Here is a 57288-nt window from a genome sequence, read left to right as displayed (position 1 = left end):
CCGCCGTCGGGCCCCTGACCTTCACCGCCCCGCCGGGACGGATCACCGCCTTGGACGGCCCCAGCGGCACAGGAAAAAGCACCGTCCTGGGCGTGCTGGCCGGAACGATCGGCGACGGCGCGGGCACGGCTGTCACGGGCCGGCTCTCCGGTTTGGACCGCGACAGTGTGGCGTGGGTGCCCCAGCACCCGGTCATGGTGCAGCCAACGGTCCTCGACGAAGTTGTGCTGTACCTCGCCGGCGGAACAGCCGCGGCGGAATCCGATGAAGCGGCCCGCGAGTGCCTCGCCGCCGCTGCCGCCGGCCACCTCGCCCACAAGCACCCGGCCGAACTGAGCCCGGGGGAGCTGCGCCGCGTGGCGCTGGCCCGAGGCCTGGCACGCATCAGGTCCGGCGCCACGGTGCTCCTGCTCGATGAACCCACAGCGCACCTGGACGGCGCCTCGGCGGCCCAGGTGGAGGCCGCCATCCTGGCTCTGCGTGGCCGGACCACGGTGATCCTCGTGGCCCACGACGCACGGACGCGTGCCTTGGCGGACCATCTGGTTCCTGTGTCGGCCCGGGGACTTACGGAGCCGTCGACCCTGGCCTCCGGCACACCGGCGGCCCCCGTGACGGCAACGGACCACGGGGCAGAACGCGCGGCGGCGGACCACGGGGCGGCGGACCACGGGGCGGAGGACAGCGGTCCGGACGCGGCTCCAGCTGCCCCGGTGGTGGCCGGGGGACCCGCCGCCAGCGGCAACGCCGATGTCGGGAAGGGTCCGGCAACAGGCATGCTCCTCGCCCGTCTTCTCGCGCCCGTGGGTGGGCAGTTTGCCGGCGCGGCGTTGGTGGGAACGCTGGCGGCACTGTTCGCCGTCGCCCTGGCCGGGCTCTCCGGCTGGCTCATCATCCGGGCGAGCGGGCAGCCGCCCATCCTGTACCTGCTTACCGCCATCGTCGGCGTACGGTTCTTCGGCATCGGGCGCGCCGTCCTCCGCTACTGGGAACGACTCCTGGTGCACGATGCCGTGTTCGCCACGCTCACCCGGCTCCGCGGCCGGCTGTGGGAGTCACTCAGCCGCCGGGCGCTGTCCCTTCGGCGGCTGCTGCAGGGCGGCAACGTCCTCGGCTCGGTGATCAACGACGTCGACACCGTCCGGGATATGCTGCCGCGCGTGGTCCTGCCGCCCGTGACCGCCGCGGCGGTGGCCGCCTCGACGCTCACCGCGACAGGGCTGCTGGTGCCCGCCGCGCTTCCCGCCGTGGCAGCGGCCGCCGCGGCCAGCCTGCTCCTGGCCCCTGCGGCGGCCCTGTGGGCGGACCGGCATTCGGCGACGGCCGAGCAGGGCCTGCGTGACGGCGTGCTCCGGCGCACCGCGGCCGCACTGGACGCCCGGGCCGAACTCCATGCCAATGGGGTAGCCTCCAGGGTGCTCTCGGACCTTGCTGTTGACGACCGCGCGGCCACCCGGGCGTCCCAGCGGTCCGCCTGGGCCGAAGGCCTGGGGCAGGCAGTCACCACCGCCGCCTGCGGCGTGGCTGCCTTGGCCAGTGCCGTGATGGCGGCGCCGCAGGTGCTGGACGGATCGCTGGCGCCCGCCACGGCGGCTGTGATTGTGCTGCTGCAGCTGGCCCTGGTGGAACCCTACGCAGCAGTCACGACGGCGGTCCGCCAGTTCCCGGCATTCCGGACCGTAATGCGGCGGATCGGCCGGTCCGGCGCGCTCGACGGCGCACCATCTGCTGCCAGTGCCCACGACGGCGTCGCACGCCCCGCCGCCCGCGAGGGTGGAGTCCCCGGGCTGGAGCTCGAGGGGGTGGCGGCGGTCTGGCCCGGCGGGGATCCCGTGTTCACCGGGGTAGGCGCAGTTGCCGGCCCGGGCCGCTGGCTGGCCGTCACCGGGCCGTCCGGAGCAGGCAAGTCCACCTTGCTTTCCGTGCTGCTTGGCTTCCTGCCGCCGGCCACCGGCCGGCTATGGGTGACCGGCCGGGCGGCGTGGTGCCCGCAGGAGGCTCACCTGTTCGACTCCACCCTCCGTGGGAACCTCCTGCTCGGGCGCCCGACGGCGGAAGCTCCGGAAGGAGCCGACGGCGAGATGTCGGCCGCCCTTGCCGCCGTGGGCCTGAGCGGGCTCGTTGCCCGCTTGCCGGCCGGGCTTGATACCCGGATTGGCCCGGGAGGGTCGTTCCTCAGCGGCGGCGAACGGCAGCGGCTGGCTGTTGCCCGGACGCTGATGACCGGAGCCGAGGTCATCCTTCTGGATGAGCCAACGGCCCATTTGGATGCCGAGGCGGGACGCGCCATGCTGGCCGACCTGCGGTCCGGCCTCGCTGACCGCACGGTCGTCCTGGTGACCCATAACCTGGCCGATGTCCACCCGATGGACGACCTGCTGGACCTTGCCCGGCCAGAAGTTCCGGGTGCGGTGCAACGCCCGCGCCTGGTGCCGGCGTCGTAATTCCTACGCCGCGGCCGGCGCTCCACACCAGGTGGCCAGCGCGTCATCAAGGCCTTGCCGGGTTGGGCCTCCCACCCAGGCCACGTAGCCATCTGGCCGGATCAGCACGGCAGTGGGTGCGGTCACCGGCCCGAGCGCCGGAAGCTCCCAGACTCCACCGTACTGGGCGTCGACCAGCAGGACCCGGTCCGGCCGCGGAACGGTGTCAAACCCGCCAGGCTCACCAAGGTTGAGCAGTACCGGCCGGGCATGGTGCAGGAAAGAGAAGACCCGCAGCGGGCCGCCGGCGGTGGCCAGGTCGAGGTCGGGCATGCGGCGGCCGAGCAGCGGGTGCCCCTCGCCGAGGTTGTAGTGGATGTCCAGGCCCGACATCATCGCGGCGAAACGCTTCCGCGGCTCGTCCATGCCCAGCAGCTCGGCCACGGTGTCGCGCAGCGCCTCGATGCGGTCGTCAACGCGCATCAGCGCCACCTGCGCCATCGTGTTGCGCAGCACGCGGGCAGCGACCGGATGGCGCTCGGCGTGATAGCTGTCCAGGAGGCTCTCCGGCGACGTCCCGTTGACCACCTGGGCCAGCTTCCAGCCCAGGTTCACCGCATCCTGCACGCCGGTGTTGAGGCCCTGCCCGCCGACCGGGGAATGCACGTGCGCCGCGTCTCCGGCCAGCAGGACCCTTCCCTTCCGGTACGCAGCGGCCTGCCGGGTCGTATCCGTAAACCTGGAGATCCAGGTGGGACTGTGGATTCCGTAGTCGGTGCCGTAGACAGCGATGAGGCCCTCACGAAGATCGTGCAGGGTGGGCTCGCCCGTGCGGACGTGAGGCTCGGTCAGCACAACCCCGAGCGTCCCCCCGGGCTTGTAGATGACCTCGCCGTCTTTGATCTCATATTCGACCTTGCCGAGGGCGTGCGTGCCGGCGGGAGTGCGGCGGATGCCCAGTTCGGGTTCCTCGGTCATCTCTACTTCGGCGCGCAGGGAGCTCGTCGTCGGATCCCAGCCGGGGAAATCGATTCCCGCTGCTTTACGGACCAGGCTGCGGCCGCCGTCGCATCCGGCCAGATACTGCGCCCGCAGCGACTGGCCGTCCGACAGCATAACGTCGACGCCGGCGCCGTCCTGCACAAATCCGGTCACCTCGCGTCCCCGGTAGAACGTCACCGGCAACTCACCGACCCAGCCGGCCAGGATGCGCTCGATGTGGTTCTGCCACAGCCCGAGGCCGTAGTTGTGCCGGGTGGGAAAGTCACTGAGGTCCAGGCGGACCGACGCGAAGCCCGCGACCTGGGCCACCTGCCCCTCGGCGAGGAACCGGTCGGCGATGCCACGCTGGTCGAAGACCTCGATCGTGCGTGCGTGCAGGCCGCCCGCGCGGGAACCGGGGAGGTCCTGGCTGACGCGCCGCTCGACAACGGCAACGTCAACCCCCGCCAGCGCCAGTTCGGCGGCCAGCATCAGCCCGGTCGGGCCTCCTCCGGCGATCACCACTTCATGCTCCGCGTGCGTTGACAAATTCTCAGTCATGGGCTGCTCCCGATTCCCTGCATCTTGGCGTCCGGCGATTATGCGCCCGGAACAGGGGCTTGCCGCAAGCCCCCATGAAGGGCATACATTGGAAATGGAAGGACTGCGTGGCAAACGTCAGCCCCTCTGCGCATCAGCTGGGCGCGCTTCCTTCAGGCACATAACACCTGCATTAGCCTGTTGCCATGGACCAGGACCTCAACGTGGACTTTCCGGGGCTTCGGTGGCGGGCCGCCACAGTATCCGACGTACCGGCCTGGGCGGCGCTGATTGCCCGGACAGCAGCGGTGGAGAACCCCGTCTGGTATGAGCGGGCGGCGGACCTCCGGCAGCAGGTGGAATCCCGGAAAAATCCGCCCGCCACCAACACGGTGCTCGGGCTGGACGACGACGGCGTCACCCGGGCCTCTGCGCGGATCTCCAGGAATCCGGGAGCAGGGACAGCCCATGGTTTCGGCTGCGTGGATCCCGGCTGGCAGCGCCGCGGGGTGGGTGGGGCGCTGCTGGGCTGGCTGGAGGAACGTGCGCGGCAGCGATTCGCGGAGAGTCCGGCGGCCACAGGAACCGCCGGCGGCACAGCGCCGCGGCTCCGGATCCATCTGGAAGAGCAGCACAGCCACCAGGCCAGGCTGTTGGAATCAGCCGGTTACACAATAGTCCGCTACTTCAATGAGATGCACCGGCCGCTGGACCAGCCGCTGCCGGGGAACGTCCTCGCCGGCGGCCTGGAGCTGGCCGGCATAGGGCCGGACCTCCACGAGGCCGTCCGCGTGGCGCACAACGAGTCTTTTCGCGACCACTGGGGCAGCGAGCCACGCGACGAGGAGTCATGGACTTTCACGGTGAACCATCCGCAGGCACGCCCTGATCTCAGCGCCGTGGTCCTGGACAGCGCCACCAGGGAAGTGGCCGGTTACCAGCTGGCCAGCCACGACCCCGATATCGCCGTCCAGCGTGGCATCCGCGAGGGGTACACCGAACTGCTCGGCGTGCGCCGAGAGTACCGCGGCAGGGGGATCGCGCAGGCCCTCCTCGCCGATGCCCTCCGTCGTTTCACGGCCGCCGGCATGGACGTGGCCTCACTGGACGTCGACTCGGAAAACCCCACCGGCGCGCTGGCCCTCTACACCAAGATGGGCTACCGGGCGGTCAACACCAGCATGGCGTGGGACAAGGAGCTCTGAGCCCGCTCAGCCGTCCACGTCGTGGAGGTGATGGACGGCGTCGTGCAGGAAGTACTGCGCCAGGGTCAGCACCGTGAACTCCGAGCCGTTGCTGCGCAGGCCCTTCCGGCCCCAGTCGGCCTGCTTGACACCGGCGAAGGACTCCGCGACCTGCTGGCCTTCCGCCGTCAGTTCGGCACTCACCACGGCGGGGTCGGCCCCGGCGTAATTTTTCTCAACAGCGGTGAGGTCCCCGTCCCAGTTCTCGAACCGGGCGTTGTCATCCTTGAGCATCAGGTTCAACCGCTGGTCAAACAGGCTGAACACGTCCCGGACGTGGCAGGCGTATTCGAGGGGCGACCACGTGTCCTCGTCCGGCCGCTCTGCCGCGTCCGGACGGCGGAGCACAGCCCGCCACCGCGGCAGCATGCTCTCCACAGTCCGTCCGACGGTGGCCGGTGTGGCCGTCGAAGCGTCGAAGGAACACTCCGGGCAGGGCCGGGAGAGGACCCAGGTCCAGTCTTTTTCATCAGGAACGATAGGCATGGCAGCAGTCTAAGCCGGATCAGCCCAGGCCATGGCAGGACCCACAACATCCACGGGCTGGGACAGCGGAATGCCGGACCCGTCCCGCCGGCCGTGCTCCTGAGGCAGGGAACGCGCCACGCCCGACGCGGAGGAGGCCTTGGCCGGACCATGTCCTGCCCAGCCGAGGAGCAGCGTGTCTTCGCCCTTAAGGAACCGGTGCGCCCTGACCCCGGCGGTGGCGCGGCCCTTGGCAGGGTACTCGGCGAAAGCCGTCACTTTCGCGGCGCCGGGTGCGGTCCCGGGCAGCGCTCCGTTCGTGCCGGCGATGGTGACCACGACGGCGTCGTCGTCCCCCGGTGCCACCGCGCCGAAAAACAGCACCTGGTCGCCGTCGCCAAGTTTGATGCCGGCCATGCCCCCGGCCGTCCTGCCCTGGGGACGCACGGCCCCGGCTCCGAACCGCAGCAGCTGGGCCTGGCGCGTCAGGAACACGAGGTCGGCCTCTTCGGACGCCGCCGGCGCGACACCGACCACCTCGTCCTTGTCCTTGAGGGCGATGATCTCCCAGTCCTCGCGGTTCAGGGGGTAGTCAGGCTGGACCCGCTTCACCACGCCCTGGGCGGTGCCGATGGCCAGGACCTGGTCCAGCGGCGCGAACGCGACCAGGGATTCGCCCTTGAGCAGGGTGATGAAATCCTTGGCCTGGACGCCGCCGGCGAGGTTCGGCAGGCCGGACATCGGGGGAAGGACAGGCATGTCCATGACCTGCAGTCGCAGCATGCGTCCCTGCGACGTCACGGCTGCGATCTCGCCGCGGGCCGACGTCTTGACGACGGACAAAAAGACGTCATGCTTGGACCGCGGACCGGACTCGGCGAGTGGCTCCTGGTTGGACGTGCGGGCGATCTGCCCGGAAGCCGTGAGGATCGCCCAGCAGGGATCGTCGGCGATCTCCAGAGCCAGCGGCGCGGCCTTGCCTTTGCCGTTGGGTGCAGGGAGGGCAGCGGCCACGGTGGGGGAGACGGCTTCGGACTCGAGCAGAACGGTCCGCCGCGGCGTGCCGTACTTCTCGGCGATTTCCCCCAGCTCGGTGGAGACAAGTTCGCGCAGGCGCTCTTCGGAGCCGAGGATGGCTTCCAGTTCCGCAATCTCGCGGCGCAGCTCATCCTGCTCCTTTTCCAGTTCGATCCGCGAGAACTTTGTCAGCTGGCGCAGGCGCAGTTCCAGGATGTAGTTGGCCTGGATCTCGGTGAGGTCGTAAATGGACATCAGCCGTACCCGGGCGGCCGCGGCCTCGTCGGAGGAGCGGATGATCTGGATGACCTCGTCGATGTCCACGATGGCCACCAGCAGGCCCTCCACCAGGTGCAGGCGGTCCTTCTTCTTGCCGAGCCGGAACACCGTGCGGCGGCGCACCACGTCGATGCGGTGCCCCACATATACCGAGAGCAGCGCCACCAGCCCCAGGGTCTGCGGCTGGCCGTCCACCAGGGTCACGTTGTTGATGCCGAAGGAATCTTCCATCGGCGAGTAGCGGTACAGCTGCTGGAGCACGGCGTTGGGGTTGAATCCGTTCTTCAGCTCGATGACCAGTCTCAGCCCGTGCTTGCGGTCCGTCAGGTCAACGATGTCGCTGATGCCGGTCAGCTTCTTGCCGTTGACGGCGTCCTTGATCTTTTCGATCACCTTTTCCGGCCCCACCATGTACGGCAGTTCGGTGACCACCAGGCCGGTGCGGCGGGCCGACAGCTGTTCGATCTCCACCTTGGCGCGGGTCTTGAACGAGCCGCGCCCGGTGGCGTAGGCGTCGCGGATGCCGTCCAGGCCCACGATCCGGCCGCCCGTAGGCAGGTCCGGGCCGGGCACAAAGCGCATCAGGTCATCCAGCGTGGCGTCCGGGTGGGCGATCAGGTGCCGCGCCGCGGAGATCACCTCCACGAGGTTGTGCGGGGCCATGTTGGTGGCCATGCCCACGGCGATGCCGGTTGCGCCGTTAACCAGCAGGTTGGGGAATGCCGCCGGGAGCACGTCCGGCTGGGTCAGCTGGTTGTCATAGTTGGGGACGAAATCCACCACGTCTTCGTCGAGGTGGTCCGTCAGCGTCAGCGCCGCCGCTGCGAGCCGGGCCTCCGTGTACCGCGGGGCCGCCGGGCCGTCGTCGAGCGAGCCGAAGTTGCCGTGCCCGTCAATGAGGGGCAGGCGCAGCGAAAAGTCCTGGGCCATGCGCACCATGGCATCATAGATTGCGGTATCGCCGTGGGGGTGCAGCTTGCCCATCACCTCGCCCACCACGCGGGCGCTCTTGACGTGGCCGCGGTCCGGCCGGAGTCCCATGTCGCTCATCATGTACAGGATCCGCCGCTGCACCGGTTTCAGGCCGTCGCGGGCGTCAGGCAGGGCCCGGGAATAGATCACCGAATAGGCGTACTCCAGGAAAGAGCCTTCCATCTCGGACGTGACGTCGATATCCACGATGTGCTCGGTGTAATCGGAGCTGGAATCCACTGCTGGGGCTGGACTTTGGCGGCGGGCCATGGGGCTGGTAAATCCTTCTGGGGTACTGGTTCTTTGCACTGATTGGCTGCACTGGGGTGTGCTGCGGGAGTTTTTGGCTAGGCTAAGCCTATGGTGGATCAGCCCGGGGACGGCGTATATCCGGAATATTGGGAAGCCGATGTCGTCCTGCGGGACGGCGGAACAGCGCATCTGAGGCCCATCCACCCCTCCGATTCCGACGCCGTGCAGGCGTTCCACACGGGCCAGTCCCAGGACTCCATCTACATGCGCTTCTTTGCCTTCAAAGCCCGGCTCTCCAGCAAGGAGCTCAAGCGCTTCACGGAGGTGGACTACCGGGACCGCGTGGCCTTTGTGATCACCATCGGCGGCGAGATCATCGGGATCGGGCGCTACGACAGACTTGACGATCCCACCGAGGCCGAGGTCGCCTTCAACATCGCCGACGCGCACCAGGGCAGGGGCATCGGCTCCATCCTGCTGGAACATCTCGCCGCGGCAGCCCAGGAAAACGGGATCCGCCGGTTCAGCGCCGAAGTGCTCCCGGAAAACCGGAAAATGCTCATGGTGTTCTCCGACGCCGGCTACGACGTCAAACGCCACTTCGACGACGGCGTGGTCAGCCTCGAGTTCAACATAGGTCCCACGGACAAGTCCCGGGCAGTGATGGAATCGCGCGAGCACCGCGCGGAGGCGAGGAGCGTGCGTGACCTGCTGGCGCCGTCGTCCATTGCCGTGATCGGGGCCAGCCGCAAATGGGGGACGGTGGGCTACCAGCTGCTGGAGCACATCATCGAAGGCGGCTTTACCGGGCCCGTATATGCGATTAATCCCGAGGCTCTTGAGCTCGCCGGCATGCTGTCCTTCGGCCGGCTGACCGAGGTCCCCAATCCGGTACAACTCGCGGTCATCGCCGTCCCGTACGAGGAAGTGTCCACCGTGGTGGACGACTGCGCCGCCGCAGGCGTCAAGGGCGCGGTGGTCGCCTCTGCCGGGTTCGGGGACGACGGCGAACGCGGCCTCGCACGCCAGCGGGAGCTGGTCCGGAAGGCGCGGGCCAACGGAATGCGCGTCATCGGGCCTGCCTCACTCGGAATCGTCAACACACACCCGGAAATATCGCTGAACGCCTCCATGGCGCCCACCATGCCGCAGCGGGGCGGGCTGGGCCTGTTCAGCCAGTCGGCGGCGATCGGCGTGGCGCTCTACGCTGCGTCCAGCAGGCGCAGGATGGGGATCTCCACGTTCCTGTCGGCGGGCAACCGGGCGGACGTCTCCGGTAACGACATGATGCAGTTCTGGGAAGACGACGCCGATACCGCCGCGGTGGCGCTCTACCTGGAATCGATCGGGAACCCGCGGAAGTTCTCCCGCCTCGCCCGGCGGCTGGCGCGCACCAAACCGGTGATTGTGGCCAAATCCGAGTCCATGGGCCTGAGGCTTCCGCCCGGGCACGCCGTCCGCACCACGCAGGCGCCCGCCGGCGCACTCGATGCCATGATGCGACAGTCAGGCGTCATCAGGGTCGAGACCATCGAACAGCTCATGGATGTGGCGCAGATCGTGGCGGGACAGCCGCTGCCTGCAGGCCCTGAACTTGCCATCGTCAGCAATTCCCAGGCACTCGGCAAAGTCGTGGCGGACAGTGCCCTGGCCAACGGCCTGGGTGTAAGCCACCTGGTCACTGACGTGGATTTCGACGCCGGCATGTCCCTTGCGCTGCCGGCCCTCCGGCGCAGCCTCCAGGACACGCTGGCATCCGAGCACGTGCACGCCGTCGTGGCGGCGCTGCTTCCGGCGCGGGGCCTGACCGTCGACAACATCGCCGGGGTCCTGGCCGAGTGCGCCGCCGAAGCCGGGAAGCCCGTGGTGGCGGCCTTCACCGGCATTCTGGACCCGTCCATCTACGTCGAAGGGATGGTCGGTGAAGGCCCCGCCGTTCCGTGCTTCTCCAATCCCGGGGCTGCCGTGGCCGCGCTGGCAGCCGTGGTCCGGTACGCCGAATGGGTGGCGCGGGACCAGGGCCACTTTGTGGAGCCCGCCGGATGCGACCCGGACGGGGCGCGCGCCAGCCTGGATGTGCTTCTCGCAGACGTCCACGGCGAGCAGCTCAAAGAGCTCGGCCAGGATGAAGCCGCAATGCTTCTGGCGTACTACGGGATCCACGTCCTGCCATCCCTCGGCTTCGAAACTGCTGACCAGGCCGTCGGCGCGGCGGACTCGCTTGGCTGGCCCGTCGCAGTCAAGACCACAGAACCGGCGCTCCGGCACCGCCTGGACCTGGGCGGCGTGCGCCTGGACATCGAGGACGCCGACTCGCTGCGCCGGAACATCGCGCAGATGCAGCGCTCGCTGGCACCGTACGGTTCGCCCTCAATGGAGGTGCAGTCCATGGCGCCCGTGGGGCAGGCGTGCACCTTCCGTGCCATTGAGGACCCGCTGCTGGGCCCGGTCATCTCGTTCGGCCTGGCCGGCGACGCCGTCAACCTGCTGGACGACTGGGCCCACCGGGTGCCGCCCCTGTCCGCAGCTGACGTGAAGGACTTCATCCGCAGTCCTAAGGCCGCGCGCAAACTCTTCGGCTACCAGGGCCTTCCCGCCGTGGATGTGGCCGCCCTGGAGGAACTCGCCGGCCGGCTCGCCTGGATGAAGGACAACCACCCGGAGATTTCCCTTGTCGAGTTCAACCCGGTGCTGTGCGGAACAGAGGGCGTGGCAATCCTTGCCGCAGACGTCCGAATCGGGAACGCGGCCCAGCGTACGGACAGCGCCCGGCGGGCCATGCTGGGCTAGCCGCAGTTAGCAAGTCCCCGGCTGATCTGTGAAAATGGGGGAATGAGCTCACAGCCTCCCACGTCGACGCCTCAACCGCCCGGCAATGACAACCAGGCCACCCGGCCCCACAGCTCACACAGCCACAGCGCCCAGGGCCAGAGCCTTGACGGGGCCCTCCAGAAGGCAGGCTTCTACCCCCGGCTTGTGGCCGACGTTGTCGACGACGCCCTGGACGGCCGCGACTGCGTCGCCCACCTGGTCCACCTTGAGACGCACTTTGACCGGGCCGAAGTCCGGCGCCACATTACGGTCCTGGTGCTCACCTCCGACATGCTGGTGATCACGCATGTGGACGACCAGCAGCTGGACGAAGCCGGCGAACAGATCGTGGCGCAGATTTCCACCGAATCCGTCCCCGTGGCACAGATCCGTTCGGTGGTCCTCAGCTACATGTACGCCCAGCCGCAGAACTACAAGCCCTCCGATCCCGTGCGCGAGGTCACCCTGGCCATCGCCTGGTCAGGCGGCCAGCGGCTGGACATGGGCCCGGCCAGTTGCGGGGACCCGCAGTGCGAAGCCGACCACGGCTACAGCGGAACCATCGCCCAGGAGGACATTGTCCTGCGGATCAGCGCCGAAGCGGACGGGCTCCAAGCCGTCCAGGACGCCAAACTCTTCGCCCGTGCGCTGCGGGCAGTCAACACCGGATCATCCTCCCCGGTCCTGCACTCGGCACAGCCCATGCAGCCGCGCCCGCGTGCCGGCGTCTTCGGCAACCGCCTCAGCCGCGGACACCAGCAGCGCTGATGCCGGACCACGGAAAAACGGCAGTCCCACCTTCTGCGTCCGAAAGGGCCGCCACGGCCGCGTTGCCGCACGCTCCGGCCTTCGGCCAGCGCTCCATCGCGGACGTGCTCACCAGCGCCGCCGCAAGCCTTGGCGTGGACGGGTTCAGCAACACCCTGGACCTGCCGCCGTCGTCACGTATTTGCGTGGTCCTGGCTGACGGACTCGGCCGGAACCTGTTGAAGCAGAAATCCGCGCACACGCCGTTCCTGCGGTCCGTGATGCACAACGGGCAGGGTTCCGTCCCCGTCTGGCTGGATTCGACGTTCCCGTCCACCACCGCTGCGGCGCTGGCCAGTTTCGGGACGGGCCTGGCTCCTGGCCAGCACGGCCTGGTGGGCTACGACGTCCTGGACCCTGACCAGGACAAAGTTGTGAACATGCTCGGCAACTGGGACGCCGGCGTCGACCCGCTCGCCTGGCAGCCGTTCCCCACGGTTTTCGAACGGGCCGCTGCGTCGGTGGACGTCAGCACCGTCAGCCTGCCGCAGTTCGGCAACTCACCCATGACCCAGGCAGCCCTGCGCGGCGGCCGCTTCATCTCCGGCACCACCTCCCACGCCCGCACTGGTGCTGCTGCCGACGCCATGGCTGCCGCCGGGCCGGCACTGATGTACTTCTACGTCAACGAGCTGGACAAGGCCGGCCACCGGTACGGCTGCCAGTCGGAGCAATGGGAGCACCAGCTTGAGGAGCTGGACGCCACCGTCAAGCGACTTAACGCCGTACTCCCGGCCGGCACCACGGTGCTGCTCACGGCCGACCACGGAATGCTTGACGTCCCGCCGCAGCAGAGGATCGACTATGCGGCGGATCCCGCCCTTATCGCCGGTGTGCGGCACACCGCGGGGGAGCCCAGGATGGTGCACCTCTACCTTGAGGAAGGCGTGGATGCCGGCGGCCGAGAGCGCCTGGCGGATGCCTGGCGGAACCGTTTCGGCGACAGGATCTGGGCGTTCACCCGGGAAGAGGCGGTGGCCGGCGGCCTGTTCGGGGCGTTGCGTCCCGCCGTGGAATCCAGGATCGGCGACGTGATGATCGCGGCCCGCGACGCCTTGGCGCTTTACGACAAACGGCGGGTCCGGCCGGCGGCCATGGACGTGGTAGGCCAGCACGGCTCGCTGACCAAAGCCGAACGCGAAGTCCCGCTGCTGTGCTTCACCGCGGAAGGCAGGAAGGCCGGGCGTGGCTGAACTGGTGTTCTTCTCCGGGACCATGGACTGCGGGAAGTCGACGCTGGCCCTGCAGATGGATTACAACCACCGGGCCCGCGGACGCGGCGGGGTCAGGTTCAGCAGGAACGACCGCGCCGGCGGCTCCCGGATCTCCAGCAGGCTCGGGCTGGAAACCGACGCCGTCGAGGTCACGGACAGTACCGACTTCTGGGACGAGGTGGTCACGCGGCGCACGCGCGGACAGCGGGTGGACTACCTGATCTGTGATGAAGCCCAGTTCTATTCACCCGGCCAGGTGGAGCAACTGGCGCGGCTCGTGGACGAGATCGACGTCGACGTTTTCGCCTTTGGGATCAGCGCGGACTTCCGCACCAGGCTGTTTCCCGGATCCCAGCGGCTCATCGAACTCGCGGACCGGGTCCAGGTGTTGCAGGTCGAGGCGCTGTGCTGGTGCGGCCGGCGGGCAACCCACAATGCCCGCACGGTGGACGGCGTGATGGTGATGGAAGGTGCACAGGTGGTGGTGGGCGATGTGGATATGGCCCTGGACCCCGCGGCAGCCGGGACCGAGGGTCGGCTTCCGGTGGTGGGCTACGAAACGTTGTGCCGCCGGCACTACATGCGGCGCGTGACAGCGCACGGAGCCAACCTGATGGCAGAGCAGGACCAGCTGCTCCCGTTCGAGACGGACGCCTGCCTGTGGCGCGGTTCAGGCGGAACGGCGCGCTAGTCGCCCCTGGTCCCGAACACGATCTCGTCCCAGCTCGGAATGCTGGAACGCTTCGGCTTGGAGGGCTGCCTCTCCGGCACCTCAGCATCCCGGTCAGCACGGGACGGAGCAGTATCGTCCTGCGCACGGCGGTTGCTGCGGCCCCCCAACAGTTCCTCGAGGCCGACGCCGGCACCTGGGTGGCCGGAATCCTGCGACGGCGGGGGAGGAGGAGTGCCCTGGCCGGCCGGCCGGGCCGGGGACGCCACGATGGTGATTTCACGCGTTTCGGTACTGACGCCGTCGTGCAGTTTCAGCACGTCATCGTCGTCGTCCTCCTCCTTGTGCAAAGGAATCAGGCTCAGCCGGGACATCATGGACGGCCTGGCGTCACGCCTCCGGGTCAGGGGATCGGCCTGCGCCGCCGGAGCGTCCGGCTCGGAGCCCGGACCGGGGAGGGCCGGCTCCTGCTGCTGCGGTTCAGGCTGCACCTCGGACGGCCTCGGATGGGCCGCAGGTACGCCGTGCGTGAGGAGCAACGCCAAGGCGTCGTCGGCGTCTTCATCCACACCGAGCCGCTGGCCGCGGCGTGAACGCAGCATGTCCAGCAGGCCGTCGCCATCCTTGCCGGCCTGCGGCACAGCCTGGGGGCCGGTGTGCGGGCCGGTGTGCGGGCCGGTGTGCGGGCCGCCGGAATGGCGCGCGGCCGCCTCAGCGTCCGTCTCAAAGTCAAAGGGCCGGTCCGAGACGGCCGTCAGCCGCCGGGCCGGAACAACGCCGTCGAGGGGTTCCAGCTCGCTGAGCTGCTGCGCCCAGCGGTTGGCATTCTGCAAGGCCTTGCGGGCCGGGCTGAACGTCCACAGGGCCGGTGGTTCCTCACCGATGCCGGCTGTGCCGTCCTTTTTTGCCTCGAAACGGGCAGCAACAGTCCAGCTGCCGTCCGGCCGGCGCCACGAGTCCCATTCAACGGACGACGGTTCAATGCCGTGCGCCCTGAGCCGGTGCGCCACCATGTCGTCCAGGGAGGCCGCGTTGTCGCCAAAAGCGGAACGGTACGCGTCGTGGCCGGGTGAAGGGGAAGCCACCTCAATCTTCCGTGCCTGCTGGGCAACGTACTCACGTTCGGCGAGGACAGGACCCTCATACCGCTCGACCTTTGCCAGGGGCAGCCCTGAAAGCTCCGCCACCTCCGCGGCGGTGGCACCGCTGCGGATCCTCGCCTGGATATCCCGCGGGGACATGGCAACGGGCGGCGCGGCGGACGATGCCTTGGCCGAAGGCCGGCTGGCCGCCCGCAGTGCTTCATCGATCGGCAGCTGGAACATCTCGCCGCCGGCACCGCTCAACAGGAGATGCTCTCCGTCGTCGTGTACGCCTACAAGCCGTAGATCCTGCATACAAATCCTCCACCCTGGCATTACTATCAATCGAAACTCTGCCACCCGGCAGTCCCTTTTTGGGTTAGGAGATAGGGCGCGCCGCGATATTCCGGGGTTTCCGGGTCTTTGCGCGGCAGGGCAACGCGGGACGTCGCCGTCCAAGGGGCCAGCCCAGTGCGGCCCGGAACACGCTCTGGCTTTTACCTCCGGCTTGCGGAAAGATGTGCCCCACGCAGGGCACAAACGCAAAGGGTCCGGCGTTATGCAGGTGGTAAACCGGCCACCGGAAATGGAGCGAGGTTAGAGGAAATGGCCACCGACTACGATGCGCCGCGCAAGTCCGAAGAAGACCTCAACGAGGATTCCATAGAGGAACTGAAGACCCGGCGTGCGGAGAAGCCCACGGCGGTGGTTGAGGAGGACGAGAGCGATCTCGCAGCGGGCTACGAACTTCCCGGGGCGGACCTTTCGGGCGAAGAGCTCCTGGTCCAGGTGGTCCCCGCCCAGGCCGATGAGTTTACGTGTTCGTCGTGCTTCCTGGTACGGCACCGGTCACAGATCGCCAGGGAAAAGGACGGCCGGTTCTACTGCGTGGAGTGCGAAGGCTGAACCGGGAGGCAGCTGCGAGGCCGGTAGATGAAGCGCGAACGTACACTTGTGGCCCCGCCGCAGCAGGGCCACAAGTGTGCGTTCGCGCCGGATGTGTGGCGGACAGCTGCTATTTGGCAGACAGGGCGGCCGTGAGTTCTTCGGGACGCCGCGTGGAGGTGAGCCAGTATGGCGTCCGGTCCGAGGGGTCGGTGATTTCGATCCTGACTACGGGGTCGATCCAACCACGGATGCACAGGTAGGCCAGCCCGTTGAGCCTGGTGCCCCGCTCGGCCGTCGCTTCCTTGGCGCGGAACGCCTGCACCCCGCCGACGAACCGGCGCTCGATGGTGGCCCGTCCGACAGTGAGGGAGTCCTGGGTGACCGTGATAGTGGGGGTGGAGAGCACCAGCAGGACCGCCATGATGGCGAAAAGAACCGCTGCAGCCGTGTAGCCGGCGGCAGCGCTGATCGGCGCAAACACCAAAATGCCGGCCCCCGCCAGCCCGGCGGCGATGATCCACACCCACGGCGTTGGCCAGAGTTTCTCCCGGAAAACAACCGAGGGGCTGGCGGAAGGGCTGTTGGGAACCGGCACGGCGGAGCTTGATTCGGGCATGCACCCAGCTTTCCATCTTTGGGTGGCTATTTCATCTCGGTCCGGAGCCGCCCAAGCTAGGCCGAATACGCAGGCGGGCGTTAGAGTGAGTGACTGTGACTGACGAACTTGCCACAATAGAAACCGCTTCCGAACCCCAGGCCCCCGCACTGCTCGGCGCCCCCACCCTGCAGGTACAGCTGAAAATGCTCGACGCCGGCCTGGAGGCCCCGTCCTACGCCCACCCGGGCGACGCCGGTGCAGACCTGCGCGCGCGCGTTGACGTAGTCCTGCGGCCGGGGGAGCGGAAACTGGTCCCCACCGGGGTTTCCATTTCCTTGCCTGACGGCTTTGTGGCGCTCATCCATCCGCGGTCCGGCCTCGCCACCAAGCACGGGCTCACGATCGTCAACGCGCCCGGCACCGTGGACGCCGGCTACCGCGGTGAAATCTCCGTGACGCTGCTGAATACGGACAGCTCGCAGGACATCGAACTGCGGCGCGGCGATAGAATTGCACAAATGGTCATCCAGCGGGTGGAGTATGCACAGTTCGTCCGCGTCGATGAACTGGACGCGTCAGTGCGGGGTGCCGGCGGATTCGGTTCTACCGGCGGATTCACCCCTCCCACAGCCTGACGCCCTGCCGCAGCAGTGCCGTGGCTCAGCAGGACCGGTGCACAGCACGGCCGGTGCGCGCGGCCGCCGGCCGGCACTGATGATTTACGGCAGGACGCAAGGTTTACGGCGGGACCGCCGGCCAGGCATATTCACAACTAAGGAGACGACCCATGGTTTTTGGGCTCGGCAGGAAAGCCAAGAAGGAACAAGCAGCCGAACCGGACGCCCCGGTGCCGGCAGAGGAAGCCGCGGAAGAGTCAACGGACACAACCGGCCGCAGCGCAACCGGGCCTTTTGACGTTTCCGAAATCACCAGCCGTGACGGCTACGTGGACCTTGGTGCACTCCTCATCGCCCCCAGCGAGGGACTCCAGCTGCGGCTTGAGGTGGAAGAAGCAACCCAGCGGGTGGTGGCCGTGACCATGGACCTGAACGGCTCCAGCCTGCAGCTCCAGGCCTTCGCTGCCCCCAAGTCCGAAGGTCTCTGGGACGAAATCCGGGAACAGATCGGCCAGTCCGTGGGCAGCCAGGGCGGGCAGGTCGAGGAGGTCCAGGGCCAGTTCGGTACCGAGCTGGTGGCCAAGCTTCCCGCAGGCGCCCCGGACGGCAGCCAAGGCTACCGGGTGGCCCGCTTCGTCGGCATTGATGGACCGCGCTGGTTCCTGCGCGGAGTCCTCGGCGGAGCCGCGGCCACCGACCGTGACGCGGCAGTCCCCTTGGAAGCACTGTTCCGCAAGGTTGTGGTGATCCGCGGCGACAGCCCCATGCCGCCCCGCGACCTCCTCCAGCTCCGCCTCCCCAAGGACGCCACTGCGACGCCGCCGCCCGGCGCCCCTGCGCTGCAGGAACCCGAACGCGGGCCGGAGATCACACAGATTGGCTGACTCCCCCCAGGGTGCCCCGTTCCCGCACGGGGGAGCCGGACTGTCCGTCAGCGAGCTACCGGACAAGGGCCGGGTGGTTTGCCACGGGTACATCGAATCGGTCACCTACGTTCCGGCCGACCAGACAGCCGCGTTTACGGCCATTGTCACCGATTCGGAAGGTCCGCGTGCAGGCTCCCGGCCGGCCAAAGGCCGCCTGCGCGTCATCTGGCTTGGCCGGCGACGTGTTCCGGGCATCGACGCCGGGACCGAAGTCAGGCTTGAAGGCATGCTGACGCACAGCCAGGGGCTGCCCACGATGTTCAACCCACGCTACGAAATACTGTCCCGCCAGGAGAACGAATGACCGCGCCCCAGCAGCCCGAGAAGCCTTCTGAACCGGCCCAGGAGCCGCCGACGATGGCATCGCTCGCCGGGGGATACGCCGCAAAAGCCGGCCTGCACCGCACCCATGACGGCCGGGTCGACGTCCTGCGCAGTGCCGGCGGCGTCCAGGGCATCGCTGAGAGCATCGCCCCGGGGCTGGTCTTCCTCATTGCCTTCACCGTCACCCGCGAGCTGACTCTTTCACTGGTGGCAGCCCTGGCGTCCGCAGCGGTTTTCACTGTGGTGCGGCTGGTGCAGCGTCGGCCGTTGACCCAGGCCCTTGCCGGTGTGGTGGGTGTGGGAATCTCCGCATGGCTCGCCAACACGACGGGTAAGGCCGAAGACTTTTACCTTCCCGGATTCTTCACCAATGCGGCGTACATCCTGGCAATGGTCGTTTCGATCTTCGCAAAGTGGCCCATTGCCGGCCTGCTGTTCGGCCTGATCCGGAACGAGGGCTTGGACTGGCGCAAGGACCCTGCCCGCCTGAAGGCGTACCGGCTGGGGACCTGGATCATTGTCGCCGTCCTTGCACTGCGGCTTGTAGTGCAGGTTCCCCTGTACCTCATGGGCGGCGAAGGCCTCACAGCGCTGGCAACGACACGGCTCATCATGGGTGCGCCACTGTACATCCTGGGCATCTGGATTGCCTGGCTGCTCACGCGTCCGGTTCAGGCCGGCGACGCAATTCAGCCGTCGAAACCGTCGTCCTCGGGCACCTGAGCCTCTACCGGCTGGACGCCCTCCGGGCGGTCGCCGTCGTCGGAAGCCTCGGCTGAATCCGGGGACAGCAGGGCGCGGAGTTCGTCTTCTGCCGCGATGGTGGTGACAAAGAACAGTTCGTCCCCGCCATCTATCACGTCATCCCGGCTGGGGGTGATGGGCGCATGGTCCCGCAGGATGGCCACGAGCGTGGCGTCTTCAGGCCACTGGATTGCACCCACGGTAAGGCCGATGGCGTGTGAATCGTGCGGCACAGTGAACTCCACGATCGAAGACACCCCGGTCTGGAGCGTCAGCAGCCGGACGAGGTCGCCGATCTCCACCGCTTCCTCCACCAGCGCGGTCATCAGCTGGGGGGTGTTGACGGCGACATCAACGCCCCAGGAGTCGTTGAACATCCAGTCGTTCTTGGGATTGTTGACCCGGCCCACGGTGCGGCCGACGCCAAATTCTGTCTTGGCGAGGAGGGATACCACCAGGTTGACCTTGTCGTCTCCGGTGGCTGAGACAACGACGTCCGCGTCTTCCACTTTGGCGCCCTGCAGGGTGCTGAGCTCACAGGCGTCGCCCACCAGCCAGTGCGCACCGCGGAGTCCGCTGCGTCCGATGACCTCAGGCTTGAGGTCGATGAGCAGGATCTCATGCTTGTGCGCCAGCAGCTCCCGGGCGATCGACGAGCCGACGCTGCCGGCGCCCACGATGACAACTTTCACGACGACTCCTTGGCGGGTGCTTTAGCCAGAATGTGGGCGACCTGCGGGCTCCGGTCCACCAGCAGCATGGCGTGGACCGTGTCGCCGTCCTGGTAGGCCATGCCCGGTTCCGGGAGGATGCCCTCGCCGAACCGGGTGAGGTAGGCGACGCGGATGCTGGCAGCCTTCTCAATCTCACTGATCCGGTGACCGATCCAGCCGGCGTCGAGATCCAGTTCCGCAAGGACCAGGCGGCCCGACGGTTCCCGGAAATCACCGGCGAGGTGCTGTTCTGGAAGGATGCGCCGCAGGACCTGGTCTGCGCTCCAGCGCACTGCGGCGACAGTGGGAATGCCAAGCCTTTGGTAGATCTCCGCGCGGCCGGGGTCATAGATCCTGGCCACGACGTGCGGGACGTGGAACGTCTCACGGGCAACGCGGGTGGCCAGGATGTTGGAGTTGTCGCCGCTGGATACCGCTGCGAACGCGTACGCCTCGGCAACCCCGGCCTGCTTCAGCGTGTCCCGGTCGAACCCGACCCCGGTGACCTTCCGGCCGGTGAAGCCCTGGCGGAGCCGGCGGAAAGCGCGGTCATCCTGGTCGATAATGGCCACTGAGTGGCCCGCGTCCTCGAGCGTATGCGCCAGCGTTGCACCCACCCGGCCACATCCCATGATCACGAAATGCGCCACCCGTATCTCCTCAACTTCCCTGGCCCGTTGCTGCTGCTAGAACTCTACCGGCACTGCACGGCGATGTTTTCAGCCGACCGACACGGGTGCCGTGGCCGGCGCCCACCGGATCCCGGGACCTGAGCCGTTGAGGGAGCGGGCCGCAGGCGGCCGATGCCGACGGCCGACGCCGCCATGGGCCCGGATCGGGCCGGATGGCAGTGTCGTAAGGTTGCTCTAGTGCTCAACAGAAGTGGGGCGTCGTGAGTAGTCTCAAGGAATAATCGTGCTGACAATGCTGAACGCCATAAAACGGGTGCTGGTGGGCAGGCCCTTCAGGAACGACCGGCTCCCCCACACCCTCCTTCCCAAACGGATCGCACTTCCGGTCTTTGCCTCCTCCGCTCTGTCCTCCGTTGCCTACGCTCCGGACGAAATCCTCCTCACGCTTGCCCTGGCCGGCGTGAGCGCGGTGGCGTTCTCGCCGTGGGTGGGCCTCGCCGTGATGGTGGTGCTCCTGACCGTGGTGGCGTCCTACCGCCAGAACGTGCACGCCTATCCGTCCGGCGGTGGTGACTATGAGATCGCCAACGAGAACCTCGGCAAGTTCGCCGGCCTCACGGTGGCATCGGCGCTGCTCGTGGACTACGTCCTGACCGTTGCGGTCTCCATGTCCTCGGCGGCCACGTACCTCACCACGGCCGTGCCCGCCCTGTACGGGCAACAGGCGCTCATCGCGAGCATCGGCGTCGCAATCCTTGCCATTCTCAACCTCCGCGGAGTCAGGGAGGCCGGCGGCCTCTTCGCCGTCCCCACCTACATTTTCATGGCCTCGATCCTGGGCATGACGGCGGTGGGCATCTTCCAGGCCGCCACCGGCCAGTTGCGTGAAGCGCCGTCCGCGGGGTTCACCATTGTCCCGGCCCCTGGTTTTGATGAAGGGCTGGTGGGCCTGGCCGGCGCCTTCCTGCTGCTGCGCGCGTTTTCCTCCGGCGCCGCGGCGCTGACGGGTGTTGAGGCGATCAGCAACGGCGTGCCCAACTTCAAGGAGCCGAAAAGCAAAAACGCCGCTACAACACTGCTGCTGCTCGGCGTCTTTGGGGCTTCCATGCTTGCCGGAATCATCTACCTGGCCAATGCCATGAAGGTCCACATCGTGCTGGACCCCGCCACGGAGTTGCTCGTGAACGGCCTGCCACTGCCCGAGGGCTACATCCAGAGCCCGGCAATCAGCCAGATCGCGCAGACCATCTTTGGGCCGGGGTCCATCCTCTTCTTTATTGTCGTGGCCGCCACGGGACTCATCCTTGTGTTCGCCGCGAACACCGCCTTCAACGGATTTCCGGTACTCGGCTCCATCCTGGCGCAGGCGGGGTACATGCCCCGCCAGCTGCGGACCAGGGGGGACCGGCTGGCGTTCAGCAACGGCGTACTGGCCCTCGCCGCCGGTGCCCTGGTGCTGATCATCGCCTTCGGCGCCGACGTCAGCAAGCTGATCCAGCTCTACATCGTGGGTGTCTTCATCTCATTCACGCTCAGCCAACTGGGGATGATCCGGCACTGGGGGAAGCACCTCAAGCTTGCCAGGAATAAAACAGTCCGACGGCGGATGTTCAAGTCGCGCGCCATCAACAGCATTGGCTTCGGCATGACAGCCCTGGTGCTGGTCATCGTCCTGGTCACCAAGTTTGAGCAGGGCGCCTGGATAGCTGTGCTGGCCATGGTGATCCTGTTCCTGATCATGTGGAGCATCAGGGCGCACTATGACAACGTGGCCAAGGAGCTGGCCGTGGATGAGGACTCCTCTCCGCGTGCGCTGCCGTCCCGGGTGCACGCGGTCCTGCTCGTCTCGCATGTCCGCAAGCCTGTGCTTCGCGCGCTCGCCTACGCGCGGGCGTCACGTCCGTCGCGGCTGGACGCCGTCACAGTGGACATCAATGCCGAAGAAACGGCCCACACCGTGGCCGACTGGGAAAAGCTGGATATCCCGGTACCGCTGACGGTGCTGGCGAGCCCGTACCGGGATACCATCACGCCCATCATGGAATACGTAAAGAACATGCGGCGCGATTCCCCCCGCGACCTCATCGTGGTTTACATCCCCGAATATGTCGTGGGCAAATGGTGGGAACAGCTGGTCCACAACCAGACAGCGCTGCGCATCAAGACCCGGCTGCACTTCGAACCCGGCGTGATGGTGGCCAGTGTTCCGTGGCAGCTGAAATCATCCGAAGAAGCAAAAAACCTGCAGGATATCCAATGAGCTCCCACACCCATACCCAGACCGAGTCCCAGTCCGCTTCCGCCAAGGAGGTAAGGGAGCTGGTGCTCGACGTCGGCCCGGTGGCCCACGGTGGCCACTGCGTGGCACGGCATGAGGGCAGGGTGATCTTCGTACGGCATGCCATCCCCGGTGAGAAAGTCCGTGTCCGGCTGACCGACGCGGGTGAATCAGCCAAATTCTGGCGCGCAGACGTGGTGGATGTCCTCGAACCGTCCCCGGACCGGGTGGAGCACTTCTGGCACGCCGCCGACTCCCGCAGGGCCTGGGCCCACGGCCACCCGCCTGTGGGCGGCGCCGAGTTTGGCCATATCTCCCTTGAACGCCAGCGAGGCCTGAAGGCAGCCGTCCTGGGCGAACAGCTCCAGCGGCTCGCCGCCGTTGGCCGGCTCCCCGGCGGCGAGACCACAGTTGAGGCGGTGGCCGGCAATGGTGCAGGTGCAGGATCAACGTACGACGCCGGCACCGGCCTCGGGTGGCGGACGCGGGCCAGTTTCTCGGTCACCTCAGGCGGAAGGCTGGGCATGCATGCCCACCGCTCCGAACACATCATTCCCCTGCGGGAGATGCCGCTCGCCTCGGAGGGCATCAACCGCCTGCGCCTGTGGGACCTTGACCTGCAGGGCATCGAACGCGTGGAGGTGGCGGCGCCTGCCAACGGCTCGCGTCCACTGGTGCTGCTTGCTCCCGCTCCCGGCACGAAGCCCAAGCGGCTCAGCGCCGTCGCGGCCCAGCTCCCGGACGACGTCTCGGTGGCCACGTTCGATCCGCTCACCGACGACGTGCAACAGTTGCGCGGACGGACCTGGGTACAGGAATCCGCCGCGGGACATGACTACCGGGTCACCGGCGCGGGCTTCTGGCAGATCCACCGCGACGCGCCCGAAGCGCTTGTGGGGACGGTCACAGGTTTTCTGCGGGATGGCGGCTTCCTGTCGCCAGGTTCGGTGGTTGCCGATCTCTACGCCGGAGCCGGATTGTTCACGGCGCCCCTTGCTGATGCCGTGGGCGAAACCGGTTCCGTCCTGTCGGTGGAAGGCGCTCCCGGCACCAGCAGGGATGCCCGCAAGAACCTGCACGGAGCACCCCAGGTGGAGATCATCCAGGGAAGGGTGGAGCGCGTCCTCCGCCAGAAACCGCGCAATTTTGATGCCATCGTGCTGGACCCGCCCCGCGCCGGCGCCGGCAAGGCGGTCGTGGGCCAACTGATCGCCGCGAGTCCGCGGGCTATTGCCTATGTGTCGTGCGACCCGGCGTCATTCGCCCGTGACGTAGGTTACTTCCAGCAGGGTGGCTGGTCCTTGGCCGGCCTGCGGGCCCTGGACCTCTACCCCCACACGCATCACCTGGAGACGGTGGCTTTGCTGAGGCCGGGCCGATGACGCGGGAGGTAAGTGGACTACTATGGCCCTTAGTAGTCCCACGTCGCGCTCCGTATTCACGGGTGACCCCATGCAATGTTGAGGGCCTGCACTAATTAGGCCTGCCTAACTAGCAAGCGGTCAACCGCGCGACAAAGATGAAACTGTTGCGAGAGGAGTCCTGCGATGAGCACTGTGGACAGCTTCGGTTCAAAAGGCAAACTTAATGTAGCCGGAACCGAATACGAAATTTTCCGGTTGAACTCCGTTGAAGGTGCAGAAAACCTTCCGTTCAGCCTCAAGGTATTGCTTGAAAACCTGTTGAGGACCGAGGACGGCGCGAACATCACTGCCGATCACGTTCGTGCCTTGGCAGGCTGGGACCCGAATGCCCAGCCAGATACAGAAATCCAGTTCACGCCTGCCCGCGTGATCATGCAGGACTTCACCGGCGTTCCCTGCGTGGTGGACCTGGCGACGATGCGTGAAGCGGTCAAGGAACTCGGCGGTGACCCGAAGCGGGTCAACCCCCTCGCTCCTGCGGAAATGGTGATTGACCACTCCGTGCAGATCGACGCATTCGGCAACTCCGGCGCACTGGAGCGCAACATGGAGATCGAATACCAGCGGAACGGCGAGCGTTACCAGTTCCTCCGCTGGGGCCAGACCGCATTCGATGACTTCAAGGTCGTTCCCCCGGGAACCGGCATCGTGCACCAGGTCAACATCGAATACCTGGCCCGCACGGTCATGACCCGCGAGGTCGACGGTGCACTGCGCGCCTACCCCGACACCTGCGTTGGCACCGACTCGCACACCACCATGGTCAACGGCCTGGGTGTCCTGGGCTGGGGCGTTGGCGGCATCGAAGCCGAAGCGGCCATGCTGGGACAGCCCGTGTCGATGCTCATCCCGCGCGTTGTGGGCTTCAAGCTGACCGGTTCCATCCCGGCCGGCGCCACCGCCACCGACGTTGTGCTGACCATCACCGAGCAGCTGCGCAAGCACGGTGTTGTAGGCAAGTTCGTGGAATTCTACGGTGAAGGCGTTGCGGCCGTGCCGCTGGCCAACCGCGCCACCATCGGCAACATGAGCCCGGAATTCGGTTCCACCGCCGCAATGTTCCCGATCGACGACGTCACATTGGACTACCTGCGCCTCACCGGCCGCTCGGACGAAAATGTTGCACTCGTGGAGTCCTACGCCAAGGAACAGGGCCTCTGGCACGATCCTTCGCGTGAAATCAAGTTCTCCGAGTACCTTGAGCTGGACCTTTCCACGGTTGTTCCCTCCATCTCCGGCCCCAAGCGTCCCCAGGACCGTATTGAGCTGACGGATGCCAAGGAGCAGTTCCGCAAGGACATCCACAACTACGTCGCCATCGAAGACGGCAGCGTGGACGAGTCCCTGGACGAATCCTTCCCCGCCTCGGATGCGCCGTCCTTCACGCACGCTGACTCGCACACCACCGAGACCAGCCGCGTTGTGTCCGCCGCCAACGGCGCCCACGGACGCCCGTCCAGCCCGGTCCACATCAAGACCGAAGACGGCCGCGAGTTCGAGCTGGACCACGGAGCGGTCTCCATCGCCTCGATCACGTCCTGCACCAACACGTCCAACCCCTCCGTCATGCTTGCCGCCGCTTTGCTGGCACGCAACGCTGTGGAAAAGGGCCTCGCGTCAAAGCCGTGGGTCAAGACCTCTGTCGCCCCCGGTTCCAAAGTGGTCACCGACTACTACGAGAAGTCCGGCCTGACCCCCTACCTGGAGAAGCTCGGCTTCTACATCGTGGGCTATGGCTGCGCCACATGCATCGGCAACTCCGGCCCGCTGGACGCTGAGATCTCCGAGGCCATCCAGGCCAACGACCTTTCCGTCACCGCCGTCCTTTCCGGTAACCGCAACTTCGAAGGCCGGATCAACCCGGACGTGAAGATGAACTACCTGGCCTCGCCGCCGCTGGTCATCGCCTACGCCCTGGCCGGCACCATGGACTTCGACTTCGACACCGATTCCCTCGGCAAGGACGAAGCCGGCAACGACGTCTTCCTGAAGGACATCTGGCCCAACCCGGTTGAGGTCCAGCAGGTCATCGATTCCTCCATCGACAAGGACATGTTTGCCCGCGGCTACGAGGGCGTCTTCGACGGCGACGACCGCTGGAAGGCACTCGACACCCCCGCCGGTGACACCTTCGCCTGGGACGAGAAGTCCACCTACGTCCGGAAGCCCCCGTACTTCGAGGGCATGAAGGCGCAGCCCGAACCGGTGCAGGACATCGCCGGCGCACGCGTACTGCTGAAGCTGGGCGATTCGGTCACCACCGACCACATCTCCCCGGCCGGCTCCTTCAAGTCGGACACCCCGGCCGGCCAGTACCTCCTGGCCAACGGTGTGGAGCGCAAGGACTTCAACTCCTACGGCTCGCGCCGTGGAAACCACGAGGTCATGATCCGCGGCACGTTCGCGAACATCCGCATCAAGAACCAGATCCTGGACGGCGTGGAGGGTGGCTTCACCCGCGACTTCACCCAGGCCGACGGCCCGCAGGCCTACGTCTACGACGCCTCCCAGAACTACCAGGCAGCCGGCATCCCGCTGGTGGTCCTGGCAGGCAAGGAGTACGGCTCCGGCTCCTCCCGTGACTGGGCAGCCAAGGGAACCGCGCTCCTGGGCGTCAAGGCAGTCATCGCCGAAAGCTACGAGCGGATCCACCGCTCCAACCTGATCGGCATGGGGGTCCTGCCCCTGCAGTTCCCGGCCGGTGAATCCGCCGCCACCCTGGGGCTGACCGGCACCGAGACCTTCGCCGTTGAGGGTGTGACCGCCCTGAACGAGGGCACCACGCCCAAGACGCTGAAGGTTACCGCCACCGCTGAAGACGGCACCGCCAAGTCCTTCGATGCCGTCCTGCGCATCGATACCCCGGGCGAAGCCGACTACTACCGCAACGGCGGCATCCTGCAGTACGTCCTGCGCCAGATCTCCGCAAACTAACGGTTTTCTCCGCTCAGGCAACACCTTGACGAAGCCCCGGCCGGTCACCGACCAGCCGGGGCTTCGGCTTTGGATTTGAGCCGAGGCGTTAGAGTTAACAGGCACGTCTACCACCTGAAGGAGGGGTCATTGGGACTCTTGGACGCCATCCGGAATCCGCAGGACCTGAACGAGTTGTCCGAAGAGCAGCTGGCGGAACTCGCCGGTGAGATCAGGAGTTTCCTGATCACGAATGTCTCGCAGACCGGCGGACACCTCGGTCCCAACCTTGGGGTAGTAGAGCTGACGCTGGCCGTCCACCGGATTTTCGACTCGCCCCGGGACAGCATCGTCTTTGATACCGGCCACCAGTCGTACGTGCACAAGCTCCTCACCGGACGCCAGGACTTCAGCACCCTCCGCCAGGAGGGCGGCCTGTCCGGTTACCCGTCCCGGGCGGAGTCCGAGCACGATATTGTCGAGAGCTCACACGCCTCCTCGTCGCTGTCATGGGCGGACGGCATCTCCAGGGCACGGCAGCTCACCGGGGAAGGCGACCGCTATACGGTCGCGGTCGTCGGCGACGGCGCCCTGACCGGGGGCATGGCCTGGGAAGCCATCAACAACATTGCAGCTGACAAGCGCCGCCGTGTGGTGATTGTGGTCAACGACAACGGCCGCTCCTATGCGCCCACAGTCGGCGGCTTCGCAGACTACCTGGCATCGCTGCGCCCCACCATCGACTCGTTCCGCGCCGCCCCCGCGTACGAGGGAGCCATGGACTGGTGGAAGAAGAAGCTCCAGAACGGCGGCCCCGTGGGCCAGTTCACCTACAAGAGCCTGCATGCCTTGAAAAAAGGGATCAAGGACTGGTGGGCGCCGCAGGGCATGTTCGAAGACCTCGGCATGAAATACATCGGACCGGTGGACGGACACAACCTCCAGGCCATGGAGCACGCCCTGTCCACCGCCAGGAACTACGGGGGCCCGGTCATTGTGCACGCCATGACCGAAAAGGGCCACGGCTACGCTCCCGCCCGCGCCCATGAGGCGGACCAGTTCCATGCCGTGGGCATCATCGACCCCGAAACGGGCGAACCTACGGGCACTGCCGGCGCCCAGTCCTGGACGTCGGTCTTCGCCGACGAGATCGCGGAAATTTCCGATGAACGGCCCGACATCGTGGGCATCACCGGCGCCATGCTCATCCCCGTGGGCCTCCACAAGTTTGCCGCCAGGCACCCGGACCGGGTGATCGACGTCGGGATTGCCGAGCAGCACGCCCTGACCTCCGCCGCCGGGATGGCCTTCGGCGGGCTCCACCCCGTCGTCGCCGTCTACGCCACGTTCCTGAACCGCGCCTTCGACCAGCTCCTGATGGACGTCGCCCTGCACAAGGCCGGTGTCACCATCGTCCTGGACCGGGCCGGCGTCACGGGGCCGGACGGTGCCAGCCACCACGGCATGTGGGACATGTCCATGGTCCAGATCGTGCCCGGCCTGCACCTCGCCGCGCCCCGCGACGCCTCACGCCTGCGGGAAGAACTGCGCGAGGCCCTTGCCATCTCGGATGCCCCCACGGTGGTGCGGTTCTCCAAGGGCACCGTGGGCGCCGAGGTGGAAGCCATCGAACGGCTCAACGATGGCGTGGACGTCCTGGCCCGCCGCCCGTCCGGCTCCACCGAAAACGATGTCCTGATCGTCAGCGTCGGGGCCATGTCCGAGCTGGCCCTGGACGTTTCCAACCGCCTGGGTGCACAGGGAATCAGCACCACCGTGGTGGACCCACGCTGGGCGTTGCCCGTGCGCCGCTCCATCATTGCCCTGGCCTCCCACCACCGCCTGGTCATCTGCATCGAGGACGGAGTCCGCGCCGGCGGGGTAGGGTCGCGGATCCGGCAGGAGATGCGCGCCGCCGGGGTGGATACTGCCCTGAACGAGGTGGGCCTGCCGGTGGAGTTCCTGGACCACGGCACCAGGACCCAGGTCATGGAACGTGTCGGGCTGACCGCCCAGCAGATAACGCACGACGTCGTCGCCCAGGTTCTGGGCACAAAGGTGCCCTTCGCGCGTCCCCTCCCGGGGCAGCAACACCCCACCACCGGCAGCCTTCCGATTCTGTGAGGGAAGAAGACTCACTGAAGTACCCGGGCGCAACCGGGGACAGCGGACCGGCGATCCATAGCAGCACCACGCGGGTTCCGGCCGGCCTGCAACCCGGCCAGCTGGTGGTGGCACGCAACCGGAAGTGGAACGGCAAGGCCCACTGGGTGGTACCCGGGCGGTACCTGGGTGAGGACCGGCACGGCTGGTGGATCTTCCAGGGGACCAACGAGTTCTGCTCCCGGCCCGGCGCCGCGTTCTACACCCGGTCCGACGCCGTGCTGCTGGTGCCGCGCTCGGGAGACTGGGTGGCCACGTTCTACGACTCCGCCCACCCCAACGGTGTCCGCGTGTACGTGGACCTTGCCGTTGCCCATGAGTGGACGGACATCCGGCCTGCCGTCACGGAGTTCCACGTCATCGACATGGACCTGGACGTCATCCGCATGGCGGGCCGCGGTGTCTTTATCGACGACCAGGATGAATTCGCCGAGCACGGCATTGCCATGAATTATCCGGACCGGCTGGTGGACGACATCCAGGCCGCCGCGGAGGAGCTTTACCAGGCCGTCAAGGCACAGCACGCACCGTTCGACGGAACAGACGTCGGATGGTTCACGAAGGGACGGTCATGAGCGGAATCATCAGGGTCTACAAACGGGACGACGAGGGAGTGCTGCACTTCCGGGAAGGCTGGTTCGACGAGGACTACAGCCAGTTCGTCATGAACTACGGCGTAGTGGGCCACCAGAGCAAGACCGAAGAGACCGACGTCGCCGATGCCGCGGCAGCGGAAGGCCTCATGGATGCCTTTGCCGTGCAGTGCGCGGAGGACGGCTACGCCGAAATCCCCGACGAGGAGCAGTTCTGGGTTGTGGCGCAGTTCGCCCTCAAGACCAAGGACGGCACCGACAGGGACCGCTACCTTGAGGAAAAAGCCAAGGATGCACTCATCAGCCACCTGGCCTGGCGCGGGCTGGGCACCGTTGAACGTTCTGAATTCAGCGAGTACAAGCTGAACATCTACTGCCTGTGCCCCGACGTGAACAAAGCCGTCAACGCCATCAAGGTCTGCAGCCGTGGCGAGGACCTGGACTTCACCAAGCTCAGCATCGGCGCCGCGCCCTTCACCGAACCGGACAGCTTCAAGCTCAAGCACTCGGCGAAACCCGCCAACAGCTTCAGCGTCTAGGCGGAAAGCAATGACTGAATACCGACGCCTCGGCAACTCCGGCCTTTCCGTCTCCGTTGTGGGGCTGGGCTGCAACAACCTGGGCCGGGCCAACACGGCGACGGAGTCCCAGGAAGGGACGGACGCCGTCGTGCACGCCGCGCTCGACGCCGGTGTGACGTTTTTCGACGTGGCTGACACCTACGGGCGTGAACCGGGCCTGAGCGAGACCATGCTGGGGAAGGCGCTGGCCGGCCGGCGGGACGAAGCCGTGGTGGCCACCAAGTTCGGGATGGACATGCGCGGGGCCAATGGCCGGGACTTCGGCGCCCGGGGTTCCCGCAGCTACATCATCCGGGCGGCGGAGGCGTCGCTGCGGCGGCTGGGCACCGACTGGATCGATCTCTACCAGTTCCACACTCCGGACCCGCTGACGCCCATCGAGGAAACCCTGTCAGCACTGGATGACCTGGTCTCCAGCGGCAAGGTCCGGTATATCGGGCACTCCAACCGCGCGGGCTGGCAGATCGCCGAGGCCGAGTTCGTGGCACGCGCTGCAGGAGGTGCCCGGTTCATCTCCTCCCAGAACCACTACAACCTGCTGGACCGGCGGGCAGAACTGGAGGTCATACCTGCTGCCGAGGCCTACGGCGTCGGGGTACTGCCGTACTTCCCGCTTGCCAACGGGCTCCTCACCGGAAAATACTCTCCCGATACGGCTCCGGCGGGCACGCGCCTCAGCCATACCCGGACCCACCTGGTGCACGACGCCGACTGGGGCCAGCTGAGGCGGTTCAGCGCTTTCGCCGACCAGCGCGGCCTGTCCGAGATCCAGGTGGCCTTCTCCTGGCTCGCGGCGCAGCCGTCCGTCAGCAGTGTGATCGCGGGAGCCACCAGGCCTGAACAGGTCAGCCAGAATGCGGCTGCCGCTGCGTGGGTGCCGACGCCGAGGGAGCTTGCGGAACTGGATGGCATCTTCCCCAGGGTCCCCAAGGTTGCACTCTTCTAGGGGACGCGGCTTGACCAGGCTCCTGCTGGATGTGGATACCGGAATCGACGATGCCCTGGCCGTGGCCTACCTTGCTTCCCTGCCGGAAGTGGAGTTCGTGGCCGTAACGGCATCTCCGGGAAACGTAGGCGCCCATCAGGTAGCACGCAATACCCTTGCCCTGCTGGAGCTGTGCGGACGCACAGGAGTTGAGGTCGCCGTCGGCGCGGAAGTTCCGCTCGCCATCCCGCTGGTGACCACGCCGGAAACCCATGGGCCCCAGGGGATCGGGCACGCCGTCCTGCCACCGCCGTCCGGGACGGTGTCGCAGCGGCACGCCGCCGACGTCTGGGTGGAGGCAGCCCGCGCCCATCCGGGGGAGCTGACGGCTCTGATCACGGCGCCGCTGACCAATTTCGCCCTGGCGATCCGGCGTGAACCGCGGCTGCCGGAACTGCTGGGCCGGGTGGTCATCATGGGAGGAAGCTTCTATCACCAGGGGAACACCACCCCCACAGCGGAGTGGAACGCTCATGTGGACCCGCATGCCGCCAAGGAAGTCTATGCCGCCTTCCGCGGCCTTCCGCACGACCGGCTGCCCGTTGTCTGCTCCCTGGACACCACCGAACGGATTGAAATGCGGCCGGAGCATGTGCGGCGGCTGGCCCGGGCATCAGGCTGTGCCGTGGAGGAACTTGTCCTGCCGGAGCAGCCTGAGGGGCTCAGGAGCACCTCCGACAACCCGCTGGTGCGGCACCTGTCCGATGCCCTGCGGTTCTATTTTGAATTCCACCGGCACTACGACCAGGGCTATCTGGCCCATGTCCACGACTTCTTCGCTGCCGGGGTGGCTGCTGGCACCCTGGAATACAGCACCCGGACGGCAACCGTGGACGTCGAAGTTGATTCGCCTCTGTTGATGGGGACCACGGTGGCCGACTTCCGGGAACTGTGGGGGCATCCGCCCAATGCCCGGATCGTGTCGGACAACAACCCGGAGCAGGCCTTCCGGGAATTGGTTTCATCCATCGGCGCACTCGCGGCACGGCTGCGCGAACCGTAGGACTTACGGCGGCGCCAGTCCTACAGCGGAACGTCGTCAGGCCGGTCCACGTCCAGGGCCAGCAGGGCGTTCTCCACCACCTCGGTCAACGCCGGGTGGATCCAATAGGGACCGCGCGCCAGCGAGTGGACCGGCACCTCTGTAGCCATGGCCTGGACCAGCGGCTGGATGAGGATGGACGCTTCGTGCCCCATGATGTGGGCGCCAAGCAGCCGCCCGGTGGACCGCTCCGCCACGAGTTTGACCACTCCTTCCTCGTCCTCCATGGCCCAGCCGTAGGCGGTGGAGCCGTAGTCCTGGACGGACGTGACAATGTCCGTCCCCGCAGCTGCCTGCGACCGTGCCGCATCCTCGGTCAGGCCAACCGACGCCACCTGGGGGGTGGAGAAAACAGCAAACGGCACCGCCGTGTAATCGATCGGCCGGAGCCGGTCCGGGTGTTGCAGGTTGTGCGCCACCACCCGGGCTTCCCGGTTGGCGACGTGCTTGAGCTGGTAGCTGTTCGCAATGTCTCCCAGGGCGTACACGCCGTCGAGGGGATGCCCGCCGGAGAGGACCCTGAGGTAGCAGTCCACGGACAGGGTGCGGTCCCCGTCCAGGTCAAAGCCCGCGGCATCCACGCCCAGCTGGTCAGTGTTCGGCACCCTTCCGGTGGCCATCAGCACGATGTCCGCACTGACCCGGAGCGGCTTGCCGTCATCGTTGCAGAACACCACGGTGACCGAGCCGTCGCCGTTGTCCTCCACCGCCTGGAGCGCATACCCCAGCTCCAGCCGCCAGCGGCTGGCGGCGGCCGCGGCAAAGCGCCCCGCGATCTCCCCGTCGTTGCCGCGAAGCAGCCTGCGGGAACGGTTTACCTGGGTGACGTCCGCCCCGAAGCCATGGAACACCGCGGCAAACTCCGCTGCGATGTATCCGCCGCCGACAACCACCACCTTCTCCGGCGGACCATCTATCCGCATCACCGTGTCCGATGTGTGCACCTGCGGTAGGCCGATCCCCGGAACGTCGGGGAGCGCGGCCCGCGAACCGGCGGCCACCACCACGCGGTCCGCAGTGAGCTCCGCACCTGAATCAGTGGCGAGCGTCCGGGGACCCGTGAACTTTACGTGGTGCTGGTACAAGTCCACGTTGTCCAGTTCTTCGGCCCTGTACCGCCGGCCCGACTCGGAAATCGAATCGATCCGGCCAAAGATCCTGTCCCGCACGTCATTCCAGCGCACCTTGTCCAGGCTCAGGTCCACCCCGAGACGCGCGGCTTCCCGGGGTGCGGCGGCCAGTCCGGCCGGGTAGGCAAACATTTTGGTGGGGATGCAGCCGACGTTCAGGCACGTACCGCCGAACACGCCGCCGTCGATCATGGCCACCTTTTTGTCGTCCCAGAACGGAGTGACCAGGGAATTGCTGGATCCGGAGCCGATGATGGCCAGGTCGTAGTGGGGCATGCATCCGTCTTTCGTGAGGTCCACAGCGGGACGGCGGTGGGAGTGGGCTGTTCCGTGAGTCTATGGCAGGCCTGCGTCGGAAACCGGGGCAGCGGCCCGCCGGTTATCTGCCGGTAGACTGGATGGCGGACCGGCGGGCCGCTGATGGCCTCCGGTTGCCGTCGAGGTGACATAGGCGGCCTTCCACTGCCCGGGCTTTTGCGGGCCGGCCTGAACCTTCGAAGGAACGCTATGTCATCGCCCTCCCTGACGCTGGAATCTCCGACGCCCGCCGCCGCCCGGAAGCGTCGCCTGCTGGAAATCCTCGGTGCCCTGGCCATTGCCGGCACCTACATCTACCTGGTCCTCAACCAGCCGGCGGACATCACGGGCGGGCCGGGCAGCGCCTCGGCCCTGATCGCCCTCTCCGGGTTCCTTGTCGGCGCGGTGCTGCTGGTTGTTGCCGTCCTGCCCACCCTGCCCGTCTCCACGCTGGTGCTGATTCCGGTGGCACTGGTGCTGAACATTGTGCTGGGCCAGTTCGTGGGCAGCACGCTTGTGCCGTTCTACCTGGACGCCATCGGCACTGTCCTCATTGCCGTCCTTGCCGGACCGGCCGCAGGAGCGGCGACAGGTGCGCTGAGCAGCATCGTCTGGTCCTTCTTCAACCCGACCGTGCTGCCGTTCGCTGCCGGCGCCGCCCTGATCGGCTGCCTGGCCGGCCTCGCCGCCCGCCACGGCCTGTTCCGGCGCTTCTACCTGGCGCCCGTGGCAGGCTTCCTGACCGGCATTATCGGCGGCGTTGTCTCCGCCCCGATTGCCGCCTTTGTCTTCGGCGGCACGTCGGGCCTGGCCACCGGCGCCATCGTGAGCGCCTTCCGCTCCATGGGGGACAGCCTCCTGGCCGCCATCACCAAGCAGGCACTGATCTCGGACCCCATGGACAAGGCCATCGTCTTCACCCTGGTGGCCGTCCTGGTGTACGCGCTGCCGCGCCGCACCCGCCTGCAGTTTCCCTTTGTCCGGCGCCACCGCGTGCTGACCGGCCAGGCTGCCGGCCAATCCGCCGGCGCTGCCACCGGCCAGGGCTCCTGACCCGTCCCTGATGCGCCTCCATCCCCTGACGTCGCTGGCGGCGGCCGGCAGCACGGCTATCATGACGACGGCGGCGGCGAGCCTGCCGCTGTCCCTGGCCGTGATCGCCGCGGTGGCGGGCCTGTCGCTGGCCGGGGGAGTGGAACGCCGGATGCTGGCGGCCGCCGCAGGAATCCTGGTCCCGCTGGTTGCGTCGCTGTTCTTCCTGCATGGACTGTTCTTTCCCGAAGGTTCTGTGGTCCTGGCCCACTGGGGTCCGGCACGCGTCACCGTCGAGGGGCTCCAGTTTGCCCTCGAACGGTCCGCCCAGCTCTCCGCCGCAGTGCTGGTACTCCTGCTGTGTTCCTTCACCATCAGCGTTCCGGACCTTGTCGCCGCACTGTCCGCGCGCGGCGTCCATGCCCGGTTCGCGTTTGTGCTCGCGTCCACCCTGACACTGCTTCCGGCCATCACCACACGGCTGGCCCGGATCCGGCAGGCCCAGGAAGCCCGCGGCCTAGTGATCACCCGCGGTGTCTTCAGGCGTATGGCCGCCTTCCGGTGGCAGGCCGTCCCGCTGGTGCTGTCGCTCGTGGAAGAGGCGGGCACGCGGGCGGCAGCCCTGGAGGCCCGGGGTTTCGGCGCAACCGGGCCGCGTACCAGTTACCGTGAGGTTACGGATCCGCCGTTCCAGCGCAGGCTGCGCATGGTGCTCCTGCTCGCGGCCGCCGCGGCAGTCGCCCTCCGCCTCTGGCAGCCGACGGCGGGCGCTTGAGGATGGCCGAACGCTCCACTCCTGCGCTGGCTGCGGGAATCGAAACATTCGTTTATCCCGGCGAGACTGAACCCGTCCTCGCCGGCGTCGAACTTTCGCTTGCTGCGGGCACACTGACAGGGGTGCTCGGTGGCTCCGGAAGCGGCAAGTCAACCCTGGGGCGCCTGCTCGCCGGGTGGCTGCTTCCCGGCGCTGGAGGAGCACTTGGCGGATTCCTTGACCTTGGCGGCACGAGGCTGCTGTTCACCGGGAAGGCCGCTGATCCGCGCATTAACCCCGGCAGCTGGGGCCGCGTGGTGGGCTTTGTACCGCAGGATTCCGCTGCTGCCCTGTCCACAGTCCGCGAAACTGTCGCAGAAGAGCTGGCTTTCGGACTGGAAAACGCGGGGGTGGAGCGGGCCGTGATGGCCGATGCTGTCCGGCGGACGGCTTCACTCATCGGCCTGGCCCACCTGCTGGACAAGGCTCCCGAAACGCTTTCCGGCGGGCAGTTGCGCCGCCTGGCCATCGGCTGCGCCGTCATTTCCGGTCCCGCAGTGCTGGTCATGGACGAGCCTTTCGCCTCACTTGACCGGGCGGGAGCCGAAAGCCTCGCGGACCTGGTGCGGGACCTCGTCAAAGGCGGCACCGCCGTCGTGGTCCTGAGCCAGCGCGTCGACGGGTTGCTGCTCGACGCCGACACGTGGCTGTTGCTCACAGGCGGCACCATCGCAGTGACCGGCACGCCAGCGGAGGTGACCGCAGCCGGCGTGCTGAAAGCGGCCGGTGTCATCAGCCCGCGGCCAGCCCCCGGATCCTCCAGCGTGCCGCCCGTCCCGTGTTGCCCGGATCCCAGTGATCCGGTACTTGCTGCGCAGGTCCCTGTTGACGCAGTACCTTCCCCGCCCGCCCTCGAGCTGCGGAACGTCTCGTTCACTTACGGCCGAAGCAAGCGGCACCGCTTTTTCAGGACCGGGGCGGCGGCAGCTGCCCCGGTCCTTCACGGCCTCAGCCTGTCTGTGGGCAAAGGCGAAATCGTGGCGGTCACCGGCGCAAACGGCGCCGGGAAGTCCACGCTGCTGAGGCACCTCAACGGCCTGCTCCAACCCACGGCCGGCAGCGTCCTGGTCAATGGCAGGACCATCGGCGGGCAACCGGCCGGACGTGTGTCCGGCGAGGTGGGGCTCCTGTTCCAGCAGCCCCGGGACCAGCTGTTCGAGCGCACGGTGGAACGGGAAGTCCGCTTCGGACTGGACCGCCACCGCCGGCGGCCGGCTGCACACGGCGGCGGGACCGGGCGCCATGACGGTGCAGAGGCGACCGCCGTCCACAGCGCCCTCGCCGCCGTCGGCCTGGAGAACCACTCAGGCCGGCACCCGGCCGAACTTCCCGCGTCACACCAGCGCCTGCTGGCCCTGGCCACCGTCCTGGCCGGGCGCCCGTCCGTCCTTGCCCTGGACGAACCCACTGTTGCCCTGGACGGGCACGGACTGGCAACGCTGAACAGCGTGGTCCGGTCCGCCGCTGCGGAGGGCACCGCCGTCGTGGTGGTCACGCACGACCTCGAGTATGCGCGTTCCATCGCGCACCGGCTGGTGCACCTGGACTCCGGCCGCCTGCTGCCGCTGGCTGTTTGAGGTTAGCTGTTCTTAGCCTCTGGCCGATTCCGGGCCGGCTGACTGAGCAGAGCGGGATGCGGCGCCGGGCGGGAGGAACCGCCTGCCGTTCACCCGCTCCGAGGCGCCCACCCTGTCCAGGTACGGCGTGATGCCGCCCAGGAACATCGGCCAGCCCGCTCCGAGAATCATGCACAGGTCGATGTCCTCGGGACCAGCCACCACGCCTTCGTCCAGCATCAGGCCGATCTCCTGTGCCAGTGCGTCCTGGACGCGGTGGAGCACCTCTTCACCGGTGGACGGCGACGTGCCGAAGGACATCAGGGACAGGGTGGACTCCGGGATCTCCTGTGATCCGTCGGCGCCCGGCGCCCAGAGTGATTTCACGCCGTTGTCGATCAGCTTCTGCAGGTTGGCCGACACCGCAAAGCGGTCGCCAAAGGCGGAGTGCAGGGACTCCTGGACGTGCTGCGCCACCGGCAGGCCCACCATGGCCCCCAGCGTGAACGGGGTCATCGGCAGGCCCATGGGACGCAGGGCGTTGTCGGCGACGGCGGCGGGGGTCCCCTCGTCGAAGGCTGCCATCACTTCGCCCATCAGGCGCAGGAGGATCCGGTTCACCACGAATGCGGGGGCGTCCTTGACCAGGACTGCGGTCTTTTTCAGGCCCTTGGCGAGCTCGAAGGCGGTGGCCAGGACGGCGTCGTCGGTCTTGGGAGCCCGCACGATCTCCAGGAGCGGCATCACGGCCACGGGGTTGAAGAAGTGGAATCCTACGAGCCGCTCCGGGTGTTCGAGGTCAGCGGCCATGGCGGTCACGGACAGCGATGAGGTGTTGGTGGCGAGGATGCAGTCCGGCGAGACGATCGCCTCCACCTCTGCGAACACCTGCTTCTTGACGTTCAGTTCTTCGAAGACGGCCTCGATCACAAAGTCAGCGTCGGCAAAGGCATCCTTGGAGACTGAGCCTGACACCAGTGCCTTCGTGCGGTTGGCGGCGTCCTGGCTGATCCGGTTCTTGCCGAGCAGTTTGTCCACTTCCGCATGGACGTAGCCGACGCCCTTGTCCACGCGGGCCTGGTCGATGTCGGTCATCACCACCGGCACCTTGAGCTGCCGGGCGAACAGGAGCGCCAGCTGGCTTGCCATGAGGCCCGCGCCCACAACGCCCACCTTGGTGACCGGGCGTGCCAGCTTCCGGTCCGGGGCGCCAGCCGGGCGCTTGGACCGTTTCTGTACCAGGTCCAGGAACGCGTACACCGTTGCCCGGAATTCGTCGGTCTGCATCAGCACCGCAAGCGTGTCGCATTCAAGCTCCGCGGATTCCGTCTGCGCCATGGTGCGGTTGGCCTCGAGGATGTCCAGGACTTTAGCCGGTGCCGGGGACGCGTTGGACGTTTTGGACTCGACGAAGGTCCTCCCCGCAGTGACGGCTGCAGCCCACCTTTTGGCAGTATCGGGATCGGACGGGTCGACGGCTTTGGCACGCTCCGGGACCACCTCACCGGTGATGACCCTGGCCGCCCAGGCGAGGGACTGCTCCAGGAAGTCTGCGGGTTCGAACAGGGCGTCGGCAATGCCGAGCCGGAAAGCCTCGGGCCCGTTGAGGGTCCGGTTGTTGCTGAGCGGATTCTCAATCATCACCTTGACCGCGTTCTCCGGTCCGATCAGCCGCGGCAGGATGTATACGCCGCCCCAGCCGGGGACGAGTCCGAGGGCAGCTTCCGGGAGCGACAGCGCGCCGGCGCCGGTGGACACGGTGCGGTAGGTGGACTGAAGGGCAATCTCCAGGCCGCCGCCCAGCGCTACTCCGTTGATGAAGGCGAAGCTGGGGACGCCCAGGTTGGCCAGCGTGGCGTAAACGTGGTGCCCGAGCTGCGCCATCCACAGGCCGTGCTCGTGCTTTTCCAGGGACTTCACCGCGGACAGGTCCGCCCCGGCCACAAGGAAGTACGGCTTGCCGGTCACACCCACGCCTACGATCTCGCCGCGGGCGGCACGTTCCTTCAGTGCCTCCAGGGCAGTGCCGAGTTCCACCAGGGTGTTGGGGCCAAGGGTTGTGGGCTTGGAGTGGTCCAGGCCATTGTCCAGGGTGATCAGTGCAAATGCACCTGGGCTGGATGCGCCGGGGGAGGCCGGGAGCTCGATGTCCCGCACGTAGGAGTGCGTCACCGTTTCGTTGGGAAACAGTTCGGCAAGGGTGGTGAAATCGGCGGCGGTCATGCTGCGGCTCCTTCGATGGCGGCGTTGTCTTGCTGCAGGGTGGTGGTGCCGCTGTAGTCGGCATGATGCGGGTTTTCCCAGATGACCGTGGCGCCCATGCCCAGGCCGATGCACATGGTGGTGATGCCGTACCGCACGGAGGGATCCTCCTGGAACTGACGCGCGAGCTGGTTCATCAGCCGCACGCCGGAGGATGCCAGGGGGTGGCCCACCGCGATTGCGCCGCCGTACCGGTTGACGCGGGGATCGTCGTCGGAAATGCCGAAGTGGTCCAGGAAGCTCAGGACCTGCACGGCGAAAGCCTCGTTGATTTCGAACAGGCCGATGTCGTCAATGGTGAGTCCGGCGCTCTTCAGGGCCTTTTCGGTGGCCGGCACGGGTCCGATGCCCATCACCTCAGGTTCGACGCCGGCGTACGCGTAGCTGACCAGGCGCATCTTGACCGCAAGGCCAAGTTCCGCGGCGGCCTCGGAGGATGCGAGGAGGGCCGCGGTGGCGCCGTCGTTCAGGCCGGCGGCGTTGCCCGCAGTGACGCGGCCGTGGGCCCGGAACGGAGTGCGGAGGGCAGCCAGGTCCTCAAGTGTGGTGCCGGGCCGGGGCGGCTCATCAACACTGTTCAGGGTCCAGCCTTCCCCCGGCTTAAGGGTGGCCACCGGCACCAGGTCGGGCTGGATCTGGCCCTTGCCGTAGGCGGCGGCGAGCTTGTCCTGCGAAGCGACGGCGTAGGAGTCGGTGCGGTCCTTGGTGATGGCGGGAAAGCGGTCGTGCAGGTTCTCGGCGGTGTTGCCCATGTTGAGTGCGGCCGGGTCCACCAGCCGCTCGGACATAAAGCGCGGGTTGGGGTCCGCGCCGGAGCCCATCGGGTGGTTGCCCATGTGCTCCACGCCGCCGGCAATCACGACGTCGTAGGCGCCGAAGCCGATGCCGCTGGCCGTAGTGGTCACAGCGGTCATGGCGCCGGCGCACATGCGGTCGATGGCGAATCCGGGGACGGTTCGGGGAAGGCCGGCCAGGAGGGCCGCGGTGCGTCCCAGGGTCAGGCCCTGGTCGCCGGTCTGCGTGGTGGCCGCCACGGCCACCTCGTCCACGCGCTCGGAGGGCAGGGACGGATTGCGGCGAAGGAGTTCGCGTATGCATTTGACCATCAGGTCGTCGGCGCGCGTTCCGGCGTAAATGCCTTTGTCGCCGGCCCGGCCGAAGGGGGTGCGGACGCCGTCTACAAAAACGACGTCGCGGACTGTTCGCGGATTTCCGCTGCTTCCGTGCTGGCTCACGTATAACTCCTCATCGAGACGTTGGCGCCGGTCAGGGGCCAAGGGGCAGCACTGGACCGGACGGCAGTGCACATTATGTTACTCGTGAGTAACTTAGTGTGCAAGGACGTAATGCAGACTCCCCCGGACGGGGGATACGAACCACCCTTTCCGGGGAGCAACGGTGCCGCCCGGGACGGAATGGTGGAACCATGACTACAAACAACAAAGCCCAAGCTATCCTGTCGCCGCTGTTGCCAACAGCCCGTCGCAGCCTCCTGGCACCGTGTATCGCTGTCCTCGCCATTGCCTATGGCGTCACTGGTGCCGCTTGGGGAATTTCCGGTAATCCGTTCCCCGTGGCCGATGCCGACGCCTATTCCACCTCGATCCTCTTTGGCGCACCCCAGGCGGCAGTTGGCTGGGGGCTTGTGGTGCTCGCCGGGGCTGCGGCCCTGCTGGCCACCGTCACTGCCACCGGGGACAGGATGAACAACCCGCCGGCAGGCCTGAGGGCAGCCGTGGCAGTCATGGCAGCCACCATGTGCCTCGTCGCCCTGGTTCTCGTTGGTGACGCCCGCCTGCTCACCGTCCTCGGATACATCCCGGTGATCCTGGCAACGGTCTCCTACGACCCGCAGATCCAGGAAGCCATGCCAAGGCTGGTGGACGCGTCGCTGCTGAACCTGTTGGCATTGGCCGCGGGTGCGGTCCTCTGGGTGGCTTTGGCTGTGGCGGTGGACCGCGTTTACCGTGGAGCCTGCCGGCGCTGTGGCCGGGATGAGGCCGCCGTCCATGGACTGTTTAGCGCGGCCGCTGCCGCGCGCTGGGGCCGGGCGGCGGTACTGATTGCGGTGGTGGTTCCCCTGGTTTACGCCGTGACCAGAATCTGCTGGGCCTTTGGATTCCCTTTGGGCGTGGATCCTGCAATCCAGGAGGATATGGTGTCCCGTGGCATGGATACGAGCGCCCTGGGCCTTGGCGGGATGGCCCTCGCAGGCGCCGTGCTCACCATGGGCCTCGTGCAGCGATGGGGTGAAGTCTTTCCCCGGTGGGTTCCGGGCCTCGCCGGCAAACGCGTACCGATCAGCCTCGCCGTCATTCCCGCCACCTCCGTTGCGATAGCGGTCATTCCTGCTTCCGTGACGATGATCATGATGGCAGGAATGCCATCCGGTGGAATTGTTCCTGCGTTCAGCCCCACCAACTGGGCTCCGTTCGGGCCGGCATTCCTGTGGCCGTTGTGGGGCGTTGCCCTGGCTGCTGCCGCTCTGGCCTACTACCTTCGCCGCCGGGGCACATGCCGTGACTGCCACCGCAACGGCTGATAGGGAACAATGTTGACCGTGACTGTCACAGAGTCGGGATGGGGACGGCTGGCCGCGGCAACGCGTACGGCCGTTTTCCTCATGATCGGCGGACTGCTGGCTGTTCCGTACGCCGCAGTGGTGAGATGGATAGTGCAGCTGTGGAGGTTCGCCGGCGACAATCCGCTGGCGGTGCCGAGCGGACTGGCAATCGGGGCGGGCCTGCTGGCTGTTCCGGCGACCCTGAAGGTCATGCGCACCCTGGAGCGGACAGCGGCCAATGAACTGTTGCGAACCGCCCTGGCCGAACCGGCCGGGCCCGCCCGGCTTGGCGACATCGCCCGCGGTTCCGCCTGGTTCCTGATCCACCTGTCAGCGGGGGCGCTCGCCGTGGCGGTGCTCGTCTTTGTGATTCCCGTCCTGGCTGTCTTCGCCATAGCTCCTCTGGCCGGAGGGATGGCTGTGGCCGGTCCGCTCGCGTCCCAGTTCCTGCCGGGTACTGATCCTGCTGCCGCCGTCTGGGTCCTGCTCGGTGCCTGTGCAGGCACCGTGACACTTCTCATCGGTGTCGCCAGCCAATTGCGCACCTGGGCGGTGCTGCTCCTGGGTCCGTCGGAGCTGGAGAAACTGGCCATAGCCGAACGCCGGTCGATTGAACTTGCGCGGCGCAATGAGCTCGCACGCGAACTCCACGACTCGGTTGGGCATGCCCTGACCGTGACCACCCTCCAGGCCGCTGCCGCCCATCGGCTGGTTGCGACGGACCCCGCCAAAGCAGCGGAGGCCATGGCGGCTGTGGAGGACGTCGGGCGTGCCGCCCTGGAAGAACTGGACGACGTACTTGGCGTGCTGCGGGCACCTGCGGACCCTGAGCAAATCCCGGGATGGGCCGTTCGCGGGCATGGACCCGACCAAGGGCTGCCGGTCCCGGCGCTCCGGTCGATTTCACGTCCGCTGGCAGAGCTGCAGGAACTGGTGGACCAACACCGTTCTGCAGGGTTTCCTGCCCGGCTGCATCTTGCCGGCGACACTGGGGCCGTGCCGGCAGTGCTTGCCCGCGAGGCGTATCGCATCATCCAGGAAGGCCTGGCAAACGCGCTGAAGCACGGAAACGGGTCGACCTGTGACGTGGCGGTGTCCGTGTCCGGCGGGCGGGACTCCGGTTTGCTTGAAATCGGCATCAGCAATGCGGTGTCGGCCAGCAACGCCGAACCGGGCAAGCAGGCCAAGAGGACCAGGCAAGGCGGGCACGGGCTTGCCGGCCTGCAGGAACGGGCGGTGCTCCTGGGCGGCACGATCCGATCCGGTGCATCGGATGGCGTGTGGCAGCTGACTGCAGAACTCCCATGGAAAGGACAGGGATATGATCACGCTGCTGATCGTTGATGACGAGCCACTGGTCCGCTCCGGGCTGCGGGCCATTTTCGAAGGAACAGCGGATCTTGCGGTTGTCGGTGAGGGCAATGATGGCGCGGAAGTCCCATCCCTGGTCGCGCGGCTGCGGCCGGACGTGGTGCTGATGGATGTCCGGATGCCGTTGGTGGACGGCATCCAGGCCACCCGCAACCTGTTGGGCGACGGCACCCGCATGCCCGCACCCAAGGTCCTGGTGCTGACCACGTTCGGCAGTGACGACTATGTGTACGAGGCGCTCAGGCACGGCGCGGCAGGCTTTCTGCTGAAGCGCTCACGGCCGGAGGAAATCATCCAGGCTGTGCGGACTGTGGCAGCCGGAGACAGTGTGGTGTTCCCTGAAGCGGTCAGGCAGCTCGCCGGACCGGGTCACAAAGGATCCGCGGGCCGGGTGATGGAGGGCCTCAGCGCCAGGGAGAAGGATGTGTTGGGAGAACTTGCCGCAGGGCGGAACAACGCCGAGATTGCATCCGCATTGTACTTGAGCCCGGAAACGGTCAAGACCCACATTGCCTCAGTGCTTGCCAAGCTGCAGGTGCGCGACCGTACGCAGGCGGTGATCCTGGCGTATGAGACAGGCTTCATCAGGCCCGGGGCCCATCCGGCCGGCCATGCGGCTGCGCGCCGCCACGGCCGGCGGCAGGCCTAGGATTCGGCTGCCGCGGCTGTCCTCGGTTCCTTGGGCGGCAAGGGCTGGGGATTGAGGAATGCCGCCGTGATGAGTGGACCGGCCAGTCCCACCTGCCATTCGCGGGCACCAAGCGCCCGGAGTTCCCCTGCAACCGACTCTTCGCTGATGTCTGCGGGCGGACGCCACGCAATGCGGCGCAGGAAGTCCGGCGTCAGCAGGTTCTCCAGCGGAAGGTTCCTTTCCTCGGCCTTTTCCTGCAGGAGTGGCCGCGCCGTGGCCAGCCGCGCGGCAGCCTCCGGATCCCGGTCGGCCCAGACGCGGGGCGGCGGCGGGGCGTTGGTGGGCAGGTGCAGCGGGGGCAGGTCGGCGAGGTCCCGGGCAGCAGCGATGCAGCGGAGCCAGCGCGGGGCCTCCCGCTGGGCAGCCCTGCCATGGAAACCTTTGGTTCCGAGCAGCTGGGGAACGGTGGAAGGCATGGCTTTCGCGGCCGCCACCAGGGCGGAATCCGGAAGGAGCCTGCCCGGCGCCACGTCACGCTTCTGCGCCAGCGAATCGCGCTCGAGCCACAGCTCGCGGACGGCCGCGAGCTGTCGCCGGTCGCGGATCTGGTGCAGTCCGGAGGTCTTGCGCCACGGGTCAACCCGCGGCGGGGCAACACCGGCAGCAAGGATGGCCGCGAATTCCTGCTCGGCGTATTCGAGCTTTCCGTCCGCCTCCAGCAGTTCGATGAGTTCCTCACGCAGTTCGGTGAGCACTTCCACGTCCAGCGCCGCGTAGCGCAGCCAGGGTTCCGGCAGTGGGCGCGTGGACCAGTCGGCGGCGGAATGCTCTTTGGCCAGGCCGAACCCCAGCAGCTGCTCGATTACTGCTGCCAGGCCGACGCGGGGGAGCCCGGCCAGCCGTGCAGCCAGTTCCGTGTCAAAGAGCCGGTCCGGCCACATGCCCAGCTCTGACAGGCATGGCAGGTCCTGGCTGGCCGCGTGCAGGATCCATTCCACCCCCTGGAGGGCGTCGTTGAGGATGTCAAGGTTTTCGAAGGGCTCGGGATCGATCAGCCAGGTGCCCGAGCCTTCGCGCCGGATCTGGACCAGGAAGGCACGCTGTCCGTACCGGAAGCCGGAGGCGCGCTCTGCGTCCACCCCTGCAGGTCCGGTTCCTGCCGCGATGGCGGCGGCGCAGCGCTCCAGCCCGGACTGGGTCTCGATCACCAGGGGTACGCCGTCGCGCGGTGCGTCGAGGTCGATGACCACGGGGATGGGGCTGTCGAAGCCGTCCACCGTGATGTGGGGAGTGGTGTCAGCAGCCGGAGCGCCGGCTGTGGTGTTATCCGGAATGTGAGGGGTCATGGTGCCTTCAGTTTACCGACAAGGTGGTGGTGGGCTTCCGGACTAGTTCCGGCGCCGGTTCGGCAGGGCCGAGACGCCGTCGGGGAGCGGGGGCAGGCCGGCAAAGGTGCAGACCATGTCAGACCACGCTTCCAGGTGTGCCGTGACGTCAGAGGAGGCAGGCGTCCAGGACGCACGCAGTTCGATGTCGATCGATCCTGGCCTGTCGGCGAGGGTTCCGAAGCTCTCCGAGAGGACGCGGGTGGCGGTGCCGCCGGCGGAACGGTAGGGGGCTTTGTGGTTTTCCAGGGCCTCCACGAGCCAGGTCCAGGCCACGGTGCCCAGCATTTCATCGTTGCCCATTTCCGGTTCCAGCTGTGCCCGGATGTAGGTCACGATCCGGAATTCCCCGTCCCAGACGGCCGAGCCGTCGGGATCGTGCAGGAGAATGAACCGGCCGGTGGCGAGCTCCGTGTCCTCATCGTCTTCCGTCCCGGACGCGGCAGCGAGGGCCATCGCCGCCGGCCCGTGGACGGGAGCGGTGGCGCCGGCGGGGCCGGAGGCCATGACCTCCGCACCCAGCGCCACGGCGAAGGGCGCCAGGCGGGCCGGGGCCGGAATCTCGGCAAGGCGCAGTTCGCTGCGGCATTGTGCTTTCCTGAGGGTTCCCAAGGCGTAGAGAAACTCCGGGGGAACCTGGGCGAGTGCGTTCACCTTCGCAGGTTACGCAACCGCGGCGGACAGGCAACGCAGGCTCGCCGTCGGCCGCCTTTTGCTAGGTGGCACTGCCGGCGTTGTAGACGGCCAGCTCCCGGCGGATCGCGGCCACAAAGTCATCAACGTCCTCCTCGCTCGTATCGAATGAGCACATCCAACGGACTTCCCGGGCCGCTTCGTTCCAGTCGTAGAAACGGAAGGATTCCCGAAGCCTGTCCGCTACGCCCTCCGGCAGGACGGCGAACACTCCGTTGGATTCAGTTTTCTGGGTGGGCTGCACGCCCTCGATCGTGTCCACCGCCGCGCGCAGGCGGGCGGCCATGGCGTTGGCGTGGGAAGCCGAACGTAGCCAAAGGCCATCCTCCAGCAGCGCGATGAACTGCGCGGACATAAACCGCATCTTCGACGCCAGCTGCATGTTCATTTTGCGCAGGTAGACCAGTCCGTGGGCAGCTTCGGGGTTCAGTGCCACGACTACCTCCCCGAAAAGCAGTCCGTTCTTGGTGCCGCCGAAGGACAGGATGTCCACGCCGGCATCACGCGTGAACGCCCGCAGCGGCACCTGCAGGTGGGCCGCCGCGTTGGCCAGCCGTGCGCCGTCCATGTGGAGTTTCATTCCCCGTGCGTGGGCGTGGTCGGCGATGGCCCGGACTTCGGCGGGCGTGTAGCACGTGCCCAGTTCGGTGGTCTGGGTGATGGAGACGGCCAGCGGCTGGGCGCGGTGCTCGTCGCCCCAGCCCCACGCCTCGCGGTCGATGAGCTCCGGTGTCAGTTTTCCGTCCGGGGTGGGGACGTGGAGGAGCTTGATCCCGCCGACCCTTTCGGGGGCGCCGTTCTCATCCATGTTGATGTGGGCGGTGGAGGCGCAGACTACGGCGCCCCAGCGGGGCAGCAGCGACTGGAGGGACAGCACGTTGGCACCGGTTCCATTGAACACCGGAAAGCTTTCGATGCCGGTCCCAAAATGGTCCTCCAAAAGTTCCTGGAGCCGCGCTGTGTAGTCGTCCTCTCCGTAGGAGACCTGGTGGCCGTCGTTGGCTGCGGCGAGGGCATGAAGGACCTCCGGGTGGACTCCCGAGTAGTTGTCCGATGCGAACCCGCGGACGGACGGGTCATGGAGGCGGCCGGCGGTATGCGTGCCCGGGTCGGCGGTGGTTGTCATGGCTTTGTTCACGCTTTCAGTCTAGGGAGGTCAGGGGGCCAGCAGCAGCCTGCGGCCGTTCAGTTCGGGTGCCGGGCGACTGAACAGGCCAACGACGGCGGCACCCAGGTCTTCGACGTCGGTGGCACCGGGAAACATCCGTTCCGGATGCTGCCTGCGCAGGTCCGCATCAACCAGTGCTTTGACCACAAACACGACGGCGGCACCCGCCGGGGCGGCACTTGAGCCTCCAGTGCTGGGCGCGCTGCGGCTGAAGCCATCCGCCATGGCCATGGTCCAGGTCTCGGCGGCAGCTTTCGCAGCCACGTAGCTGGCCGCAGCCGCCGTCGGCTTGCTGACGGCCGTGGACGAGACCATGGCAAACCTGCCGGTTCCGGAGGCGGCGAGGTCGTCGAAGAAGACCCGGGACACATTCCGCAGCGTGGTGATGGCGCCGCGCTGCAAAAAGTCCCAGTCGGCGTCGCTCTGATCTGCAATTCCTTGTGCACCGCGCCAGCCGCCCACCAGGTGGATGACGGCATCCATCCGCCCGGCGGCGGCCGCGAGTGTCTCCCGGAGGCTGTGGACAGCAGCGAGGTCGGCGAGGTCGCACACGAGCGGTGTGACGCCGTCGCCCGCCTTCGCTGCCGCCGCTTCGATGCGGGCCGGGTCCGAACCGGAGGTAAAGACCCGGTGGCCTGCGCGCCGGAGCGCCCCCGCCACGGCGACGCCGGAGGCGCCACTGCCACCGGTGACCAGGACGTTCAGCACAGCTGCACCGTTCGGGGCGCCCGCAGTACTCGCGGCGTCGGCTGCACTCACAGGGCGGACCTGCCGGTGATGCCGGCGGTGGATTCGATGACCGGGCGCATTTTCTTCTCCAGGGCTTCGTAGAACATGGAAAGCGGGAATTCGTCGTCCAGCACCTGGTCCGTCAGTCCGCGCGGAGGCCCGGCAAGCGGAAGGGCATCCGGTCCCTTGGCCCAGACCGAAGCCGGGTTGGGGGTGACCGTACCGGAAATCAGCTGGTACGCGGCGAGCCAGTGGGCCATCTTGGGCCGGTCGATGGAGCGCCAGTACAGCTCGTCGATCCTGGCACCGAGGGCGATCACCGCTTCGGACACCTGGTCCCAGTCGATGCTGAGCCTGCTGTCCGTCCAGTGGAGCACGTGCTGCTGGTGCAGCCAGGCGAACAGCAGCTGGCCGCCCAGGCCGTCGTAATTGCGGACCCGGCTGCCGGTTATGGCGAAGCGGAAGATCCGGTCGAAGATGATGGCGTACTGGACCAGTTTCGCGTGCCGACGGGCCTCAGGGACTGCAGCCTCGTCCTTTTCAATCCGGACTGATTCGCGGAACGCCGTGAGGTCGCAGCGGAGCTCCTCCAGTGAGTAGAGGAAGAACGGCATGCGCTGTTTGATCATGAACGGGTCAAATGGCAGGTCGCCGCGCATGTGGGTCCGGTCGTGGATCAGGTCCCACATCACGAAGGTCGCTTCGGTCAGTTCCTGGTCCTCAAGGAGCTCGGCGGCGCCTGCCGGCAGTTCAAGGGACGTGATGTCGGCGGCCGCGCGCAGGACGCGGCGGAACCGGGCTGCCTCGCGGTCTGCAAAAATGCAACCCCACGTGAAGGTCGGTGTCTGGCGGACGGCCACGGTCTCGGGGAACAGGACCGCGGAGTTGGTGTCGTATCCCGCCGTGAAGTCCAGGAAGCGGATGGGCACAAAGAGCCGGTTGGAGTAGTCCCCGGCCTCCAGTGCGGCGATGAATTCGGGCCAGATGACTTCAATCAGCACCGCTTCCACCAGCCGGCTGCTGCTGCCGTTCTGGGTGTACATGGGGAAGACCACCAAGTGCTGGAGGCCGTCCTGGCGCTGCTCCTGTGGCTGGAAGGACAGGAGCGATGCCAGGAAGTCCGGAACGCCGAACCCTGCGTCGGCCCAGGCCCGGAAGTCGGCAGTGGCTGCCGCGAGGTAGGCGGCGTCGTGCGGGAACAGGGGCGCCAGCTCCTCGATGGATTCAACGATCGCTGCGACATGGTCCGCCGCTTCCTGGTGCCCGTTGTGGTCGGGGATTGACCCGTCCTGGGCCTGGAGCAGCTGGAGTGACGAGGCAGCAGCCTTGAGCCGAAGCCAGCCCGGATTGTCGGCCGAAATCCTGGCGGGGGCAATGATCATCGTTTCGGTCATTGGAGGCTGCCTTTCTGGTTGCTTGAGCTTCTACGGCGAGCGTAGCAAGCAACCAGAGTTCCTAACTCAAAATGTGGCTAAGCATAAGGAACTCTCAATCTCAGGGTCGGCCACACCACCTCCAGCTCCAGCGCGGGTGGGGCTGGCCTGGTCAATGCACGGCCTGTTCAGGAGCCCGTCGGACGTCAGTCCTGCCCGTCCTGCTCCTGGCCGCCCTGCTGTCCCCCGGACTCCTGGTCCTCCCGCGGCACCAGCTTCAGCGAGACAGAGTTAATGCAGAAGCGCTGGTCGGTTGGCGTGGCATAGCCTTCGCCTTCGAAAACATGTCCCAGATGCGAGTCGCAGGTGGCGCAGCGCACTTCGATGCGCTCCATGCCCAGGGTCCGGTCGTGGATATAGCGGACGGTGCCCTCCGCCAGCGGTGCCCAGAAAGACGGCCAGCCGCAATGCGAATCGAACTTCTCGTTGCTGGTGAAAAGTTCTGTACCGCAGGCCCGGCACTGGTAGACGCCGGCTGTGTGGGTGTCCCAGTATTCGCCGGTGTACGGCCGCTCGGTGCCCGCCTGGCGGAGCACATGGTATTCCTCGGGGCTGAGTTCCTGCCGCCACTCAGCGTCCGATTTAAGGCTCGTGCCGGCAGGATGGTCCGCGGGCAGGGCGTCCCGGACGGAATCTGTTGCCTTGCTGCCAAAACTTTTGTTTCCGAAGATGCTCATGGCCTGTTCAACGCTTAGGAGTCACCGATAAATCCCGAGCCTGCATAGAGGTGCAGGACGGGAATACCCAACTGGTCCTGGGCCTTGCTGGCCCAGTCAGTGTGGAACGTGTCTGATACGGCATGCGGGCGGGTGACCACTACGGCCTGCGTCGCCCCGAGTTCCTTAACCTTGGCAACCAGCCCATTAACGGCTCCACCGTCAACCACCTCACCGGTCACGCCGGAGCCGAGCCCCTTAAGGGCGCCAAGCGACACCGTGAGTGTCTCCGCCGCCTCGGCCCGTTCAGCCGAAGGATCCGGAGCATGGCTGGTCAGCTCCCGGAATGCCTTGGAAATTTCCAGCAGCGAAAGATGCTCCAGGAAATCCACCAGGAGGTGCCGTTCCGTATTGGCCGGCACCAGCAGCACCAGGCGCGCATCGGCCCCGTTCACCAGCCGCTCTATGTTGACGCGGTCGTCCGCGCCCAGGGGTTCTTCGGTCAGGATGACGATGGGATCGCTCATGCCATCAGCCTAGTCCTGTGCATGTGCTGCTGCATCCATTTGCCCCGGCGGGCCCCGCCATGCGCTGCCGGGCGAGAGCGGCGGAATATGGCCGACGGGCCAATGGCAGTAAGAATGGACCCATGGCTTCTTCTACACGGACCCCTGCTCCAATGGCCGCCGTTGCCCCCGCTGCCGACGCCGGAATGTCGCTGCGTGCCAAGTGGACTATCGGCGGCGTCATCGGTGGCGGTGCCTTGGCCGGGCTGCTCGCCACGGGTTCGTCGGCCCTGGCCCTGTACTTCGCGCGCCGGGTGATCACGCCCGCACCACGGAGGTTGGCGGACCAGGAAGTGCTGGCGGTGATCCGTGATGGCCAGGGCCAGCAGGTCATTTTCGCGGCCAACGCGGACACCACGGTGGACGGGGTGTACGGATTCTTTTTTGACGGCGGCAAGGGCCACGCCCGCATTGGCCGCATCGTGTCGTACTCACCCGCAGAGCGCACCGTCCTCCGGGAAGTCGAGGCTGTCTACAGCGGTGACATCAACACTGCCCACCGTGGCTGGTGGAGCGGAGCAGTCCATCCGGACCCCGCCGCCGTCGGCCTCCCGTCTGAGGACGTCCTGATTGAGGTCGACGGCGGCCACGCACCGGCGTGGCTGGTGCGGGCAGGCGGCACATCGCGCACGTGGGCGGTGATGGTCCACGGCAGGGGAGCCACCCGCCAGGAGGCCCTGCGCGCCGTCGGTCCGGCTCTGGAACTGGGGCTGACCAGCCTGCTGGTGTCCTACCGCAACGACGGCCTGGCCCCTTCGGCACACGACGGACGCTACGGCCTGGGATCCACTGAATGGCGTGACATCGAAGCGGCCATTGAGTATGCACTGGCGAACGGGGCCGAGGAGATCGTCCTCTTCGGCTGGTCCATGGGAGGCGCCATCTGCCTGCAGACGGCGGACCTGTCCAGGTACCGCCACCTGATCCGGGCCATGGTCCTGGACGCCCCCGTCATCAACTGGGTCAACGTCCTGGCACACCATGCACAGATCAACAGGATCCCGTCCCTGGTGGGACGCTACGGCCAGCTGATGCTGGGCCACCCGCTGGGGCGCCGGCTCACGGGCCTGTCGGCACCGGTTGACCTAAAGGCGATGGACTGGGTGGCGAGGGCTGTTGAACTGCGCACGCCTACCCTGATTGTGCACAGCGTGGACGACGAATACGTGCCCTATGAACCGTCTGCGTTGCTGGCCGAGCGAAACCCGGAAATGGTCACCTTCGAAACGTTCAACCACGCCCGGCACACGAAGGAATGGAACGTGGATCCCGCCCGCTGGGAGCGGGTGGTCAAAGCGTGGTTGCGGCAGCAGCTGGCGCCGAGGGTGAATCCCGGCCAGACCGGGGTTGCCGGGTAGCCCAACTAAGTAGCAGCAGATGTCGTTTCGAGGGGTCTAAACGACATCTGCTGCTACTTAGTTGGGGGAGGGAAGGACGCTTCCCAGGCTTTGACAGTTCCGATCGGGGCCGTGATGGCGGACGTCAGGCGGATGAGGTCCGCGGGCGCCAGTTCGATGTCCAGTCCGCGCCGTCCGCCGGAAACCAGCATGGTCTCCAGGGCAACGGCACTGCCGTCAATGACCGTAAGTGACGCCTGCCGCTGGCCCAGCGGCGAGATACCGCCGAGCACGTAGCCGGTGCGGCGTTCGGCCGCCTTGGGATCCGCCATGGTGGCCTTCTTCGCATCAAGGGCGGCTGCGAACGCCTTCAGGTCAAGGCTTCCGCTGACGGGCACCACTCCCACCGCCAGCCTGCCTTCCACCTCCACCATCAGAGTCTTGAAAACCCTCGCCGGGTCAATGCCCAAGGCTTCGGCGGCTTCGGTGCCATAGCTGGCAGCGGACGGATCATGGGTGTACGGGTGCAGCACAAAGGGAACGCCGGCCGCCGTCAGTACCGCGGTGGCCGGCGTTCCCTGGGAAGTACCTTTGCGCCCCATAAACCTGAGCTGGCTGCCTAGCTGAGCTGCCGGGACGAGGCGGCGACCTTGCGCTTGATGCGGCCCAGCATGGCGGTCATGCCGCGCATCCGCAACGGCGTGATGGCCCGGGTGAGCCCCAGCAGTTCAGGCATGTCGTCGGGGACTGCCAGGATATCCTCCGCGCTGAGCCCGTCGAGCCCCTCGTGGAGCACCCCGGCGAAACCCCGTGTGGTGGGGGCTTCCGGCGGCGCCTTGAAGTAGAGCCGTACAGCGTCGGCGGTGCCGGCGTCGTTCTTTTCCGTCTCGATGGTCAGGAACAGCGGCGACTGGCATTCCACCACCTGCTCCAGGAGCTCGGGGTGGTTCTTCAGCCGGTCCGGCAATTCCGGGAGTTCCCGCGAGAACTCGAGCAGCAGCTGCAGCCGCTCGGGCTCCGTGAGTGCCTGGAAGTCGTCCACTATTTCCGCCAGCGAGGCGGGCAGGTGTTGAGTAGTCATCTACTCCAGCTTACGCCGGGACGGAGCCGCGCTCCGCACCCTTGACGATGGGGACGCGGACGGCGTTGCCCCACTCTGTCCAGGACCCGTCGTAGTTGCGGACGGTGTCAAAGCCCAGCAGGTACTTCAGGGCGAACCAGGTGTGGCTGGAACGCTCGCCGATCCGGCAGTAGGCGACGACGTCATCGCCTTCGCTGAGACCGGCCTCGCCGAGGTAGAGGGCTTCGAGCTCATCGCGGCTGCGGTACGTTCCGTCCGCCGCGGCGGCGCGCGCCCAGGGAATGGATGCCGCCGTCGGGATGTGGCCGCCACGGAGGGCGCCCTCCTCTGGGTAGGCGGGCATGTGGGTGCGCTGTCCGGTGTATTCCTCGGGGGAACGGACGTCGATCAGCGGCTTTCCGAGGTGTGCCAGGACGTCCTCTTTGAAGGCGCGGATGGGGGCGTCGTTGCGTTCCACCACAGGGTAGTCGCCCGCAACTGGAGCGGACGTCTCCGTGGTCAGGGCCCTGCCCTCGGCGATCCATTTGTCGCGGCCGCCGTCCAGCAGGCGGACGTCCTCGTGGCCGAACAGGGTGAAGACCCACAGGGCGTAGGCTGCCCACCAGTTGGACTTGTCCCCGTAAATGACCACGGTGCTGTCGCGGGAGATGCCTTTGGAGGCAGCCAGGGCGGCAAAGGCAGTGCCGTCAACGTAGTCACGGGTTACCTCGTCGTTGAGGTCGGTGTGCCAGTCGATCTTGACGGATCCGGGGATGTGGCCCGTCTCATAGAGCAGGACGTCCTCATCGGACTCGACGACCACCAGCTTTCCGTCGGCGACGGCGCCGCTTTCAAGCGCGGCGGCGAGCCATTCGGTGGAAACCAGTCGCTCGGGGCGGGCGTAGGCTGCGAACTTCTCGTTCTGTTCAACTGGGTAGGACAAGGTGATGGCCTTTCATTGAAACGTATGGCGGACCTGCAGGAGGATGCTGGAACCTGCTCCAACACTAGCCACGGTGGCGGGCGAAATCCGCTGTTCAGTTAACAGAGGGAAATATGGCCTTCGTCACCCTCTGTTGCGGACCCGTGCTTAGGCGGGGAAGCCCTGCCCCATTGCCGGTATTCTTTCTGGGGACAACCCACCAGCAGAACGGACCACCTTGGTACAGATCGAACAGCTTGCCGCCCGCACTCCGGCAGTATCGGTGGATGAGCTCCTTAAGGGCTTTTATCCGTCGCCGCGGTTCGGCCAGGTTTCCTTCGCCAGCTACCGTCCCGACCCCAAGCAGCCCAGCCAGGCCCACGCCGTCCGGGAATTGGAAGGCTTTGCGCAGGGAGTCGGCGCCAATGATGGCGGCGGGTTGTTCAAGAAGCTTTTTGCCAAGAAGGACACGTCCCGCGCCGGCATCTACCTTGACGGCGGCTTCGGCGTCGGAAAGACCCACCTGCTGGCTTCGCTGTGGCACGCCGCGCCGGGACCGAAGGCATTTGGCACCTTTGTGGAATACACCAACCTGGTGGGTGCGCTCTCGTTCCGGAAAACGGTGGAGGCCCTCAGCCACTACAAGCTGGTGTGCATCGACGAGTTTGAGCTCGATGATCCAGGCGACACCGTCCTGATGTCCAGGCTGATGCGTGAACTGGCCGACGCCGGCGTCAAACTGGCTGCAACGTCCAACACCCTTCCGGGCTCGCTGGGCGACGGCCGCTTCGCCGCCGTCGACTTCCAGCGTGAGATCCAGGTGCTGGCGGACCAGTTTGACGTCATTCGGATCGACGGCGAGGATTTCCGCCACCGTGGCCTGCCCACGCCGCCGGCGCCGCTCAAGAACAGCGAGCTCGCCGCGCAGATGAAGGCCGAGTTCGACGGCAAGACCGTGGCGCAGGACGAATTCAGCACCCTGATAGGCCACCTTGCCGGCGTGCACCCAAGCCGCTACCGGCAGCTCATTGACGGCATCGACGGCGTGGTGTGGCGCAACGTTGAAACCATCACCGAGCAGGCAGTTGCCCTGCGGTTCGTGGTGCTGGCGGACCGGCTGTATGACAAGGACGTGCCCATCCTGGCCAGCGGGGTTCCCTTCGACAAGCTGTTCACCGACGAGATGATGCACGGCGGGTACACCAAGAAGTATTACCGGGCAGTGTCCCGCCTGACAGCACTGGCCCGGGAGGGCCAGAACCACGAGCCGTCCTAAACGGGGCAGGCCCCGCTCCTGGGCGGTCCGGCCTAAATGGGGCACTTCGACACGGACACGCCCACGAGACGTCCTGTTTCCAGAGTTTCGTCGCCCAGAGCAGCCCACGACGGCGGACTCACCCTTGGTCTTGCGTCGCCCGTTCTTTCAGAACCCAGCGGACCAGCAGGCCTGCCGCCAGCGCCCAGAAAGCAGCGCCGACGCCCGCAAAACTGAGCCCGGAGGCGGCAACCAGGAACGTGACGGACGCGGCGATCCGTTCCTGCGCCACTGCCAGCGCGGAGGACACCGAAGCCGCCAGCGTGCCTATCAGGGCCAGCCCGGCAACTGCCTCCAGCAAGCCCGGGGGAGCGGCGCTGACCACCGTGACCAGTGCGGCCGAGAACAGGGCCAGCCCCAGATAGGCCAGGCCCGAGGTAAACGCGGCGATCCAACGGCGGCTCCTGTCCCCGCCCGCTTCGTTGCCGGCTGCCAGGGCCGCGCTGAGGGCGGCGAGGTTGATGGCATGGCCGCCAAAAGGTGCACTGAGCATGGTCCCGGCGCCGGTCACCAACATGGAGGGCGCCCATGGGGTGGTGTACCCGAACGACTTCAGCACCGCGACCCCGGGGATGTTCTGCGATGCCATCGTCACGATGAAGAGCGGCAAAGCGATCCCGGCCACGGCCTGCATGCTGAAAGCCGGAACAGTCCAGACCGGCGCCGGAAGGAATCCGCCCTCAAGGTTTCCTCCGCCTCCCGTAAACAGGTGGATGGCTATCACTGCCAGGGCCACCGCCAGTGAAGCAGGCACTGACCAGCGGGGGGCGAACTTCATCATCACCAGCCAACAGATGATGACCGGAGCCACCTGTACAGGGTTGTTACCCAGCGCGGCGAAGGGCGCCAGGCACAGGGAGAGCAGCACACCGGCCAGCATGGCCTGCGCCAGGGACGTGGGAATACGCGCCAGCAGCCTGCCGAGGGCCGGGATTAGTCCGGTGAGGCCGATGAGCACCCCGGTCACCAGGAAAGCTCCGACGGCGGCCGGCCAGCCGCCGTCGACCGTTCCTGCCCCGGCCAGCAGGGCAGCCCCCGGCGTTGACCACGCGAGCGTCACCGGAACCTTCGAACGCCAGGAGAGCCAAAGCACGCTGACACCGAAAATAAGCGTGAGTGCCAGCAGGCCGGATGCTGCCTGGGCGGGGCTGGCGCCAACGGCGCGGAGACCGGCGAGGACCACTGCGAAGGATGACGTAAAGCCCACAAGTGCCGTCACAACGCCCGCCACGATTGGCTGGGAAAGTTGGCGTGACCTGTCAGGGGTGGCGCCGGGGACGACGGCTGGTGCGGGCTTTGGCATATCCGGAAGGCTACCGCCTGTGGAGCGGATGGTTAAAAGCCAGTGTTAAACGCCAAAGGCGCGGGTGCCGCCTCCCGGCGGGACCCACGCCCCCTTGACGTGCTAGGGCAAAGCCCTGGCCAAATCCTTATGGAGCCTTGTCAACCGGCGGAACCGGGTTGACCGGCGGAACGGGATTGACCGGCGGGGCCTGCTCGCTGGCAGGTGCCTGGTCCGGTGTTCCGTTCTTGTCAACGAGCTTGGAAGCGCCATTCTGGATTTTGTCGACGTGACCTGCGTACTTGCCGCCGGTCTTGGTGTCGACGAAATCGCCGGCTTTGTTGATGCCGTCCTTGATGGCCTGCTCGTTGCCATGGATAAGACCTTTAGCCTTGCCCTTAAGATCGTCAATCAGTCCCACGAGCACCTCCCTTCAATCGCGGAGCCAGTTCGCTCCTCCGCAACCGATCCTAGCCCTGTCTCCTGGAGGTTCCAAGGTGCTGTGACAAATCCTGTAAAGTCCCGGCCGGCCTGAGGAACCATGGACCGCGTTGCCTTATCAGTTTTGGTTGCCTCACCTGCTGATTGGCGACCGAAAGTGATAGGTCAAAGGGGGGAGCGGGCAACAAAAAAGCAGCTCCATGGAGAGCTGCTGCTGTGGGCGATACTGGGATCGAACCAGTGACCTCTTCCGTGTCAGGGAAGCGCGCTACCGCTGCGCCAATCGCCCGGAACCGGAAGACCGGCATTTTGGGATGTGTAACTTATCAGAAGAGAGCGGACGACGAGATTCGAACTCGCGACATCCACCTTGGCAAGGTGGTGCTCTACCAGCTGAGCTACGTCCGCGTATGAAGTACGTTCCGGCCGGGGCCGTGCGTACTGCATGAAGCAAGTTTCCTTGCTTG

Annotated in this window: 49 protein-coding genes, 2 tRNA genes and 1 pseudogene (1 of these 52 only partly in view); 28 read left to right on the top strand and 24 right to left on the bottom strand. The window is 66.9% G+C overall.

Going from position 1 to position 57288, the window contains the following annotated elements; genetic code table 11:
• Positions 1-488 (top strand): annotated as a pseudogene (gene cydD, locus AU175_RS22735) (thiol reductant ABC exporter subunit CydD); its annotated part reaches 973 nt to the left of the window's first position; the annotation flags it as partial.
• A 288-nt stretch (positions 489-776) separates the two neighbouring features.
• Positions 777-2444 carry a thiol reductant ABC exporter subunit CydC gene (gene cydC, locus AU175_RS22730; protein WP_442855304.1) on the top strand — a complete coding sequence of 556 codons (1668 nt, stop codon included), beginning with the start codon at positions 777-779 and terminating at the stop codon, positions 2442-2444.
• A gap of 3 nt (positions 2445-2447) precedes the next feature.
• On the opposite strand, the gene AU175_RS02925 is transcribed toward cydC, so the two are convergent.
• A complete protein-coding gene (locus tag AU175_RS02925) occupies positions 2448-3965 on the bottom strand; it encodes an FAD-dependent monooxygenase (protein ID WP_066285695.1) in 1518 nt (505 codons plus the stop codon).
• Between the two features lie 185 nt (positions 3966-4150).
• Here AU175_RS02925 and AU175_RS02920 point away from each other — a divergent pair, with 185 nt between their 5' ends.
• Positions 4151-5149: a GNAT family N-acetyltransferase gene (locus tag AU175_RS02920; protein ID WP_066285693.1), complete on the top strand. Its 999-nt coding sequence runs from the start codon at positions 4151-4153 to the stop codon at positions 5147-5149.
• A gap of 6 nt (positions 5150-5155) precedes the next feature.
• On the opposite strand, the gene AU175_RS02915 is transcribed toward AU175_RS02920, so the two are convergent.
• Positions 5156-5674, bottom strand: a complete 519-nt coding sequence (locus AU175_RS02915) for a DinB family protein (protein WP_066285691.1) — start codon at positions 5672-5674, stop codon at positions 5156-5158.
• A gap of 9 nt (positions 5675-5683) precedes the next feature.
• Positions 5684-8191: a DNA gyrase/topoisomerase IV subunit A gene (locus tag AU175_RS02910; RefSeq protein WP_066285689.1), complete on the bottom strand. Its 2508-nt coding sequence runs from the start codon at positions 8189-8191 to the stop codon at positions 5684-5686.
• Positions 8192-8281: 90 nt separating this feature from the next.
• Between AU175_RS02910 and AU175_RS02905 the strand changes: the two genes are divergently transcribed.
• Genes AU175_RS02905 through AU175_RS02890 form a run of 4 tightly spaced genes read left to right on the top strand, consistent with a single transcriptional unit; the run spans position 8282 to position 13696 of the window.
• On the top strand, positions 8282-10963 hold the full coding sequence (locus tag AU175_RS02905; RefSeq protein ID WP_066285688.1) for a bifunctional acetate--CoA ligase family protein/GNAT family N-acetyltransferase: 2682 nt from the start codon (positions 8282-8284) through the stop codon (positions 10961-10963).
• 42 nt (positions 10964-11005) lie between these two features.
• Positions 11006-11752 carry a DUF5998 family protein gene (locus AU175_RS02900; protein WP_066285686.1) on the top strand — a complete coding sequence of 249 codons (747 nt, stop codon included), beginning with the start codon at positions 11006-11008 and terminating at the stop codon, positions 11750-11752.
• The gene (locus AU175_RS02895; protein ID WP_066285684.1) at positions 11752-12984 is read left to right on the top strand and encodes an alkaline phosphatase family protein; all 1233 of its coding nucleotides are present in this window, start codon (positions 11752-11754) and stop codon (positions 12982-12984) included. The genes AU175_RS02900 and AU175_RS02895 overlap by 1 nt, the downstream gene beginning before the upstream one ends.
• Positions 12977-13696: a thymidine kinase gene (locus AU175_RS02890; protein WP_066285683.1), complete on the top strand. Its 720-nt coding sequence runs from the start codon at positions 12977-12979 to the stop codon at positions 13694-13696. Before AU175_RS02895 ends, AU175_RS02890 begins: the two co-directional genes overlap by 8 nt.
• Here AU175_RS02890 and sepH read toward each other — a convergent pair.
• Positions 13693-15072 carry a septation protein SepH gene (sepH, locus tag AU175_RS02885; RefSeq protein WP_066285681.1) on the bottom strand — a complete coding sequence of 460 codons (1380 nt, stop codon included), beginning with the start codon at positions 15070-15072 and terminating at the stop codon, positions 13693-13695. The two genes, AU175_RS02890 and sepH, sit on opposite strands and share 4 nt — an antisense overlap.
• 291 nt (positions 15073-15363) lie before the next feature.
• On the opposite strand from sepH, the gene AU175_RS02880 reads away from it, so the two are divergent.
• Entirely contained in the window at positions 15364-15663 is a 300-nt protein-coding gene (locus AU175_RS02880; protein WP_066285680.1) for a DUF4193 domain-containing protein, read from the top strand.
• Positions 15664-15772: 109 nt separating this feature from the next.
• Here the strand turns inward: AU175_RS02880 and AU175_RS02875 are convergent, their stop codons facing one another.
• Positions 15773-16261 (bottom strand): DUF3093 domain-containing protein, encoded by a 489-nt coding sequence (locus tag AU175_RS02875; protein ID WP_066285679.1) that lies wholly within the window; start codon positions 16259-16261, stop codon positions 15773-15775.
• 95 nt (positions 16262-16356) lie between these two features.
• On the opposite strand from AU175_RS02875, the gene dut reads away from it, so the two are divergent.
• The 4 genes from dut (at position 16357) to AU175_RS02855 (ending at position 18833) form a co-directional block, all read left to right on the top strand.
• On the top strand, positions 16357-16878 hold the full coding sequence (dut, locus tag AU175_RS02870; protein WP_066290444.1) for a dUTP diphosphatase: 522 nt from the start codon (positions 16357-16359) through the stop codon (positions 16876-16878).
• A gap of 152 nt (positions 16879-17030) precedes the next feature.
• Positions 17031-17744 carry a DUF3710 domain-containing protein gene (locus AU175_RS02865; protein WP_066285677.1) on the top strand — a complete coding sequence of 238 codons (714 nt, stop codon included), beginning with the start codon at positions 17031-17033 and terminating at the stop codon, positions 17742-17744.
• Entirely contained in the window at positions 17737-18090 is a 354-nt protein-coding gene (locus tag AU175_RS02860; RefSeq protein ID WP_066285676.1) for a hypothetical protein, read from the top strand. The genes AU175_RS02865 and AU175_RS02860 overlap by 8 nt, the downstream gene beginning before the upstream one ends.
• Complete coding sequence (locus AU175_RS02855; protein ID WP_066285674.1) at positions 18087-18833, top strand: DUF3159 domain-containing protein; 747 nt, start codon at positions 18087-18089, stop codon at positions 18831-18833. Before AU175_RS02860 ends, AU175_RS02855 begins: the two co-directional genes overlap by 4 nt.
• Here AU175_RS02855 and AU175_RS02850 read toward each other — a convergent pair.
• Both AU175_RS02850 and AU175_RS02845 read right to left on the bottom strand, forming a co-directional pair.
• Positions 18800-19546, bottom strand: coding sequence for a potassium channel family protein (locus tag AU175_RS02850; protein ID WP_066285670.1), 747 nt, complete (start codon positions 19544-19546; stop codon positions 18800-18802). The two genes, AU175_RS02855 and AU175_RS02850, sit on opposite strands and share 34 nt — an antisense overlap.
• Entirely contained in the window at positions 19543-20217 is a 675-nt protein-coding gene (locus AU175_RS02845) for a potassium channel family protein (protein ID WP_066285668.1), read from the bottom strand. Before AU175_RS02845 ends, AU175_RS02850 begins: the two co-directional genes overlap by 4 nt.
• A 274-nt stretch (positions 20218-20491) precedes the next feature.
• Between AU175_RS02845 and AU175_RS02840 the strand changes: the two genes are divergently transcribed.
• The 8 genes from AU175_RS02840 (at position 20492) to AU175_RS02805 (ending at position 32139) form a co-directional block, all read left to right on the top strand.
• Complete coding sequence (locus AU175_RS02840; RefSeq protein WP_066290439.1) at positions 20492-22459, top strand: APC family permease; 1968 nt, start codon at positions 20492-20494, stop codon at positions 22457-22459.
• Entirely contained in the window at positions 22456-23859 is a 1404-nt protein-coding gene (locus tag AU175_RS02835) for a class I SAM-dependent RNA methyltransferase (RefSeq protein WP_066285667.1), read from the top strand. Before AU175_RS02840 ends, AU175_RS02835 begins: the two co-directional genes overlap by 4 nt.
• A 165-nt stretch (positions 23860-24024) precedes the next feature.
• Entirely contained in the window at positions 24025-26835 is a 2811-nt protein-coding gene (gene acnA, locus AU175_RS02830; RefSeq protein WP_066285662.1) for an aconitate hydratase AcnA, read from the top strand.
• A gap of 129 nt (positions 26836-26964) precedes the next feature.
• Positions 26965-28938 (top strand): 1-deoxy-D-xylulose-5-phosphate synthase, encoded by a 1974-nt coding sequence (dxs, locus tag AU175_RS02825; RefSeq protein ID WP_066285660.1) that lies wholly within the window; start codon positions 26965-26967, stop codon positions 28936-28938.
• A complete protein-coding gene (locus AU175_RS02820) occupies positions 28935-29552 on the top strand; it encodes a DUF402 domain-containing protein (protein WP_082978992.1) in 618 nt (205 codons plus the stop codon). The genes dxs and AU175_RS02820 overlap by 4 nt, the downstream gene beginning before the upstream one ends.
• The gene (locus AU175_RS02815) at positions 29549-30109 is read left to right on the top strand and encodes a hypothetical protein (RefSeq protein ID WP_066285659.1); all 561 of its coding nucleotides are present in this window, start codon (positions 29549-29551) and stop codon (positions 30107-30109) included. Before AU175_RS02820 ends, AU175_RS02815 begins: the two co-directional genes overlap by 4 nt.
• Positions 30110-30119: 10 nt before the next feature.
• Entirely contained in the window at positions 30120-31097 is a 978-nt protein-coding gene (locus AU175_RS02810) for an aldo/keto reductase (protein WP_066285657.1), read from the top strand.
• Positions 31098-31107: 10 nt separating this feature from the next.
• Complete coding sequence (locus AU175_RS02805) at positions 31108-32139, top strand: nucleoside hydrolase (protein WP_066285655.1); 1032 nt, start codon at positions 31108-31110, stop codon at positions 32137-32139.
• Positions 32140-32159: 20 nt separating this feature from the next.
• Here the strand turns inward: AU175_RS02805 and AU175_RS02800 are convergent, their stop codons facing one another.
• Entirely contained in the window at positions 32160-33584 is a 1425-nt protein-coding gene (locus AU175_RS02800; protein ID WP_066285654.1) for a mycothione reductase, read from the bottom strand.
• A 231-nt stretch (positions 33585-33815) separates the two neighbouring features.
• Between AU175_RS02800 and AU175_RS02795 the strand changes: the two genes are divergently transcribed.
• Genes AU175_RS02795 through AU175_RS02785 form a run of 3 tightly spaced genes read left to right on the top strand, consistent with a single transcriptional unit; the run spans position 33816 to position 37028 of the window.
• On the top strand, positions 33816-34658 hold the full coding sequence (locus AU175_RS02795) for a glycosyl transferase family 9 (protein ID WP_066285649.1): 843 nt from the start codon (positions 33816-33818) through the stop codon (positions 34656-34658).
• Positions 34659-34668: 10 nt separating this feature from the next.
• Positions 34669-35412, top strand: coding sequence for an energy-coupling factor transporter transmembrane component T (locus tag AU175_RS02790; protein WP_066285647.1), 744 nt, complete (start codon positions 34669-34671; stop codon positions 35410-35412).
• 2 nt (positions 35413-35414) lie between these two features.
• Positions 35415-37028, top strand: a complete 1614-nt coding sequence (locus tag AU175_RS02785; protein WP_066285645.1) for an ABC transporter ATP-binding protein — start codon at positions 35415-35417, stop codon at positions 37026-37028.
• Positions 37029-37040: 12 nt separating this feature from the next.
• On the opposite strand, the gene AU175_RS02780 is transcribed toward AU175_RS02785, so the two are convergent.
• Both AU175_RS02780 and AU175_RS02775 read right to left on the bottom strand, forming a co-directional pair.
• Positions 37041-39230: a 3-hydroxyacyl-CoA dehydrogenase NAD-binding domain-containing protein gene (locus AU175_RS02780; RefSeq protein WP_066285643.1), complete on the bottom strand. Its 2190-nt coding sequence runs from the start codon at positions 39228-39230 to the stop codon at positions 37041-37043.
• Positions 39227-40504 (bottom strand): thiolase family protein, encoded by a 1278-nt coding sequence (locus AU175_RS02775; RefSeq protein ID WP_066285640.1) that lies wholly within the window; start codon positions 40502-40504, stop codon positions 39227-39229. The genes AU175_RS02780 and AU175_RS02775 overlap by 4 nt, the downstream gene beginning before the upstream one ends.
• 191 nt (positions 40505-40695) lie before the next feature.
• On the opposite strand from AU175_RS02775, the gene AU175_RS02770 reads away from it, so the two are divergent.
• From AU175_RS02770 to AU175_RS02760, 3 genes are read left to right on the top strand one after another with little or no spacing between them, the layout of a single operon-like run.
• Positions 40696-41811, top strand: a complete 1116-nt coding sequence (locus AU175_RS02770; RefSeq protein WP_066285639.1) for a hypothetical protein — start codon at positions 40696-40698, stop codon at positions 41809-41811.
• An 18-nt stretch (positions 41812-41829) separates the two neighbouring features.
• Complete coding sequence (locus tag AU175_RS02765; RefSeq protein WP_197497027.1) at positions 41830-43176, top strand: sensor histidine kinase; 1347 nt, start codon at positions 41830-41832, stop codon at positions 43174-43176.
• Entirely contained in the window at positions 43154-43852 is a 699-nt protein-coding gene (locus AU175_RS02760; RefSeq protein WP_066285633.1) for a response regulator transcription factor, read from the top strand. Before AU175_RS02765 ends, AU175_RS02760 begins: the two co-directional genes overlap by 23 nt.
• Here AU175_RS02760 and AU175_RS02755 read toward each other — a convergent pair.
• The 7 genes from AU175_RS02755 to AU175_RS02725 form a co-directional block, all read right to left on the bottom strand.
• Positions 43849-45180, bottom strand: a complete 1332-nt coding sequence (locus tag AU175_RS02755) for an HRDC domain-containing protein (protein WP_066285632.1) — start codon at positions 45178-45180, stop codon at positions 43849-43851. The genes AU175_RS02760 and AU175_RS02755 overlap by 4 nt on opposite strands.
• Positions 45181-45222: 42 nt before the next feature.
• Positions 45223-45873, bottom strand: coding sequence for a DUF3000 domain-containing protein (locus tag AU175_RS02750; RefSeq protein WP_066285631.1), 651 nt, complete (start codon positions 45871-45873; stop codon positions 45223-45225).
• Between the two features lie 61 nt (positions 45874-45934).
• On the bottom strand, positions 45935-47038 hold the full coding sequence (locus tag AU175_RS02745) for a threonine aldolase family protein (RefSeq protein WP_066290434.1): 1104 nt from the start codon (positions 47036-47038) through the stop codon (positions 45935-45937).
• 30 nt (positions 47039-47068) lie between these two features.
• Positions 47069-47839 carry an SDR family oxidoreductase gene (locus AU175_RS02740; protein WP_082978990.1) on the bottom strand — a complete coding sequence of 257 codons (771 nt, stop codon included), beginning with the start codon at positions 47837-47839 and terminating at the stop codon, positions 47069-47071.
• Complete coding sequence (locus AU175_RS02735) at positions 47836-49203, bottom strand: DUF6421 family protein (protein WP_066285628.1); 1368 nt, start codon at positions 49201-49203, stop codon at positions 47836-47838. The genes AU175_RS02740 and AU175_RS02735 overlap by 4 nt, the downstream gene beginning before the upstream one ends.
• A gap of 185 nt (positions 49204-49388) precedes the next feature.
• Positions 49389-49919, bottom strand: coding sequence for a peptide-methionine (R)-S-oxide reductase MsrB (gene msrB, locus AU175_RS02730; protein WP_082978989.1), 531 nt, complete (start codon positions 49917-49919; stop codon positions 49389-49391).
• Positions 49920-49933: 14 nt separating this feature from the next.
• Positions 49934-50425, bottom strand: a complete 492-nt coding sequence (locus AU175_RS02725; RefSeq protein WP_066285626.1) for a hypothetical protein — start codon at positions 50423-50425, stop codon at positions 49934-49936.
• Between the two features lie 122 nt (positions 50426-50547).
• Here AU175_RS02725 and AU175_RS02720 point away from each other — a divergent pair, with 122 nt between their 5' ends.
• On the top strand, positions 50548-51822 hold the full coding sequence (locus AU175_RS02720) for an alpha/beta hydrolase family protein (RefSeq protein ID WP_066285624.1): 1275 nt from the start codon (positions 50548-50550) through the stop codon (positions 51820-51822).
• A 53-nt stretch (positions 51823-51875) separates the two neighbouring features.
• On the opposite strand, the gene ybaK is transcribed toward AU175_RS02720, so the two are convergent.
• The 3 genes from ybaK to AU175_RS02705 are packed head-to-tail and all read right to left on the bottom strand — an operon-like array spanning position 51876 to position 53804.
• Positions 51876-52403, bottom strand: a complete 528-nt coding sequence (ybaK, locus tag AU175_RS02715; RefSeq protein WP_066285622.1) for a Cys-tRNA(Pro) deacylase — start codon at positions 52401-52403, stop codon at positions 51876-51878.
• Positions 52404-52420: 17 nt separating this feature from the next.
• Entirely contained in the window at positions 52421-52882 is a 462-nt protein-coding gene (locus tag AU175_RS02710; RefSeq protein ID WP_066285620.1) for a SufE family protein, read from the bottom strand.
• A 10-nt stretch (positions 52883-52892) separates the two neighbouring features.
• Positions 52893-53804 (bottom strand): sulfurtransferase, encoded by a 912-nt coding sequence (locus AU175_RS02705; protein WP_066285619.1) that lies wholly within the window; start codon positions 53802-53804, stop codon positions 52893-52895.
• 217 nt (positions 53805-54021) lie between these two features.
• Between AU175_RS02705 and zapE the strand changes: the two genes are divergently transcribed.
• Entirely contained in the window at positions 54022-55059 is a 1038-nt protein-coding gene (zapE, locus tag AU175_RS02700; RefSeq protein ID WP_066285617.1) for a cell division protein ZapE, read from the top strand.
• A 118-nt stretch (positions 55060-55177) separates the two neighbouring features.
• Here zapE and AU175_RS02695 read toward each other — a convergent pair whose 3' ends face one another.
• The 4 genes from AU175_RS02695 to AU175_RS02680 all read right to left on the bottom strand — a co-directional run bounded on the left by AU175_RS02695 (position 55178) and on the right by AU175_RS02680 (position 57229).
• Positions 55178-56401 (bottom strand): benzoate/H(+) symporter BenE family transporter, encoded by a 1224-nt coding sequence (locus AU175_RS02695; protein ID WP_066285615.1) that lies wholly within the window; start codon positions 56399-56401, stop codon positions 55178-55180.
• 127 nt (positions 56402-56528) lie between these two features.
• On the bottom strand, positions 56529-56801 hold the full coding sequence (locus AU175_RS02690) for an antitoxin (protein ID WP_066290425.1): 273 nt from the start codon (positions 56799-56801) through the stop codon (positions 56529-56531).
• 237 nt (positions 56802-57038) lie between these two features.
• A tRNA-Val gene (locus AU175_RS02685) sits at positions 57039-57110 on the bottom strand.
• A 46-nt stretch (positions 57111-57156) separates the two neighbouring features.
• Positions 57157-57229: transfer RNA gene (locus AU175_RS02680), tRNA-Gly, on the bottom strand.
• Between the last annotated feature and the right edge of the window lie 59 nt (positions 57230-57288).

This window comes from Arthrobacter sp. B6 (assembly GCF_001663775.1).
Classification (GTDB): Bacteria; Actinomycetota; Actinomycetes; order Actinomycetales; family Micrococcaceae; genus Arthrobacter.
Note: the sequence above shows the minus strand (reverse complement) of the source record. Positions and strands in the feature narration are given on the sequence as shown.

What these genes read in the sequence shown, in the direction of transcription:
- AU175_RS02745 (WP_066290434.1), bottom strand. Translation starts at nt 47,038, where the DNA reads ATGACAACCACCGCCGACCCGGGCACGCATACCGCCGGCCGCCTCCAT.
- AU175_RS02920 (WP_066285693.1), top strand. Translation starts at nt 4,151, where the DNA reads ATGGACCAGGACCTCAACGTGGACTTTCCGGGGCTTCGGTGGCGGGCC.
- AU175_RS02720 (WP_066285624.1), top strand. Translation starts at nt 50,548, where the DNA reads ATGGCTTCTTCTACACGGACCCCTGCTCCAATGGCCGCCGTTGCCCCC.
- AU175_RS02735 (WP_066285628.1), bottom strand. Translation starts at nt 49,203, where the DNA reads ATGACCGAAACGATGATCATTGCCCCCGCCAGGATTTCGGCCGACAAT.
- msrB (WP_082978989.1), bottom strand. Translation starts at nt 49,919, where the DNA reads ATGAGCATCTTCGGAAACAAAAGTTTTGGCAGCAAGGCAACAGATTCC.
- AU175_RS02815 (WP_066285659.1), top strand. Translation starts at nt 29,549, where the DNA reads ATGAGCGGAATCATCAGGGTCTACAAACGGGACGACGAGGGAGTGCTG.
- AU175_RS02760 (WP_066285633.1), top strand. Translation starts at nt 43,154, where the DNA reads ATGATCACGCTGCTGATCGTTGATGACGAGCCACTGGTCCGCTCCGGG.
- AU175_RS02790 (WP_066285647.1), top strand. Translation starts at nt 34,669, where the DNA reads ATGCGCCTCCATCCCCTGACGTCGCTGGCGGCGGCCGGCAGCACGGCT.
- AU175_RS02710 (WP_066285620.1), bottom strand. Translation starts at nt 52,882, where the DNA reads ATGACTACTCAACACCTGCCCGCCTCGCTGGCGGAAATAGTGGACGAC.
- AU175_RS02695 (WP_066285615.1), bottom strand. Translation starts at nt 56,401, where the DNA reads ATGCCAAAGCCCGCACCAGCCGTCGTCCCCGGCGCCACCCCTGACAGG.
- AU175_RS02785 (WP_066285645.1), top strand. Translation starts at nt 35,415, where the DNA reads ATGGCCGAACGCTCCACTCCTGCGCTGGCTGCGGGAATCGAAACATTC.
- AU175_RS02835 (WP_066285667.1), top strand. Translation starts at nt 22,456, where the DNA reads ATGAGCTCCCACACCCATACCCAGACCGAGTCCCAGTCCGCTTCCGCC.
- cydC (WP_442855304.1), top strand. Translation starts at nt 777, where the DNA reads ATGCTCCTCGCCCGTCTTCTCGCGCCCGTGGGTGGGCAGTTTGCCGGC.
- AU175_RS02900 (WP_066285686.1), top strand. Translation starts at nt 11,006, where the DNA reads ATGAGCTCACAGCCTCCCACGTCGACGCCTCAACCGCCCGGCAATGAC.
- AU175_RS02840 (WP_066290439.1), top strand. Translation starts at nt 20,492, where the DNA reads ATGCTGAACGCCATAAAACGGGTGCTGGTGGGCAGGCCCTTCAGGAAC.
- AU175_RS02855 (WP_066285674.1), top strand. Translation starts at nt 18,087, where the DNA reads ATGACCGCGCCCCAGCAGCCCGAGAAGCCTTCTGAACCGGCCCAGGAG.
- sepH (WP_066285681.1), bottom strand. Translation starts at nt 15,072, where the DNA reads ATGCAGGATCTACGGCTTGTAGGCGTACACGACGACGGAGAGCATCTC.
- ybaK (WP_066285622.1), bottom strand. Translation starts at nt 52,403, where the DNA reads ATGGGGCGCAAAGGTACTTCCCAGGGAACGCCGGCCACCGCGGTACTG.
- AU175_RS02725 (WP_066285626.1), bottom strand. Translation starts at nt 50,425, where the DNA reads ATGAGCGATCCCATCGTCATCCTGACCGAAGAACCCCTGGGCGCGGAC.
- AU175_RS02865 (WP_066285677.1), top strand. Translation starts at nt 17,031, where the DNA reads ATGGTTTTTGGGCTCGGCAGGAAAGCCAAGAAGGAACAAGCAGCCGAA.
- AU175_RS02780 (WP_066285643.1), bottom strand. Translation starts at nt 39,230, where the DNA reads ATGACCGCCGCCGATTTCACCACCCTTGCCGAACTGTTTCCCAACGAA.
- AU175_RS02910 (WP_066285689.1), bottom strand. Translation starts at nt 8,191, where the DNA reads ATGGCCCGCCGCCAAAGTCCAGCCCCAGCAGTGGATTCCAGCTCCGAT.
- AU175_RS02755 (WP_066285632.1), bottom strand. Translation starts at nt 45,180, where the DNA reads ATGACCCCTCACATTCCGGATAACACCACAGCCGGCGCTCCGGCTGCT.
- AU175_RS02915 (WP_066285691.1), bottom strand. Translation starts at nt 5,674, where the DNA reads ATGCCTATCGTTCCTGATGAAAAAGACTGGACCTGGGTCCTCTCCCGG.
- AU175_RS02880 (WP_066285680.1), top strand. Translation starts at nt 15,364, where the DNA reads ATGGCCACCGACTACGATGCGCCGCGCAAGTCCGAAGAAGACCTCAAC.
- AU175_RS02925 (WP_066285695.1), bottom strand. Translation starts at nt 3,965, where the DNA reads ATGACTGAGAATTTGTCAACGCACGCGGAGCATGAAGTGGTGATCGCC.
- AU175_RS02875 (WP_066285679.1), bottom strand. Translation starts at nt 16,261, where the DNA reads ATGCCCGAATCAAGCTCCGCCGTGCCGGTTCCCAACAGCCCTTCCGCC.
- AU175_RS02795 (WP_066285649.1), top strand. Translation starts at nt 33,816, where the DNA reads ATGTCATCGCCCTCCCTGACGCTGGAATCTCCGACGCCCGCCGCCGCC.
- AU175_RS02800 (WP_066285654.1), bottom strand. Translation starts at nt 33,584, where the DNA reads ATGCCCCACTACGACCTGGCCATCATCGGCTCCGGATCCAGCAATTCC.
- AU175_RS02770 (WP_066285639.1), top strand. Translation starts at nt 40,696, where the DNA reads ATGACTACAAACAACAAAGCCCAAGCTATCCTGTCGCCGCTGTTGCCA.
- AU175_RS02810 (WP_066285657.1), top strand. Translation starts at nt 30,120, where the DNA reads ATGACTGAATACCGACGCCTCGGCAACTCCGGCCTTTCCGTCTCCGTT.
- acnA (WP_066285662.1), top strand. Translation starts at nt 24,025, where the DNA reads ATGAGCACTGTGGACAGCTTCGGTTCAAAAGGCAAACTTAATGTAGCC.
- AU175_RS02905 (WP_066285688.1), top strand. Translation starts at nt 8,282, where the DNA reads ATGGTGGATCAGCCCGGGGACGGCGTATATCCGGAATATTGGGAAGCC.
- AU175_RS02895 (WP_066285684.1), top strand. Translation starts at nt 11,752, where the DNA reads ATGCCGGACCACGGAAAAACGGCAGTCCCACCTTCTGCGTCCGAAAGG.